Source organism: Pseudomonas sp. UBA7500, assembly GCF_002478435.1.
Taxonomy (GTDB): Bacteria; Pseudomonadota; Gammaproteobacteria; order Pseudomonadales; family Pseudomonadaceae; genus Aquipseudomonas; species Aquipseudomonas palmensis.
On record NZ_DLNW01000004.1, the window covers coordinates 1 to 57105 of the forward strand.

At 63.3% G+C, this 57105-nt stretch carries 53 protein-coding genes and 1 tRNA gene (1 of these 54 only partly in view); 29 read left to right on the forward strand and 25 right to left on the reverse strand.

All coding sequences use genetic code 11. The annotated features are described in order from the left end of the window. Positions 1-82: 82 nt before the first annotated feature. Positions 83-1282 carry a tyrosine--tRNA ligase gene (gene tyrS / locus B4I46_RS04275; protein WP_054915947.1) on the reverse strand — a complete coding sequence of 400 codons (1200 nt, stop codon included), beginning with the start codon at positions 1280-1282 and terminating at the stop codon, positions 83-85. A 210-nt stretch (positions 1283-1492) separates the two neighbouring features. Here tyrS and B4I46_RS04280 point away from each other — a divergent pair, with 210 nt between their 5' ends. After that, complete coding sequence (locus B4I46_RS04280; protein WP_043859836.1) at positions 1493-2905, forward strand: peptidoglycan DD-metalloendopeptidase family protein; 1413 nt, start codon at positions 1493-1495, stop codon at positions 2903-2905. Between the two features lie 3 nt (positions 2906-2908). Next, positions 2909-4000: an anhydro-N-acetylmuramic acid kinase gene (locus B4I46_RS04285; protein ID WP_286898758.1), complete on the forward strand. Its 1092-nt coding sequence runs from the start codon at positions 2909-2911 to the stop codon at positions 3998-4000. A gap of 55 nt (positions 4001-4055) precedes the next feature. On the opposite strand, the gene erpA is transcribed toward B4I46_RS04285, so the two are convergent. Together erpA and argC are read right to left on the reverse strand one after the other, a co-directional pair. Next, entirely contained in the window at positions 4056-4406 is a 351-nt protein-coding gene (gene erpA / locus B4I46_RS04290) for an iron-sulfur cluster insertion protein ErpA (protein WP_043859834.1), read from the reverse strand. 156 nt (positions 4407-4562) lie between these two features. After that, positions 4563-5597 carry an N-acetyl-gamma-glutamyl-phosphate reductase gene (gene argC, locus B4I46_RS04295; RefSeq protein ID WP_286898759.1) on the reverse strand — a complete coding sequence of 345 codons (1035 nt, stop codon included), beginning with the start codon at positions 5595-5597 and terminating at the stop codon, positions 4563-4565. A gap of 139 nt (positions 5598-5736) precedes the next feature. Between argC and hemJ the strand changes: the two genes are divergently transcribed. From hemJ to B4I46_RS04335, 8 genes are all read left to right on the forward strand, one after another. Then, positions 5737-6162, forward strand: a complete 426-nt coding sequence (gene hemJ / locus B4I46_RS04300; RefSeq protein ID WP_043859832.1) for a protoporphyrinogen oxidase HemJ — start codon at positions 5737-5739, stop codon at positions 6160-6162. Between the two features lie 22 nt (positions 6163-6184). After that, a complete protein-coding gene (locus B4I46_RS04305) occupies positions 6185-7141 on the forward strand; it encodes an NAD(P)H-dependent flavin oxidoreductase (RefSeq protein WP_196931967.1) in 957 nt (318 codons plus the stop codon). 27 nt (positions 7142-7168) lie between these two features. Further along, positions 7169-7630, forward strand: coding sequence for a DUF805 domain-containing protein (locus B4I46_RS04310; RefSeq protein ID WP_052504188.1), 462 nt, complete (start codon positions 7169-7171; stop codon positions 7628-7630). A gap of 72 nt (positions 7631-7702) precedes the next feature. Beyond that, positions 7703-8476, forward strand: a complete 774-nt coding sequence (locus B4I46_RS04315) for an SDR family NAD(P)-dependent oxidoreductase (RefSeq protein ID WP_043859830.1) — start codon at positions 7703-7705, stop codon at positions 8474-8476. A gap of 73 nt (positions 8477-8549) precedes the next feature. Continuing rightward, positions 8550-8888: a histidine triad nucleotide-binding protein gene (locus B4I46_RS04320; RefSeq protein WP_043859829.1), complete on the forward strand. Its 339-nt coding sequence runs from the start codon at positions 8550-8552 to the stop codon at positions 8886-8888. Between the two features lie 65 nt (positions 8889-8953). Further along, positions 8954-9601: a 2-polyprenyl-3-methyl-6-methoxy-1,4-benzoquinone monooxygenase gene (gene coq7, locus B4I46_RS04325; RefSeq protein ID WP_286898764.1), complete on the forward strand. Its 648-nt coding sequence runs from the start codon at positions 8954-8956 to the stop codon at positions 9599-9601. Then, complete coding sequence (locus tag B4I46_RS04330) at positions 9598-10638, forward strand: DUF2157 domain-containing protein (RefSeq protein ID WP_058541843.1); 1041 nt, start codon at positions 9598-9600, stop codon at positions 10636-10638. Before coq7 ends, B4I46_RS04330 begins: the two co-directional genes overlap by 4 nt. Continuing rightward, a complete protein-coding gene (locus B4I46_RS04335; RefSeq protein WP_286898766.1) occupies positions 10635-11090 on the forward strand; it encodes a hypothetical protein in 456 nt (151 codons plus the stop codon). The genes B4I46_RS04330 and B4I46_RS04335 overlap by 4 nt, the downstream gene beginning before the upstream one ends. Positions 11091-11124: 34 nt before the next feature. On the opposite strand, the gene B4I46_RS04340 is transcribed toward B4I46_RS04335, so the two are convergent. Then, positions 11125-11547, reverse strand: a complete 423-nt coding sequence (locus tag B4I46_RS04340; protein ID WP_043859826.1) for an OsmC family protein — start codon at positions 11545-11547, stop codon at positions 11125-11127. Between the two features lie 190 nt (positions 11548-11737). Here B4I46_RS04340 and crp point away from each other — a divergent pair, with 190 nt between their 5' ends. After that, complete coding sequence (gene crp / locus B4I46_RS04345; protein WP_043859825.1) at positions 11738-12382, forward strand: cAMP-activated global transcriptional regulator CRP; 645 nt, start codon at positions 11738-11740, stop codon at positions 12380-12382. Here the strand turns inward: crp and B4I46_RS04350 are convergent. The 13 genes from B4I46_RS04350 to B4I46_RS04410 form a co-directional block, all read right to left on the reverse strand. Further along, positions 12379-13083 carry a lipoate--protein ligase family protein gene (locus B4I46_RS04350; RefSeq protein ID WP_058541841.1) on the reverse strand — a complete coding sequence of 235 codons (705 nt, stop codon included), beginning with the start codon at positions 13081-13083 and terminating at the stop codon, positions 12379-12381. The genes crp and B4I46_RS04350 overlap by 4 nt on opposite strands. Positions 13084-13135: 52 nt before the next feature. Next, on the reverse strand, positions 13136-13972 hold the full coding sequence (gene trpC, locus B4I46_RS04355; RefSeq protein ID WP_054915953.1) for an indole-3-glycerol phosphate synthase TrpC: 837 nt from the start codon (positions 13970-13972) through the stop codon (positions 13136-13138). Further along, positions 13969-15018: an anthranilate phosphoribosyltransferase gene (gene trpD / locus B4I46_RS04360; protein WP_043863772.1), complete on the reverse strand. Its 1050-nt coding sequence runs from the start codon at positions 15016-15018 to the stop codon at positions 13969-13971. The genes trpC and trpD overlap by 4 nt, the downstream gene beginning before the upstream one ends. Before the next feature lie 12 nt (positions 15019-15030). Next, positions 15031-15624, reverse strand: coding sequence for an aminodeoxychorismate/anthranilate synthase component II (locus B4I46_RS04365; RefSeq protein ID WP_043863771.1), 594 nt, complete (start codon positions 15622-15624; stop codon positions 15031-15033). Between the two features lie 62 nt (positions 15625-15686). After that, the gene (gene trpE, locus B4I46_RS04370; protein WP_078480903.1) at positions 15687-17168 is read right to left on the reverse strand and encodes an anthranilate synthase component I; all 1482 of its coding nucleotides are present in this window, start codon (positions 17166-17168) and stop codon (positions 15687-15689) included. Positions 17169-17238: 70 nt separating this feature from the next. Then, positions 17239-18054: a phosphoglycolate phosphatase gene (locus tag B4I46_RS04375; protein ID WP_043863769.1), complete on the reverse strand. Its 816-nt coding sequence runs from the start codon at positions 18052-18054 to the stop codon at positions 17239-17241. Further along, positions 18051-18725: a ribulose-phosphate 3-epimerase gene (gene rpe, locus B4I46_RS04380; protein ID WP_043863783.1), complete on the reverse strand. Its 675-nt coding sequence runs from the start codon at positions 18723-18725 to the stop codon at positions 18051-18053. The genes B4I46_RS04375 and rpe overlap by 4 nt, the downstream gene beginning before the upstream one ends. Positions 18726-18885: 160 nt before the next feature. Then, on the reverse strand, positions 18886-19713 hold the full coding sequence (locus B4I46_RS04385) for an ABC transporter permease (protein ID WP_043863768.1): 828 nt from the start codon (positions 19711-19713) through the stop codon (positions 18886-18888). 11 nt (positions 19714-19724) lie between these two features. Further along, positions 19725-20972 carry an ABC transporter permease gene (locus tag B4I46_RS04390; protein WP_043863767.1) on the reverse strand — a complete coding sequence of 416 codons (1248 nt, stop codon included), beginning with the start codon at positions 20970-20972 and terminating at the stop codon, positions 19725-19727. A gap of 65 nt (positions 20973-21037) precedes the next feature. After that, on the reverse strand, positions 21038-22069 hold the full coding sequence (locus B4I46_RS04395) for an ABC transporter substrate-binding protein (RefSeq protein ID WP_054915954.1): 1032 nt from the start codon (positions 22067-22069) through the stop codon (positions 21038-21040). Between the two features lie 40 nt (positions 22070-22109). Then, on the reverse strand, positions 22110-23234 hold the full coding sequence (locus B4I46_RS04400) for an ABC transporter ATP-binding protein (protein WP_043863765.1): 1125 nt from the start codon (positions 23232-23234) through the stop codon (positions 22110-22112). A 270-nt stretch (positions 23235-23504) separates the two neighbouring features. Continuing rightward, positions 23505-24134 (reverse strand): response regulator, encoded by a 630-nt coding sequence (locus B4I46_RS04405; protein ID WP_043863764.1) that lies wholly within the window; start codon positions 24132-24134, stop codon positions 23505-23507. Positions 24135-24136: 2 nt separating this feature from the next. After that, entirely contained in the window at positions 24137-26539 is a 2403-nt protein-coding gene (locus tag B4I46_RS04410) for a PAS domain-containing sensor histidine kinase (protein WP_043863763.1), read from the reverse strand. Positions 26540-26633: 94 nt separating this feature from the next. Here B4I46_RS04410 and B4I46_RS04415 point away from each other — a divergent pair, with 94 nt between their 5' ends. Beyond that, a complete protein-coding gene (locus tag B4I46_RS04415; protein ID WP_286898778.1) occupies positions 26634-27644 on the forward strand; it encodes an alpha/beta hydrolase family protein in 1011 nt (336 codons plus the stop codon). Here B4I46_RS04415 and B4I46_RS04420 read toward each other — a convergent pair. From B4I46_RS04420 to B4I46_RS04430, 3 genes are read right to left on the reverse strand one after another with little or no spacing between them, the layout of a single operon-like run. Further along, positions 27641-28405 (reverse strand): TerB family tellurite resistance protein, encoded by a 765-nt coding sequence (locus B4I46_RS04420; protein WP_043863761.1) that lies wholly within the window; start codon positions 28403-28405, stop codon positions 27641-27643. The genes B4I46_RS04415 and B4I46_RS04420 overlap by 4 nt on opposite strands. A gap of 1 nt (position 28406) precedes the next feature. Then, positions 28407-29078, reverse strand: a complete 672-nt coding sequence (gene murU / locus B4I46_RS04425) for an N-acetylmuramate alpha-1-phosphate uridylyltransferase MurU (protein ID WP_286898780.1) — start codon at positions 29076-29078, stop codon at positions 28407-28409. After that, positions 29075-30100 (reverse strand): aminoglycoside phosphotransferase family protein, encoded by a 1026-nt coding sequence (locus B4I46_RS04430; RefSeq protein WP_058541836.1) that lies wholly within the window; start codon positions 30098-30100, stop codon positions 29075-29077. The genes murU and B4I46_RS04430 overlap by 4 nt, the downstream gene beginning before the upstream one ends. A 130-nt stretch (positions 30101-30230) precedes the next feature. Here B4I46_RS04430 and B4I46_RS04435 point away from each other — a divergent pair, with 130 nt between their 5' ends. The 11 genes from B4I46_RS04435 to B4I46_RS04485 all read left to right on the forward strand — a co-directional run bounded on the left by B4I46_RS04435 (position 30231) and on the right by B4I46_RS04485 (position 44245). Next, complete coding sequence (locus B4I46_RS04435; protein WP_043863758.1) at positions 30231-33011, forward strand: LPS-assembly protein LptD; 2781 nt, start codon at positions 30231-30233, stop codon at positions 33009-33011. Further along, positions 32992-34308, forward strand: coding sequence for a peptidylprolyl isomerase (locus tag B4I46_RS04440; protein ID WP_043863757.1), 1317 nt, complete (start codon positions 32992-32994; stop codon positions 34306-34308). The genes B4I46_RS04435 and B4I46_RS04440 overlap by 20 nt, the downstream gene beginning before the upstream one ends. Then, on the forward strand, positions 34305-35294 hold the full coding sequence (gene pdxA, locus B4I46_RS04445) for a 4-hydroxythreonine-4-phosphate dehydrogenase PdxA (RefSeq protein ID WP_116052337.1): 990 nt from the start codon (positions 34305-34307) through the stop codon (positions 35292-35294). Before B4I46_RS04440 ends, pdxA begins: the two co-directional genes overlap by 4 nt. Beyond that, positions 35291-36091 (forward strand): 16S rRNA (adenine(1518)-N(6)/adenine(1519)-N(6))-dimethyltransferase RsmA, encoded by an 801-nt coding sequence (gene rsmA, locus B4I46_RS04450; protein WP_043863755.1) that lies wholly within the window; start codon positions 35291-35293, stop codon positions 36089-36091. Before pdxA ends, rsmA begins: the two co-directional genes overlap by 4 nt. 105 nt (positions 36092-36196) lie before the next feature. After that, a complete protein-coding gene (gene apaG / locus B4I46_RS04455; RefSeq protein ID WP_043863754.1) occupies positions 36197-36577 on the forward strand; it encodes a Co2+/Mg2+ efflux protein ApaG in 381 nt (126 codons plus the stop codon). Next, the gene (locus tag B4I46_RS04460; RefSeq protein WP_054915960.1) at positions 36577-37452 is read left to right on the forward strand and encodes a symmetrical bis(5'-nucleosyl)-tetraphosphatase; all 876 of its coding nucleotides are present in this window, start codon (positions 36577-36579) and stop codon (positions 37450-37452) included. Before apaG ends, B4I46_RS04460 begins: the two co-directional genes overlap by 1 nt. Positions 37453-37463: 11 nt before the next feature. Then, on the forward strand, positions 37464-37793 hold the full coding sequence (glpE, locus tag B4I46_RS04465) for a thiosulfate sulfurtransferase GlpE (protein WP_043863752.1): 330 nt from the start codon (positions 37464-37466) through the stop codon (positions 37791-37793). 281 nt (positions 37794-38074) lie between these two features. Then, positions 38075-39997: a PrkA family serine protein kinase gene (locus tag B4I46_RS04470; protein WP_043863751.1), complete on the forward strand. Its 1923-nt coding sequence runs from the start codon at positions 38075-38077 to the stop codon at positions 39995-39997. A gap of 123 nt (positions 39998-40120) precedes the next feature. Beyond that, positions 40121-41392, forward strand: coding sequence for a YeaH/YhbH family protein (locus B4I46_RS04475; RefSeq protein WP_286898788.1), 1272 nt, complete (start codon positions 40121-40123; stop codon positions 41390-41392). Further along, the gene (locus B4I46_RS04480) at positions 41389-42951 is read left to right on the forward strand and encodes a SpoVR family protein (protein WP_286898790.1); all 1563 of its coding nucleotides are present in this window, start codon (positions 41389-41391) and stop codon (positions 42949-42951) included. The genes B4I46_RS04475 and B4I46_RS04480 overlap by 4 nt, the downstream gene beginning before the upstream one ends. 64 nt (positions 42952-43015) lie before the next feature. After that, complete coding sequence (locus tag B4I46_RS04485; RefSeq protein ID WP_286898792.1) at positions 43016-44245, forward strand: multifunctional CCA addition/repair protein; 1230 nt, start codon at positions 43016-43018, stop codon at positions 44243-44245. Positions 44246-44293: 48 nt separating this feature from the next. Here the strand turns inward: B4I46_RS04485 and folK are convergent, their stop codons facing one another. Continuing rightward, positions 44294-44803: a 2-amino-4-hydroxy-6-hydroxymethyldihydropteridine diphosphokinase gene (gene folK, locus B4I46_RS04490; RefSeq protein ID WP_043863747.1), complete on the reverse strand. Its 510-nt coding sequence runs from the start codon at positions 44801-44803 to the stop codon at positions 44294-44296. Further along, the gene (gene folB, locus B4I46_RS04495) at positions 44794-45147 is read right to left on the reverse strand and encodes a dihydroneopterin aldolase (protein WP_043863746.1); all 354 of its coding nucleotides are present in this window, start codon (positions 45145-45147) and stop codon (positions 44794-44796) included. The genes folK and folB overlap by 10 nt, the downstream gene beginning before the upstream one ends. 74 nt (positions 45148-45221) lie before the next feature. On the opposite strand from folB, the gene plsY reads away from it, so the two are divergent. After that, positions 45222-45791 carry a glycerol-3-phosphate 1-O-acyltransferase PlsY gene (gene plsY / locus B4I46_RS04500; RefSeq protein WP_043863745.1) on the forward strand — a complete coding sequence of 190 codons (570 nt, stop codon included), beginning with the start codon at positions 45222-45224 and terminating at the stop codon, positions 45789-45791. 26 nt (positions 45792-45817) lie between these two features. Here the strand turns inward: plsY and tsaD are convergent, their stop codons facing one another. Further along, the gene (tsaD, locus tag B4I46_RS04505) at positions 45818-46843 is read right to left on the reverse strand and encodes a tRNA (adenosine(37)-N6)-threonylcarbamoyltransferase complex transferase subunit TsaD (RefSeq protein ID WP_054915962.1); all 1026 of its coding nucleotides are present in this window, start codon (positions 46841-46843) and stop codon (positions 45818-45820) included. 202 nt (positions 46844-47045) lie between these two features. On the opposite strand from tsaD, the gene rpsU reads away from it, so the two are divergent. From rpsU to B4I46_RS04530, 5 genes are all read left to right on the forward strand, one after another. Continuing rightward, complete coding sequence (gene rpsU / locus B4I46_RS04510) at positions 47046-47261, forward strand: 30S ribosomal protein S21 (protein ID WP_002551877.1); 216 nt, start codon at positions 47046-47048, stop codon at positions 47259-47261. Positions 47262-47581: 320 nt separating this feature from the next. Next, positions 47582-49561 (forward strand): DNA primase, encoded by a 1980-nt coding sequence (gene dnaG, locus B4I46_RS04515; protein WP_043863743.1) that lies wholly within the window; start codon positions 47582-47584, stop codon positions 49559-49561. 67 nt (positions 49562-49628) lie between these two features. Further along, entirely contained in the window at positions 49629-51482 is a 1854-nt protein-coding gene (rpoD, locus tag B4I46_RS04520) for an RNA polymerase sigma factor RpoD (protein ID WP_043863742.1), read from the forward strand. Between the two features lie 127 nt (positions 51483-51609). Beyond that, a complete protein-coding gene (locus B4I46_RS04525; RefSeq protein ID WP_043863741.1) occupies positions 51610-55350 on the forward strand; it encodes a bifunctional diguanylate cyclase/phosphodiesterase in 3741 nt (1246 codons plus the stop codon). A gap of 13 nt (positions 55351-55363) precedes the next feature. Next, positions 55364-55440, forward strand: a tRNA-Ile gene (locus B4I46_RS04530). A gap of 182 nt (positions 55441-55622) precedes the next feature. On the opposite strand, the gene prfH is transcribed toward B4I46_RS04530, so the two are convergent. Next, the gene (gene prfH / locus B4I46_RS04535) at positions 55623-56243 is read right to left on the reverse strand and encodes a peptide chain release factor H (RefSeq protein ID WP_043863775.1); all 621 of its coding nucleotides are present in this window, start codon (positions 56241-56243) and stop codon (positions 55623-55625) included. Continuing rightward, positions 56243-57105, reverse strand: partial view of an RNA ligase RtcB family protein gene (locus B4I46_RS04540; protein WP_286898798.1) — the 3' portion only. 274 nt of this gene lie beyond the right edge of the window; only the last 863 of its 1137 coding nucleotides appear in the window; its start codon lies off the right edge, out of view — the gene reads right to left on this strand; it ends in the stop codon at positions 56243-56245. Before B4I46_RS04540 ends, prfH begins: the two co-directional genes overlap by 1 nt.

Here is a 57105-nt window from a genome sequence, read left to right on the forward strand (position 1 = left end):
AAGGGCTAATTTGAAACTTTCGCAAAACAAAGCAAACCCAGCCCTTCTCTATATAGGAAGGGCGGCTTACGCCGCCCTCTCTTTATTCAGCCTTCAGACTGATACGTGCAAACGCCTTCTTGCCTGCCTGACACACATGGGTGGAGCCCAGCTCGAAGACGAAGCCACGATCAACGACCTCACCATCGACCTTCACGCTTCCTGCCGCCAGCAGATCACGGGCTGCCGCCGAGTTCTTGACCAGGCCCGCCTTGTTCAGCACAGCAGAAATCGGCATGGCCTCGGCAGCCAGCACGTCGATCTGCGGCAGGTCCTCCGGCAGCTCGCCATCCTTCATGCGATTACCCGCTGCGCGGTGGGCATTGGCCGCAGCCTCCTCACCATGGAAGCGGGCCACGATCTCTTCAGCCAGCTTGATCTTGATATCCCGCGGGTTGGCACCAGCGGCCACTTCAGCACGGAACCCATCGATCTCTTCCATGGAGCGAAAGCTCAGCAGCTCGAAGTAACGCCACATCAACGTATCAGGGATCGACACCAGCTTGCTGTACATCACCCCTGGTGCTTCCTGGATACCTACATAGTTACCCAGCGACTTGGACATCTTCTTCACGCCATCCAGCCCTTCGAGCAACGGCATGGTGACGATGTTCTGCGCCTCCTGGCCGTAGCCACGCTGCAGCTCGCGCCCCATCAGCAGGTTGAACTTCTGGTCGGTACCGCCCAGCTCGACATCGGCCTTCAGCGCCACCGAGTCATAGCCCTGCACAAGCGGGTAGAGGAACTCGTGAATCGCGATCGGCTGATTGCTGGTATAGCGCTTGTCGAAGTCGTCGCGCTCGAGCATGCGCGCCACAGTGTACTGTGAAGCCAGGCGAATGAAGTCGGCCGGGGTCAGCGCATCCATCCAGGTAGAGTTGAACGCAACCTCGGTCTTGGCCGGATCAAGAATCTTGAACACCTGCTGCTTGTAGGTCTCGGCGTTCTCCAGCACCTGCTCGCGGGTCAACGGCGGGCGTGTTGCGCTCTTGCCGCTCGGGTCACCGATCATGCCGGTGAAGTCGCCGATCAGGAAGATCACCTGATGCCCCAGTTCCTGGAACTGGCGCAGCTTGTTAATAAGGACGGTGTGCCCCAGGTGCAGATCCGGCGCAGTCGGGTCGAAACCCGCCTTGATCCGCAGCGGTTGCCCGCGCTTGAGCTTCTCGACCAGTTCGGCCTCGACCAGTACCTCTTCCGCACCACGCTTGATCAGCGCTAGCTGCTCTTCAACCGACTTCATAACAGACCCGCAAGGCTCAGATTCAAAGGGCCCCAACCATACAAGATCAGCCATCAAATACAAGTTTTTGCCCCGGATGTGACCGCACACCCGACTGATGACGTCTGCGCGCTTGCGCTGAAGGGGATTTGGTTATATTTTATACAGTTATTTCATCTTCATCATGTCATTCATCTTTTCCAATCCATCTTTTTCAAAGTCAATCTACCTATGACCAACGAACCGACTAAAGCGCCTCCGCTTTATCCGAAGAGCCACCTGTTGGCCGCCAGCGGTATCGCCGCCCTGCTCAGCCTGGCCTTGCTGGTGTTCCCCTCCAGCGAGGTCGAAGCCAAGAAAACCACCCTTAACCTCGAGCTGGAATCCCCTGCCGAGCAGCTGAAGCAACAGGAAACCACCCAGGCCGACGTCCGCGAAGAAACCACCGCCTCGCCGTTCGCCCAGATTGACACTGCCCCCGCGCCCACCGAAGAAACCGCCAAGACCGAACCCACCCCAACTGCCGAACCCGCCAAGGATCCAAGCCACCGCGAAGTCACCGTGGCCCGTGGCGACACCCTGTCGACACTGTTCGCCAAGGTCGGCCTGCCGGCCAATGTGGTGCACGAGGTGCTTGCCAGCAACAAGCAGGCCAAGCAATTCAGCCAGCTCAAGCATGGCCAGGTACTGGAAATCGAACTGGACAAGGACGGCCAGCTGGCCAGCCTGCACAGCAAGGTCAGCGATCTCGAGACCATCCGCCTGACCAAGGGCGACAAGGGATATGCCTTCAACCGTGAAATCACCAAGCCAGTGGTTCGCTCGGCCTACGTGCACGGCGTCATCAAGAGTTCGCTGTCGGCTTCCGCGCAGCGTGCCGGCCTGAACCATTCGCTGACCATGGACATGGCCCGCATCTTCGGCTACGACATCGACTTCGCCCAGGACATCCGCCAGGGTGACGAATTCGACGTGATCTACGAACAGAAAGTGGTCAATGGCAAGGTGGTCGGCAACGGCAACATCCTGTCGGCACGCTTCACCAACCGCGGCAAGAGCTTCACTGCGGTGCGCTATACCAACAAGCAGGGCAACACCAGCTACTACACCGCCGACGGCAATAGCATGCGCAAGGCGTTCATTCGTACCCCGGTGGACTTCGCCCGCATCAGCTCGCGCTTCTCGGCAGGTCGCAAGCACCCTATCCTGAACAAGATCCGCGCCCACAAGGGCGTCGACTATGCAGCGCCGCGCGGCACGCCGATCAAGGCCGCCGGTGACGGCAAGGTACTGCTGGCCGGTCGTCGTGGAGGCTACGGCAACACCGTGATCATCAAGCACGGCAATACCTACCAGACCCTGTACGGGCACATGCAGGGCTTCGCCAAGGGCATCAAGACCGGCGGCACGGTCAAGCAGGGCCAGGTGATCGGCTACATCGGCACCACGGGGCTGTCCACCGGGCCGCACCTGCACTACGAGTTCCAGGTCAATGGCGTGCACGTCGACCCGCTCGGACAGAAGCTGCCAATGGCCGATCCGATCGCCAAGGCTGAACGCCAGCGCTTCCTGCAGCAAAGCCAGCCGCTGATGGCGCGCATGGAACAAGAGAAGGCCACCATGCTGGCCTCGGCCAAGCGCTAAGCCATGGCCCTGTATCTGGGAGTGATGTCCGGCACCAGCCTCGATGGCCTGGACATCGCCTTGATCAGACAGGAGCAGCGTCTCACGCTGCTCGCTACCCATTACATTCCGATGCCCCAGGCGCTGCGCGACGACTTGCTCGCGCTGTGCGCCAGCGGCCCCGACGAAATTGCCCGCGCCGCCCTGGCCGAGGCTGCCTGGGTGAAACTGGCCGCCGAGGGCGTTCAGCAATTGCTGGCCGAACAGCACCTGCAGCCTGCAGATATCCGCGCTATTGGCAGCCACGGACAGACCATTCGCCACGAGCCTGCCCAGGGCTTCACCGTGCAGATCGGCAACCCGGCGCTGCTGGCAGAGCTGACCGGGATTACAGTGGTCAGCGATTTTCGCCGCCGCGACGTGGCTGCCGGCGGCCAGGGGGCCCCCTTGGTGCCGGCCTTTCACGAAGCGCTGTTCGACAATCAGGGCGAGCGCCTGGCAGTACTCAACGTCGGCGGCTTCAGCAACCTGAGCCTGATCGAGACCGGCAAGCCGGTCAGCGGCTTCGACTGTGGCCCGGGCAACGTACTGCTGGATGCCTGGATCAACGAGAAACAAGGTCACGGCTATGATGCCGACGGCGCCTGGGCGGCCACAGGCCACGTCATCCCCGGGCTGCTCGCCAGCCTGCTCAGCGATCCGTTCTTTGCCGGCACCGGTCCCAAGAGTACCGGCCGCGAGGTGTTCAACCTGACATGGCTGCGCAAGCACCTGGCCGGCCAGCCCCCCGGCAGCGATGCCGACGTGCAGGCCACCCTGCTCGAACTTACCGCCCATAGCATCGTCAGCTCGCTACAGGCGGCGCAGACAGCCACCCAGGCGCTGCTGGTCTGTGGCGGCGGCGCCCACAACGGCACACTGATGAAGCGTCTGGCCTGCCTGCTGCCCAACGCCCGGGTCAGCAGCACTGCCATCAACGGCGTCGATCCAGACTGGGTGGAAGCCATGGCCTTCGCCTGGCTGGCACACTGCTGCCTGGAGGGCATCGCCGCCAACCGCCCCAGTGTTACTGGCGCCAAGGGCCTGCGCGTTCTGGGCGCGATCTACCCCGCCTGAACGCACACAGCAAAACGCCGCGCAGAGGCGCGGCGTCAGCAGTACTGTCTGTAACTCAGATCGAGAACGAAGAGCCGCAACCGCAGGTGGTGGTGGCGTTCGGGTTCTTGATGACGAAACGCGAACCTTCCAGACCTTCCTGGTAGTCCACTTCCGCGCCCGCCAGGTACTGGAAGCTCATCGGGTCGACCACCAGGGCAACACCCTCGCGCTCGACGATGGTGTCGTCTTCAGCCACATCTTCGTCGAAGGTGAAGCCGTACTGGAAGCCCGAGCAACCGCCACCGGTCACGAACACGCGCAATTTGAGGCGATCATTGCCCTCTTCATCGACCAGGGTCTTCACCTTGTGCGCGGCACCCTGCGTGAATTGCAAAATCGTGGGGGTGAAGGATTCGACGCTCATGCTGACTTTCTCCCGGCGCTGTTGCCGCCTTAATGCGTGATGACGCGCATTATCCGCTTCTCCGAGAAAATCGGTCAACAATAGAAGCAGCGGCAGGCCGCAAGCGACAAGCGGCAAATGCCGCCCTATGCCCGCTTGCAGCCTGCCAGTTGCGCCTTAAGGCAGCAGCCCGGCGTGGGACAGGCCCATACGCTCGTCCAGACCGAACAGAATGTTCAGGTTCTGTACCGCCTGGCCCGAGGCCCCCTTCACGAGGTTGTCGATTACCGACAACACCACCACCAGATCACCCCCTTGCGGGCGATGCACGGCAATGCGGCATACGTTGGCCCCGCGCACACTGCGGGTTTCCGGGTGGCTGCCGGCTGGCATCACGTCGACGAACGGCTCATTGGCGTAGCGTTTTTCGAACAGCCCCTGCAGGTCGACCGAGGTGTCGGCGACGGTGGCATACAAGGTCGAATGAATACCGCGGATCATCGGCGTCAGGTGAGGCACGAACGTCAGGCCGACATCACCACCGGCTGCCCGGCGCAGACCCTGACGGATCTCGGGCAGATGGCGGTGGCCTTTCACCGCGTAGGCCTTCATGCTTTCACCGGCTTCACAGAACAGCGAGCCAACGCTGGCACCGCGGCCCGCACCACTGACCCCAGACTTGCAGTCGGCAATCAGGCGCGAGGCATCAGCAATGCCCGCTTCCAGCAACGGCAGGAACCCCAGCTGGGTCGCGGTGGGGTAGCAACCCGGCACGGCGATCAGGCGGGCGCTGCGGATCTGCTCGCGGTTCACCTCCGGCAGGCCATACACCGCATCCTTGAGCAGCTCTGGCGCGCCGTGGGGCTGGCCGTACCACTGCGCCCACTCATCGGCGTCCTGCAGTCGGAAGTCGGCCGACAGGTCGATGACCTTGGTGCCGGCTGCCAGCAACTCGCCGGCCAGGGCATGGGCCACGCCGTGCGGGGTGGCGAAGAACACCACGTCACAGGCCGCCAGGGTCTTGGTGTCCGGCACGCTGAAAGCCAGGTTGTCGTAGTGGCCACGCAGGTTCGGGTACATCTCGGCCACCGGCAGGCCCGCTTCGGAACGCGAGGTGATGACTGCCACTTCAGCCTGTGGATGCTGTGCCAACAGACGCAGCAGCTCGACACCGGTGTAACCCGTGCCGCCGACGATACCGACCTTGACCATATACCTGCCCCTTTCAACGAACCGACTGGAAAACCACGGATAATATGGGCCCACAGCCTTGGTAACAACCGTTCGGGTGACGCCTGCACACACAAGCCACTACTATCTGACGACCGTGAACCTGAAGGACTACCTAAAAATGCTGTTTCTCTGGATCAAAGCCCTGCACATCGTCAGTGTCGTCTGCTGGTTTGCCGGCCTGTTCTACCTCCCTCGCCTGTTCGTCTATCACGCCCAGAGCCAGGACACCATCAGCCAGGAACGCTTCGTCACCATGGAGCGCAAGCTGTACCGCGGCATTATGGGCCCGGCAATGATCGCGACTTTCGTGTTCGGCATCTGGCTGCTCAGCCTCAACCCCGACTTCCTCAAGCAGGGCTGGATGCACGCCAAGCTGACCCTGATCATTCTGCTGACCGGCTACCATCACATGTGCGGCGCCAACGTGAAGCGCTTCGCGCGCGGCGAAAACACCCGCAGCCATGTGTACTTCCGCTGGTTCAATGAAGTGCCTGTGGTCATCCTGTTGCTCATCGTCATCCTGGTCGTGGTCAAACCGTTCTGATCCTCCACTCCGAGAGCCCGCCATGTCATTGCCCGCCCTGCTTGAACAACGCCTGCGCCTGCCCGTGGTGGTAGCGCCGATGTTCCTGATTTCCAATCCACAGCTGGTCCTGGCCTGCTGCAGCAATGGCGTGGTGGGCAGCTTCCCGGCGCTCAACCAGCGTGACAGTGCCGGCTTCAGGGCCTGGCTGGAGCAGATAGAGGCGGGCCTGGCCGGGCTCGACAACCCCGCGCCCTATGCGGTGAACCTCATCGTGCACCCCAGCAACCCGCGCCTGCAGGCCGATCTTGCGATCTGCATCGAGCACCGCGTGCCCATCGTCATCACCAGCCTGGGTGCGGCAAAGGAAGTGGTCGATGCCGTCCACGGCTATGGCGGCCTGGTGTTCCATGACGTGACCACCCGGCGCCATGCCGAGAAAGCCGCCGAGGCCGGCGTGGACGGCCTGATCGCCGTGGCGGCGGGAGCCGGTGGTCACGCCGGTACGTGGAGCCCTTTTGCCCTGATTGCCGAAATTCGCCAGTTCTTCGACAAGACGCTGCTGCTGGCAGGCTGCCTGAACAGCGGTCACGAAGTTCTGGCCGCGCAACTGCTGGGCGCGGATCTCGCGTACATGGGCACCCACTTCATTGGCAGTACCGAAAGCCAGGCGCCTGACGCCTACAAACAAATGCTGCTGGATGCCAAGGCAGCCGATATCATCCACACCGCCGCAGTGTCCGGGGTGCCGGCCAGCTTCATGCGTCAGAGCCTGGAAAATGCCGGGTTCGACCTCAACGCTCTGGGCAAGTCGGGCGAAAGCCGGCTCAAGCCACTGGATGACGAGGCCAAGGCCTGGAAGACCGTATGGTCCGCCGGCCAGGGCGTCGGCGCCATCGACAGCCTGGGCACGGTTGATCAACTGATCGCTCGACTCGACCACGAATACCGCCAGGCCCAGGCCGCGGCGATCCAGCTGGGCCAGCACCGGCCTGGCTGAACCACTCTCAACGGCAAAGGAAGCCCGATGCGCGACACCTACATCAACCCCCTTCAACTGAACAACGAAAAGCTCAGGGTCATGAGCGTGCGCGGCCGCATTGGCAGGGTGCGGCTACTGGCCTGGAGCCTGGTGCTGATTGGCGCAGTGTTCGGGACGGTGCTACTGGTCGCACTGATGTCCTCGCTCTCCAAAGACCTGGCCGCCGCCATCGTGCCGATGTTGCTGGCCGCCAAGATCTTCAGCCTGGTGTTCATCGCCCGGCGCATGAACGACCTGGGCTTCAATGGCTGGTACAGCCTGTTGACCCTGATCCCCTACTACATCGGCAACCTGGTTTTCCTGGCCCTGCTGTTGATTCCCGGCAACCCCGCCAGCAATCGTTACGGGCCGCCACCGCCCCCCAACACCAAGGCGGTTATCGTGGTGGCCTCGCTGTGGATACCGTTCATGGCCTGGGGTATCTACATGACTGCCCTCAACGGCTGACCGCAGCCTTTACCTGCTCCAGTCTGTAAACTAGGCGCCAGCCGCACCGCCCCCTGCCGATTGGAGAACTGCATGACCCGTTACGCCATGATCACCGGCGCCTCCAGTGGCCTGGGCCTGGCATTGGCCGAGGCCCTCGCGCGCCGGGGGCGCAACCTGATACTGGTGGCCCGGCAGCGCGACCTGCTGGAAAGCATCGCCCTGGAACTGACCCAGCGCTTCGGCGTGGAAGTGCTACTGCGCGCCTGCGACCTGGGCGAGCCATTGCGCCTGTCCGGCTTTCTGCTGGAGCTCGAGGAAGGTGACAGACAGATCGACCTGCTGGTCAACTGCGCCGGCATCCGCACCTACGGGCACTTCCTGGCCCAGGAATGGGGCGACGAGCAGGACATCATCGAGGTCAACATCCTCGCCCTCACCCGCCTGTGCCATGCGCTGGGCAACGCGATGGCGGTGCAGGGTGGCGGGCAGATCCTCAATGTCGCGTCGCTGGCCGCCTTCGCTCCCGGCCCCTGGATGACCACCTATGCGGCGAGCAAGGCTTATGTGCTGCATTTTTCCGAAGGCCTGCGCGAGGAGCTCAAGCAGACCGGTATCAAGGTTTCGGTGTTATGCCCCGGCCCGGTTCGATCGCCGCTGCGGCGCATCCCCCGGCTGGACAACGGCAACCGCTGCATGAGCCCCGAGGAAGTGGCCCTGTACACCGTGCGCGCACTGGAAAAGAACCGCGCACTGATCATCCCCGGTCGGCGCAACCGCTGGCTGGCCGCCAGCCCGCGTTGGCTGTCGCGCTGGCTTGCGCGCAAGCTGGCCGGTGCAATCAACCGGGCCTACTGCCCACGCTGAAGCGAATCGGTACTGGGCGAGCAAGCGGCGCCTGAGTACACTCAAGCCCGAACCCCACCATGGAGCAAGCGTTGTGGAAACTCTGTTCACCAAGATCATCAACCGGGAGATTCCGGCCAGGATCATCTACGAGGACGACCAGGTTCTGGCCTTCCACGATATCGCCCCCCAGGCGCCGGTGCACTTTCTGGTCATCCCGAAAAAGCCGATCCGCACCCTCAACGACCTCACCGAAGAAGACAAGGGTCTGGCCGGTCATATCCTGTTCACCGCCCAGCGACTGGCCAAGGAACTGGGTTGCGAGGACGGTTTCCGCGTGGTGATGAACTGCAACGAGCAGGGTGGACAGACCGTCTACCACATCCACATGCACGTGCTCGGCCAACGCCAGATGACCTGGCCGCCGGGCTGATCCAACGCAAGCCCTGTCATCTGGATTGGGTTAAACTGTCGGGCACATTCTTGCGGAGGTGCCCGATGGCTACCGAACGTCACTATTCGCCGCTCGACCGCTTGTTGCTGCAGGCCGATACCGCCATACGCACCTTGCTCCCCTTCAGCGGCCAACCGTCCCGCCCGTCGCCTGCGATCATCCAGCCAGACGCCGACCTGAGCGACGACCAGACCCGCCACGTCGCCGGCCTGATGCGCATCAACCACACCGGTGAAGTCTGTGCCCAGGCGCTGTACCAGGGCCAGGCCCTGACTGCCAAGCTGCCGCAGGTACGCAAGGCCATGGAACATGCCGCCGAGGAAGAAATCGACCACCTGGCCTGGTGCGAGCAACGCATCCGCCAACTGGGCAGCCACCCGAGCGTTCTCAACCCGCTGTTCTATGGCATGTCGTTCGGCATCGGCGCTGTCGCCGGCCTGATCAGCGACAAGGTCAGCCTCGGTTTCGTCGCGGCCACCGAGCACCAGGTGTGCAAGCACCTGGACGAGCACCTGGAACAGATCCCGGCCGAGGACGAAAAGTCCCGCGCAATCCTCGAACAGATGCGCGTTGATGAAGAGCAGCACGCCGAGTCGGCACTGGATGCCGGCGGCTTTCGCTTCCCCGCACCGGTCAAGTTCGGCATGAGCCTGATGGCCAAGGTCATGACCAAGAGCACCTATCGAATCTGATGGAACACTTCGATGCCAGGGACCTGGCCCGCGCCGTCGATGCCGGCGTACTGAACCCGGGCCAGGACAAGGCCCTGCTTGAATTCCTCAAGCGCCAGCCCGCACAACGGCCCAGTTTCCAGCTGGCCCATGTCGCGTTCTACTTCGGCGCCCTGCTGATCATGGGGGCCATGGGCTGGCTGCTGAGCGAGGCCTGGATGCGCATCGGCGACAGCGCACTGTTGCTGATCGCGTTGGCCTACATGGCCGTGTTGACTGGCGGTGGCCTGGCACTTCAGCGCCGCGGCCAGCGTATTCCTGCCGGTCTGCTGGCAGCGGTGGCGGTCAGCATCGTACCGCTGGCGGTGTTCGCCCTCGAGCGCCTTACCGGCTTCTGGCCCCTGGACGATACCCAGACTCACTACCACAGCTACTACACCTACGTGCAGGGCGGCTGGCTGCTGATGGAAGCGGCCACCGTGATCGCCGGCCTGCTGATGCTGCGCCTGATCCCCTTCCCGTTCATCGTGATGCCCATCGCCGTGGCGCTGTGGTTCATGTCGATGGACCTGACCGAGTGGATCTACGGCGAGCCGTTCAACTGGGCGCAACGCCAGAAGGTTTCGCTTTGGTTCGGCCTCGGCCTGTTGCTGGTGTTCCTCGGCATCGATGGCCGAACCCGCGAGGACTATGCGTTCTGGGGTTATCTGGCCGGGCTGCTGGCCTTCTGGGGCGGGCTGACCTCGATGGACAGTGACAGCGAGGTCGGCAAGGCGCTGTACTGCCTGATCAACCTGGGGCTGATGGCGGTCGCCGTGCTGCTGCGCCGGCCATTGTTCATGGTGTTCGGGGCCATGGGCGTTTCGGCCTACCTTGGCTACCTGTCGTATGACGTATTCGCCGACTCGTTGCTGTTCCCGGTAGTGCTGAGCATGATCGGCCTGGGGGTCATCGGCCTTGGCCTGCTCTACCAGAAGCATCGCGAACGCCTGAGTACAAACCTTCGCGCACTGCTGCCGAACGGCCTGCTCGACCTGTTGCCGGGGCTTCGTCGATGAGGGTGCGCCTGCTGCTGATTCGAGCGCTGCAAAGCATGGGGTTGGTGCTGGTGGGCTACCTGTTCATCTTGGCGATGACCGCAAGCCTGCGCGAAACGCCCTTCAGCATGTCGCTGCCCTATCTGGGCGATTCCGACAACAGCGCGCTGGATCTGGCGCTGTTCTGTGTACCCGGAATGCTGCTGTTCGTGTTGCTGGGCAGCACCATCCGCCGGCGCCGCGTATTGGGCGGCGTGTTTGCTGCCGTTGCGGCCGTCAGTGCCTGGCTGCTGTGCGAGTTGTTCTCCACCGCGTTCGGCAATACCTGGAGCACAAGCGAAGTACTCGGGCTGCTGGTGCTGAACCTGCACTGGTGGTTGCTGGCGCTGGTACCGGGGCTGATGCTGCTGTTTGCGCTGGAGCGCTTCGCCAGCAAGGCTGGCTCCTACAAGGGAAGCGGCATCCGCCTGTAGCAGCCCGCGTTACCGGCGAATGGCCACGCGACGATCAACCCAGCTCGACAATCTCGTAGGCGTGGGTGATCTCGACCCCGGCGCGCCCCAGCATGATCGATGCCGAGCAGTACTTCTCGGCCGACAACTCCACCGCGCGCTTGACCTGGGCCTCCTTCAGGCCGCGGCCCTTGACCACAAAGCGCAGATGAATCTTTGTGAACACCTTGGGGTCCTCGTCGGCCCGCTCGGCCTCGAGAAACGCCTCGCAGCTCTCTACCGCCTGGCGCGATTTCTTCAGAATGCTCACCACGTCGAAATTGCTGCAGCCACCTAGGCCCAGCAGGAGCATCTCCATCGGCCGCACGCCCAGGTTGCGCCCACCACTCTCGGGTGGACCATCCATGACCACTACATGGCCACTGCCCGATTCGCCAAGAAACATGGCTTCGCCTGCCCACTGGATACGCGCCTTCATCACCCGAATTCCCTTGCTTTGAAAAAAGGCTGTCAGCTTAGACCTTGCGCGCACGTGCGAAAAGGCTAAGCGTTCGAGTAAATATGCCGATACACCTACAGGCGTCTGATAAGCTGGCGCCAAACTGCTGGCACCCGCGCCCAGCGGTCGACAAGAATGCCCACGCGTCGCGTCTTTCCAGGATTCAGCCATGGTTGCAACAACCCTTCCAGCCAAGATCAAGAACATCGACAAGTTGCTCGCCCACTGCCAGCGTCGCCGCTTTGCAGCCAAGAACAACATCATCTGCGCTGGTGATCGGGCCGATACCCTGTCGTTCATCGTCAAGGGCTCGGTGACCATCCTGATCGAGGACGAGGAAGGCCGCGAGATGATCATCGCCTACCTCAACAGTGGCGATTTTTTCGGTGAGCTGGGCCTGTTCGAACCCATCGGCAAGGAACACCAGCGCAGCGCCTGGGTACGTGCCAAGACCGAATGCGAAGTGGCTGAAATCAGCTACGAGAAATTCCGTGAACTGGCCCGCCAGGACCAGGACATCCTTTACGCCCTGGGCAGCCAGATGGCCCAGCGCCTGCGCAACACCACGCAGAAGGTGGGCGACCTGGCGTTTTTCGACGTGACCGGTCGGGTGGCCCGCTGCCTGCTGGAGCTGTGCAAGCAGCCCGATGCCATGACCCACCCCGACGGCATGCAGATCAAGATCACCCGCCAGGAAATCGGCCGCATCGTCGGCTGCTCGCGAGAGATGGTCGGCCGCGTGCTCAAGGACCTCGAAGAACGTAACCTGGTGCATGTCAAAGGCAAGACCATGGTGGTCTTCGGCACCCGTTAATCGCGCTCGATCGCCGCGATCACCTGCGAGTAGGCCTGCTCCAGGCGCGCCAGCAGCGGTGCCTGGGGCACCACTTCATGCAGGGCGATATGACTGTCGGCGCGGCAGCGCTGCTCAAGCTCGCAGCATTCATTGAAGCGATTGACTGCCGCCACCATCGACTCGCGCTCGTTGTCCAGCAGCAAGGCGCCATGCACCAGCACCACCGGGCGCTTGCCGCCCAGGCCCTGACGCCAGCGCTGCGCCGTGCCGACCAGCTTGCGACCATTGAGGTTGACGTTGTAGCGCCCATCGCAGAACGCCCCCTCGATCTCCCCCACCGACGCCAGCCCGCCCCATTCGCGCAACACCTCGCATAGCGGCAGGCACAGGCGCTCGTAGGCCTTCTCGATACGACCGTGATCACCCTCGCTGCGCGGCGCCACATACACCAACGCGATATTGATTGTCGCAGCCGACTGCGGCACTGGCTCACCGCCGGTCTCGCGCAGCAGCACCGGCCAGCCGGCAACGGCCAATTCGGTGCAGGCGGCCTCGAAACCTTCCAGCCGGCTCATGCGCCGCGGCATCACCAGCGCGCGGTCCGTCGGCTGCCAGAACAGCAGGCCATGTTGCTTTTCGCCCTTGCACACAGCCGCCAGCAGGTCCTGCTCGGCCTGCAAGCCCGCCTCCACCGTCACCGCAACAGCTTGTTCAGTCATCACACCCACCTTGTCGATACAAAAAAGCCGGCAACGCCGGCTTCAGTGTGGATCAGTCCAGGCCTTGCGCCGGGTTGTGCACCACGCGCTCGGGGAAGAACAGGCGCTGCAGTTCCAACCCCGGGTGCTCGGCACGCATGAACGCTTCGCCCACCAGGAACGAGTAGACCTCGTTGATCTCCATCAGCTCGACGTCTGCCCGATTGAAAATGCCACTTTCGGTGATTGCCAGGCGATCACGCGGGATGCGCGGCAGCAGGTCGAGGGTGGTTTCCAGGCTCACCTCGAAGGTGTGCAGGTTGCGGTTGTTCACGCCCACCAGCGGTGTATCCAGGGTTTTCAGCGCACGCTCCAGCTCGTCGCCGTCGTGCACTTCGACCAATACATCCAGCCCTACGCTCTTCGCCGTGGCCGCCAGCTCGGCCATCTTCACGTCATCCAGCGCCGAGACGATCAGCAGCACGCAATCGGCACCCAGCGCACGGGCCTCGACGATCTGATAAGGATCGATCATGAAGTCCTTGCGGATCACCGGCAACGTGCACGCGGCGCGCGCCTGCTGCAGGTATGCATCGGCGCCCTGGAAGTAATCGATATCGGTAAGCACCGACAGGCAGGTGGCCCCGCCCTTTTCATAACTGACGGCAATGTCGGCCGGCACGAAGTCTTCGCGAATCACGCCCTTGCTCGGCGATGCCTTCTTGATCTCGGCGATCACTGCCGGCTGCTTGCGCTTTGCCTGCTCGATCAGCGCATTGGCGAACCCGCGCGGCGCATCGGCGACGGCCGCCAGGCGCTCGAGTTCAGCCAGGCTGACGCGGGCACTGCGCTCGGCCACTTCCTGAACCTTGCGCGCCAGGATGTTTTCCAGAACCGTCGGTACGCTCACTCTTCATTCTCCTGCTTGAATACCGCGGTAAAGGCGCCCAGCTCTTCGAGCTTTTCTCGCGCCAGCCCGGTGTGCAGTGCATCATGGGCCAGCTCGACGCCTTGCTTGAGGCTCATGGCATGGTCGGCGGCATACAGCGCAGCGCCGGCATTGAGCACGATCATTTCTGCCGCCTTCTGACCGTTTTCGGTCTTGCGGCGCCCCAGGGCATCGCGAATCAGCTCCAGCGACGCGGCCGGGCTGTCTACCGCCAGGCCGTGCAGGCTCTGGCTCTTCATGCCCAGGTCTTCGGGTTCTACCCAGTACTCGGTGATTTCGCCGTTCTTCAGTTCCGCAACGAAGGTCGGTGCGGCCAGGCTGAATTCGTCCAGGCCGTCCTTGGAGTGCACCACCAGCACATGCTTGCTGCCCAGGCGTTGCAGCACCTCGGCCAGCGGCCGGCACAATGCCTGGGTGAACACGCCGACCACCTGGTGCCTGACCCCGGCCGGATTCGTAAGCGGGCCGAGCATGTTGAACAGCGTGCGCAGCCCCAGGTCACGACGCGGGGCGGCGGCATATTTCATCGCCTTGTGGTGGGTCTGGGCGAACATGAAGCCGATACCGACGCTGTCGATGCAACGCGCGACCTGCACCGGCGTCAGGTTCAGGTAGATACCGGCGGCCTCGAGCAGGTCGGCGCTGCCGCTCTTGCCCGATACCGCACGGTTGCCGTGCTTGGCCACGGTGCAGCCGGCAGCGGCCACGACAAATGCCGAGGCGGTGGAAACGTTGAAGATATTGGCGCCGTCGCCACCGGTACCGACCACATCGACCACCTGGTCCAGGGTCTGCAGTTGTACCTGGTCGGCCAGCTCGCGCATTACCGATACCGCACCGACGATCTCGTCGATGCTTTCGCTCTTCATGCGCATGCCCATCATGAAGGCGCCGATCTGCGCCTCGCTGCACTGGCCGGTCATGATCTCGCGCATCACATCGCGCATTTCCTCGGTGCTCAGGTCCAGGTGACCGACGATGCGGCCCAGCGCGCTCTTGATATCCATGGTGTCAAATCCTTAGCGGCGGCCGCCGGTCTGCTTGAGGAAGTTGGCGAACAGCTCGTGGCCCTGCTCGGTGAGGATCGACTCGGGGTGGAACTGCACCCCTTCGATGTTCAGTGTCTTGTGACGCAGGCCCATGATCTCGTCGACCGAGCCGTCGTCCAGGGTGGTCCAGGCAGTCACTTCCAGGCACTCGGGCAGCGTTTCGCGCTTGACCACCAGGGAATGGTAGCGGGTCACCGTCAACGGGTTGTTCAAGCCTGCGAACACACCCTGGTCGATGTGCGACACGGGGCTGGTCTTGCCGTGCATCACCTGGCGCGCCCGTACCACATCACCGCCAAAGGCCTGGCCGATGGACTGGTGGCCCAGGCACACGCCCAGGATCGGCAGCTTGCCGGCAAAGTGCAGGATGGCTTGGAGCGATACACCGGCCTCGGTCGGGGTGCACGGGCCAGGGGACACCACAATGCGCTCGGGCTGCAGTGCCTCGATCTGGGCGATGGTCAGTTCGTCATTGCGAATGACCTTGACCTCTGCACCCAGCTCGCCGAAGTACTGCACGACGTTGTAGGTGAAGGAGTCGTAGTTGTCGATCATCAGTAACATCTGGGTCAACCTCTTGAGTCTGGCGACTCTGAATTCTGTGTTGCGCCGCAGCGGCGCCCTTCTCAGCTGAGCGGTGTCTGTTCAGCCAAGGCTACCGCGCGGAACATCGCCCGACGCTTGTTGATGGTTTCTTCCCACTCCAGCGCCGGCACCGAGTCGGCGACGATGCCGCCACCGGCCTGCACATGCAGCTCACCGTCCTTGATCACGGCGGTGCGGATGGCAATGGCGGTATCCATGTTGCCGTTCCAGGCCAGGTAGCCGACGGCGCCGCCGTACACGCCACGCTTGACCGGCTCCAGCTCGTCGATGATTTCCATGGCGCGGATCTTCGGCGCCCCCGACAGGGTACCGGCGGGCAGAATGGCGCGCAGCGCGTCCATCGCGCTCAGGCCCTGCTTGAGCTGGCCGGTGACGTTGGACACGATGTGCATCACGTTGGAGTAACGCTCGATCACCATCTTCTCGGTGACCTTGACCGAGCCGGTTTCGGAAACGCGACCGGTGTCGTTGCGGCCCAGGTCGATCAGCATCAGGTGCTCGGCGATCTCCTTGGCGTCCGACAGCAGGTCCTGCTCCAGCGCTCGGTCGGCCTCCTCGTTGGCACCACGTGGCCGGGTGCCGGCGATCGGGCGCACGGTGACCAGGTTGTCTTCGACCCGCACCAGCACTTCCGGCGAGCTGCCCACCACATGGAAGTCGCCGAAGTTGAAGAAGTACATGTACGGCGTGGGGTTGAAGCAGCGCAACGCGCGGTACAGGTCGATGGGCGCGGCCTTGAAGTCGATGGACATGCGCTGCGAGGGCACCACCTGCATGCAGTCGCCGGCCAGGATGTACTCCTTGACGGTATCGACGGCGCGTTCGTAGTCGGCCTGGGTGAAGCTTGAGCGAAACTCCGGCTCAGCAGCCAGAGGGCCACCCAGGGCCAGGCCGCGACGCGGGGCGATCGGCTGGCGCAGTTGTTCAAGCAGTTCTTCAAGACGCGCCAGGCCATTCTCGTAGGCGTTGTCCTGGGCGGGGTCGGCCAGCACGATGGCGTGCATCTTGCCGGCCAGGTTGTCGAACACCACCACGGCGTCCGACACCATCAGCAGGATGTCCGGCACGCCCAGCGGATCGGGATTAGGGCACTTGCCCAGGCGCTTCTCTACATAGCGCACGCAGTCGTAGCCGAAATACCCCACCAGGCCACCGTTGAAGCGCGGCAGGCCGTCGATGGTCGGTACGTTGTAGCGTTCCTTGAACGCCTCGACGAAGGCCAGCGGGTCTTCGACTTCATGCTGCTCGATCTCGACACCGTCATGGGTGATGCGCACCTGATGGTCATGCACGCGCAACACGGTGCGACATGGCAGGCCGATGATCGAATAACGCCCCCACTTCTCGCCGCCCTGCACCGACTCGAGCAGGTAGGAGTTGGGCTGGTCGGCCAGTTTCAGGTAGATCGACAGCGGCGTGTCGAAGTCGGCCAGGGTTTCGCAGGCCAGGGGAATGCGGTTGTAGCCGGCAGCGGCCAGGCGCAGGAATTCTTCGCGGGTCATGATAGCCTCGTGGCAATGGGGCAATAGGTCGTACAGGCAAACGCGCCGGATCAGGCCGGCCAGAAAAAAGTCAGGCGCGCCAACGCCAACGGGCCAGGGCCTTGATGACTTTCATCCAGAGTTTGCCGGGTGCCACCACGATGGAATCTCTATCAGGGGGGGATTGATCGTCCGACATTAGCTCAGTGGCCGAATCTAAGCAACCAGGCAGCAGCGCGCGCAGGTCATCGATCACCAGCGCGGGCGACTCCTCGCTGATCGGGCGGCCATGGTTGTAGCCGTAGCTGAGCGCCACGCATTGCACCCCTGCCGCCCGGGACGCCAGCACATCACTGCGCGAGTCGCCCACGAACAGCGCCTGGGCCGGCGCCACGTTGGCCATCTGCATCACGAACAGCAATGCGGCGGGGTCGGGTTTCTTCTGCGGCAGGGTGTCGCCGCCGATGATCCAGCGAAAGTATCGCCCGATCTTCATCTGGTCCAGCAAGGGGGCGACGAAGCGCTCCGGCTTGTTGGTGATCAGGGCCATTTCCACGCCCTGCTTGTGCAGCCACTTGAGGGTGTCACGCACGCCGGGGTAGACCACCGTCAATTCATGGTTGTCGGCATAGGCCTGCATGAACAGCTCGAGCCCGCGCGCGGCCTCATCGTCGTCCACCCCGGCATGCTCGATGCTGCCGGCCAGGGCGCGGCGCACCAGCACCTGCACGCCATTACCGACCCATTCGCGCACGGCAGCGACACCGGCGGGCTGGCGCCCCATTTCGAGCAGCATGTGATCCACGGCGGCCGCCAGGTCCGGCACCGAATCGATCAGGGTGCCATCCAGGTCGAACATCACCAGCTTGGGCAGGCCCCCGGGGAACAGCTGCTCGAAGCCGCTCATGGGCGGGCCAGGGCCAGTTCGGCGTGCATCCTGGCGATCACCTCTTTGTAGTCCGGGGCATTGAAGATCGCCGAGCCGGCCACGAAGGTGTCGGCGCCAGCAGCGGCGATTTCCCGGATATTGTTGACGTTGACCCCACCGTCGATCTCCAGGCGGATATCACGCCCGCTGGCATCGATCAGTGCGCGGGCTTCGCGCAGCTTGTCGAGGGTGGCCGGAATGAACTTCTGGCCGCCAAAGCCCGGGTTGACGCTCATGAGCAGGATCATGTCGACCTTGTCCATCACGTACTTGAGCGCATCCAGCGAGGCAGCCGGGTTGAACACAAGGCCCGCCTTGCAGCCGCCGTCACGGATCAGCTGCAGCGAGCGATCGACGTGCAGGGTGGCGTCGGGGTGGAAGGTGATGTAGGTGGCGCCGGCTTCGATGAAGTCGCCGATGATGCGGTCCACCGGGGTGACCATCAGGTGTGCGTCGATCGGCGCGGTCACGCCGTACTTGCGCAGGGCGCTGCACACCATCGGACCGATGGTAAGGTTGGGAACGTAGTGGTTGTCCATCACGTCGAAGTGGACGATGTCGGCGCCGGCTTCGAGCACCTTGTCGACTTCTTCGCCCAGGCGGGCAAAGTCGGCTGAGAGGATGGAGGGGGCAATAGCGTAGGGCTGCATGGCGCACCTGTTGGGCAGAATCACGGTGGCGCGCATTGTACCTCAGGCAAACCGTCAGGGGCTGACTGGCATCAAGCCTGGATCAGGATCGGTGGTGCCCACTTCGCCGGCAAGGCCAGCTCCTACAGGAGCCAGCCCTGCCGGCGAAGGGTCATCTGTTTCAGCCCGGCTGTTGGGTACGCAGCTTCTCGCCACGCCCGCGCAGCCATTCCAGGGTCAGCAACAGCACCACCGAGAACGCGATCAGCAAGGTCGCCGCTGCAGCAATGGTCGGGCTCAGGTTTTCGCGGATACCGCTGAACATCTGGCGTGGCAGCGTGGCCTGCTCCGGCCCGGCGAGGAACAGCGTCACCACCACCTCGTCGAACGATGTCGCGAAGGCGAACAGGGCCCCCGAGATCACACCTGGGGCGATCAGCGGCAGGGTCACCCGGCGGAACGTGGTGACCGGCGAGGCGCCCAGGCTGGCCGCAGCCCGTACCAGGTTGTGGTTGAAGCCTTGCAGGGTGGCCGACACCGTGATGATCACGAACGGTACACCCAGCACCGCATGCACCAGAATCAGCGAGGTGAAGCTGTTGCCCAGGCCCAGCGGGGCGAAGAACAGGTAGCTGGCCACACCGATGATCACCACCGGTACTACCATCGGCGAGATCACCAGCGCCATCACCAGCGATTTGCCGGGGAAGTCGCCACGGGTCAGGCCGATCGAGGCCAGGGTGCCGAACACCATCGCCAGCAGCGTCGCCGCCGGGGCCACGATGATGCTGTTCTTGAGGGCGCGCATCCACTCGGCCGAACCGAAGAAGTCTTGGTACCACTGCAGCGAGAAGCCTTGCAGCGGATACACCAGGAAGCTCCCCGAGTTGAACGACAACGGGATGATCACCAGTACCGGCAACACCAGGAACAGCAGCACCAGCCCGCAAAGGATGCGCAAACTGTAGTACCAGACCCGTTCGACGGGCGACATGTAAGGGCTCAGCATGACAACGCTCCTCAGCTCAGACGCAGGCGGCTTGCGCCAACCAGCCAGCTATAGATCAGGTACAACAGCACGGTGGCCAGCAACAGCAACCCGCCCAGCGCGGTGGCCATGCCCCAGTTGATGCTGGTGTTGGTGTAGAAGGCGACAAAGTAGCTGACCATCTGGTCGTTCGGGCTGCCCAGCAGTGCCGGGGTGATGTAGTAGCCGATCGCCAGGATGAACACCAGCAGGCACCCTGCGCCGACGCCGGCATAGGTCTGCGGCAGGTACACCCGCCAGAAGCTGGCGAACGGATGGCAACCCAGGGAGATCGCCGCACGCATGTAGGTCGGGGAAATGCCCTTCATCACGCTGTAGATCGGCAAAATCATGAACGGCAGCAGAATGTGGACCATCGAGATGTAGACGCCGGTACGGTTGAACACCAGTTCCATCGGCTTGTCGATCAGCCCCAGCGCCATCAGGCCGCTGTTGATCAGCCCCCCGGACTGGAGCAGCACGATCCACGCCGCCACCCGCACCAGGATCGAGGTCCAGAACGGCAGCAACACCAGGATCATCAGCAGGTTGCTCTGCCGGGTCGGCAGGTTGGCCAGCAGGTAGGCCAGCGGGTACGCCAACGCCAGGCAGATGACGGTGATCACCAGGCCCATCCACAGGGTGCGGGCAAAGATGTCGAGGTAGATGGCCTGGTCCGGGGTGGTCGGCGCCAGCTCGCCCAGGTCATCGATACGGTGGTCCACCGAGGCCAGCAGGTAGAACGGCGTCACGCTGCTGGTGTTGCGGCGGATCGCCTGCCAGTAGGCCGGGTCGCCCCAACGCTCGTCCAGCTCCTGCAACGCATCCTTGTAGGATTGCGGCTCGGTCTTGAACGGCAGGGCCCGGGCAGTCTTGGCCAGCAGGCTGCGGTAGCCGGCCAGCTCCATGTTCAGACGCTTGGAAACATCGCCCAGGGTCTGGTTCTTGCGCGATTCGGCGAGGTCTTCGCTGAGGGCCTTGTACACGTCCTCGCCAGGCAGGCTCTTGCCGTCCCATTCAGCCACCGCGGCGACGGTGCGCGGCAAGCCGCCAACCACCTCGGGGTTGCCGACGCTCTTGTACAGCAGCGCGGCGATCGGCACGATGAAAACCAGCAGCAGAAACACTGCCAGCGGTGCGATCAATGCTTTTGCCTTCCAGCGGTTGACGCGTTCAGCACGCGCCAGGCGCTTCTTGAGGTTGGAACCTGCGCCTTCGTTCAGGGGCACTGCGATGGCCATAGCGAACTCCGAAAATCTTGGAAACAAGAGGCGTCAGCACGATGCCGACGCCCCATTGGCACGGCTTACTTGGCCGCCCAGGCGTTGAAGCGTTGTTCCAGCTGCTCGCTGTTGTCAGCCCAGAACACCACGTCGATCTGCACCTGATTGGCGATGTTCTCCGGCGTGGTCGGCATGTCCTTCTTGACCTCATCCGTCAGCAACGCCACGGCCTTGCTGTTGGCCGGACCGTAGGCGATGTTCGAGGAGAACACCTTCTGCTGCTCGGGCTGGATCGAGAAGGCGATGAACTTCTTGGCGTCCTCGAGGTTTTTCGCGCCCTTCGGAATGGCCCAGGCATCGAAGTCGTAGATACCGCCGTTCCATACCACCTTCAGGTTGCTTTCCTTCTGCACCGCAGCGATGCGACCGTTGTAGGCCGAGCTCATCACCACGTCGCCCGAGGCCAGGTACTGCGGCGGCTGTGCACCTGCTTCCCACCACTGGATGTTTGGCTTGAGGGCGTCGAGCTTCTTGAAGGCGCGGTCCTGGCCTTCCTTGGTGCCCAGCACCTTGTAGACGTCTTTAGGTGCCACACCGTCGGCCATCAGCGCGAATTCCAGGGTGTACTTGGCACCCTTGCGCAGGCCGCGCTTGCCCGGGAATTTCTGGGTATCCCAGAAATCCGCCCAGCTGGTGGGCGCAGTCTTGAGTTTGTCGGCGTTGTAGGCCATGACGGTCGACCACACGAAGAAGCCCACGCCACACGGCTGGATGGCGCCGGCCACATAGTCGGACTCATCGCCGAACAGGGCCGGGTCGAGCTGCTCGAACATGCCTTCGTCACAACCGCGGGCCAGTTCCGGCGACTCCACCTCCACCAGGTTCCAGCTCACGCTCTTGGTGTCGACCATGGCCTTGACCTTGGCCATTTCACCGTTGTAGTCGGCGGGGATGATCTTGCCGTTGCCGGCCTTTTCCCACGGCTCGTAGAACGCCTTGACCTGGGCGGCCTTGTTGGCCCCCCCGAACGCGACCACGGTCAGGTCGGCGGCGATGGCCTGGCTTGCTGCGAACAGGCCCAGGGTCAGAGCGGTCAGCTTCAAGTGTTTGTTCATTATTGTTCTCTCCGCGTTGCTGGGATGGGTGAGGCGATCCTCACTGGGCTTCCAGAATAGGATCGAGTGCGCGACCGTGCTCGACCTCCCAGCCCAGTGGCACCACATCGCCCACGGCCAGGGCCGGGTCGAGTTCGGCGATGGGTTGCTTCACGAAGAAGTCCGCCTTGCCGCACACTTCCAGACGCACCCGCACGTGGTCGCCCAGGTAGATGAATTCGGCCACCCGCCCAGAGAAGCGGTTGACGCAGCTTTCGCTGTGACCGTTCAGGCGCACGCGCTCCGGACGGATCGACAGGGTGACCGGCTCGCCCGGCTGGCCGACGTTGACGGCCAGTGCCTCGACCTTCTCGCCACGGGGCAGCGCCACCAGGCAGCGATCGCCGGTCTGGCTGAGCAGGCGCCCGTTGATACGGTTGTTCTCGCCGATGAAGTTGGCCACGAAGGTATTCTTCGGCTCTTCATACAGGGTGCGCGGGTCGGCGATCTGCTGGATTTCGCCCTGGTGGAACACGGCCACGCGGTCGGACATGGTCAGCGCTTCGCCCTGGTCGTGGGTCACGTAGACCACGGTCACGCCCAGACGCTGGTGCAGGTGCTTGATTTCCATCTGCATGTGTTCGCGCAGCTGCTTGTCGAGGGCGCCGAGTGGTTCGTCCATCAGTACCAGTTGCGGTTCGAACACCAGGGCGCGAGCCAGCGCAACACGCTGCTGCTGGCCGCCGGAAAGCTGGCCGGGGTAGCGCTGGGCGAAGGTTTCGAGCTGCACCATGTTCAGCACGCGCTTGACCCGCTCGCTGATGTCGGTCTTGCTCAGGTTGCGCACGCTCAGCGGGAAGGCCAGGTTCTCGGCCACGGTCATGTGCGGGAACAACGCATAGTTCTGGAACACCATGCCGATGTCGCGCTTGTGCGGCGGCACGTTGTTGATCGAACGCCCGTCCAGCAGGATCTCGCCGGCGGTAGGGGTTTCGAACCCTGCCAGCATCATCAGGCTGGTGGTCTTGCCCGAGCCCGAGGGGCCGAGCAGGGTCAGGAACTCGCCTTTGCGAATATCCAGATTCAGGTCTTTGACGATCAGCGACTCGCCGTCGTAGCTCTTCTGCACACCACGGAAGCTGACCAGCACTTCGCCGGTTGCAGCGTTCGAATTCACCTCACTCATACCTGCACCTTCTTGTTGGATGACTGCTGTGACCCAAGACTAGAGAAGGCAGAAGGTGGCGCAAATCGGGGGTGCTGAGAGAATGCCATCAGCCGGATGGAAACTTGCGGGTAGGGATTGCCCTACAAGGGTGGCGTTTTCAGACACGTTGATAGCCGTGCTGCCCCCTTCGCTGGCAAGCCAGCCCCCACAAGGTTTGTCGGTACACGCCGAACCTGTGGCGACGGGCTTGCCAGCGAAGGGATCAACCCGATGTCGTTTTTGGAACACTCACACCAGCTTGTGCTCCATCGCATACTTCACCAGCTCGGCCAGCGAAGTCACATTCAGCTTCTGCATCAGGCGCGCCTTGTGGGTGCTGATGGTCTTGTTGCTCAGCGCCAGCTGCTGGGCAATGTCGTTGACGTTCGCCCCCTGGGCCAACCGTTCGAACACCGAGAACTCGCGCTCCGACAGCATCGAGTGCAGGGGGCGCGAATCCGTCAGCCCCACCTCGAACACCATGCGGTCGGCCAGGTCCGGATCGATGTAGCGCCCGCCCCCCGCCACCCGGCGAATCGCGGTCAGCAGCAGCGCCGGATCACTGTCCTTGGTCGCGTACCCCGCCGCGCCGATCTTCAGCGCCCGCGCCGCCATCTGCGCCTCGTCATGCATCGACAGCACCAGGATCGCCGGCGGCGCGCTCAACGCGCGAATTCGCGGTATCGCCTCCAGCCCGTTCACCCCCGGCATCGAGATATCCAGCAACACCACCTCGCATTCGGTGTGGCGCAAGGCTTCGAGCAACTGCTCGCCATTGCCGGCCTCGCCCACCACCTGCATGTCCTTGGCCAGGCCGATCAACTGCTTGATGCCCTCGCGCACGATGGTGTGGTCTTCGGCAACCAATACTCGAATCACTGTCAGCTCCTGTCGTTGTTCAGGGGGATGCGTACGCTCAACGTGGTGCCCTCGCCCGGTTCGCTGTCCAGGCGCATGCTGCCGCCCAGCATCAGCACGCGCTCGCGCATGCCCACCAGGCCGAACGAGGTCGGGCGCTGGTCACTCTGCACGAAACCCACGCCGTCGTCGCTGATGGTCAGGCACAGCATCGCACCGTCCAGGCCCAGGTTGATCTGCACAGTATGCGCGTGGGCGTGGCGCATGACGTTGGTCAGGGCCTCCTGCAGAATGCGGAACAGGCTGGTGGCCTTGGCGTCGCTGAGCGGCGGCAGGTTGTCCGGTACCTCGACCAGGCACGGGATCTGCGTGCGGGCCTCGAAACGTCGGGCCTGCCACTCGATGGCCGAGGCAATGCCGGCATCCAGAATCGGCGGGCGCAAGGCCGTGGCGACGTCGCGCACCAGCTGGAACAGCTGCGCGATCAGGCGCTTCATGCTGCCCAGGCGCTCGTTCAGGCCCGGGTCCAGCCCGGCATAGGCCAGCTCGCACATCGAGGTTTCCAGCTTGAGCACGGTCAGCATCTGCCCGAGCTCATCATGCACCTCGCGGGCGATCCGCGCTTTCTCTTCCTCGCGCACGCTCTCCAGGTGCGCCGACAGTTCGCGCAGTTGCTCCTGGGAGCGCGCCAGTTCCAGCTCGGCGCGCTTGCTCTGGCTGATGTCCCATACCACCCCGTCCCACACCACGCGGCCGTCGCGCAGATTGCGGGTACTGGCCTTGATGTCGGCCCAGCGCTGCTCACCCTGGCGCGTGACGATGCGGCCCTGCCACGACCAGTCCTGGTCGGTGGCCAGCGCCTGGTCCTGCACGCGGTGATAGTCGGCGCGGTCTTCGCTGTGCACCAGGTTGCGCAAGCCCATGTCCGGGTGCTGCAGTTCGATGGGCGAGTAGCCGACCAGGGCCTCGCTGCCTTCGCTGATATAGGGGAACTCCAGGTCGCCGATCGCCGGGTTGCGCTCCAGCCGGAACACCAGCCCCGGCACGTTGCCGGCAATGCCCTTGAGCCGAGCCTCGCTCTCGCGCAGCGCCGCCAGGGCACGGCGGCGCTCGGTGACGTCATTGATGAACACCACCAGGTATTCGGCATCGCGAAAGCGCAAGAAGCTCAACGACACATCCACCGGTACCAGGCTGCCATCGGCGCGCAGGCACTGGGTCTCGAAGCGCTGCGCCGCCTCGTCGCTGGCCCGTGCGCGCTTCCACAGGTCCAGCCAGCGGTCCATGTGCAGGTTGGGCTCGATATCGATCAGCGGGCGATCGTTCAGCGCCCCCGAGGTATAGCCGAGCATGCTTTCGACCGCGCGGTTGGCGTAGCGCACATGGCTGTCCCAATGCACCCACAGGATGCCCACGGTGCTCTGGTCGAGGGAGAACTGGCTCAGGCGCAGCGCCTCTTCGCGGGCCAGGCGCTTGGCGATGTTTTCCCGCGCAGCCAGCAGGTTCAGCTCCAACTGCTGTTGCTGGCGCCGCTGCCAGATCACGATGAAGACGCAACTGAAGAACAGCGCCGCGAACAGCAACGCCAGGTTCTGCCAGAACCCCGGTGACTCGCTCAGGCGCGGGTAGCGGGGTTGCAGCCAGCGGTTGTGCAATTGCTCCAGGTCCTTGGCCGGGATGGCCTGCAGGCCGACCTCGATGATGTCGGCCAGTATCGGCCAGTCACGCCGCGAGCCCACCCGCAGCAACTGCGGCAAACCGATGTCGCCCACCACCACCAGATCGCTGAATTCGTTCTCGCGCGACAACCGGCTCAACTGCGCTTCATCCAGCACCGCGTAGCGCACCTGCTCGCTGAGCAATAGCTGCAAGGCCTGGCGCTCGGCCGGCACGCCTTGAAGATTCAGGTTGGAATAGGTCGCGCGCAGATAGTCGGCCAGCGAACTGGGCATGCGCACCGCCACTCGCTCGTTTTCGGCGAGCCGCTCCAGGTCCACTGCCATCGAGCCGTTGCGCGGGCCCACGATCAACTGCGGTACGCGCATGTAGGGGTCGCTGAACAACCAGCGACGCAGGCTGGCCGGGGTCTGGGTCAGCCCTGGCGCCAGGTCGATCTCGCCGCCGGCCAGGGCATGCTCGAGCGCGGCCTGGTCGGGGAAGTTGCGCCACGTCAGGTCCAGGTCCAATGCCCTGCCCAGCCAGTTCATCAGCTCGACGTTGACACCCGACAGCTGCTGCAGGCGCCGGTCGAACTGCGCGAACGGGGCCTGCAACACCAGGCCTACCCGCAAGCTGCGGTGCTGGTCGAGCCATTGCTGTTGCGCCGGGGCCAGGCGTACCGCAGCCGGTACGGATGCCTGCTCCGCGTTCGCCATAAAGGGCCAGCACAAGCAGCCGATAAACAACAGGCAGCGCAAACGCATCATCTTGAATCTCGTCAATGAAGGGACCGCCATCGAACATGGCCGTCGTCGACAAATACCATTAGGCTGCCGGTATCACTCTGGCCTGGATCGATCAATGTTCGTACTCAAACGCACGGCGCTTTCGGCGCTATGCCTGTCCTTGATACTACCTTGTACCGCACAAGTTCTGGCGCAGGAAACGCCGGCCGCCGACGCCGACGCCGATGCCGCGCCGGCCACGCGCCAGGCGCTGCCCGAGCGCAGCCAGGAAGACGCCCAGGCCCTGGAGCGGCAAGTGCCCAAGGACGAGCAGCAAACCCTGCAGGCCGGCAGCGACAGCTTCCTGGCCCTGTGGAAACCTGCCAACACCCCGGCACCCGAAGGCGTGGTGATCATCGTCCCGGGTGCCGGCGAGAGCGCCGACTGGCCACGCACCGTCGGCCCCCTGCGGCGCAAGTTCCCCGATGCAAAGTGGGCCAGTCTGAGCCTGAGCCTGCCGGATCTGCTGGCCGAGAGCCCGGTGGCCCGCAAGGAAACCCCGGCACCGCCCCCGCAACCGGACAAGGACGTGAAGGGCGCACCGGCCAAGGCCACGCCGGCCGATGCCAATGCCAACATCGCCCAGGCCACCGCAGCAGAAACCGAAAACAGCGAAAGCGCCGAAGCGCCCGCCAGTACCGATCCGGCGGCCAGTGAAAAGGCCGACGCCGAGCGCATCTTCGCCCGCCTGGATGCCGCCGTCGCCTACGCACAGCAGCAGAACGCACGCAGCGTGGTGCTGCTGGGCAGCGGCAGCGGTGCCTACTGGTCAGCCCGTTACATCAGCGAACGGCAACCGCCGCAGGTGCAAAAGCTGGTGATGGTCGCTGCGCAGAACCCGGCCCGCGTCGAACACAGCCTCGACAGCCTGGCCGCCACGCTCAAGCTGCCGACCGCCGACTTCTACTATGCCAACCAGGCCGGCGCCAGGCAGGCGGCCGTGAACCGCCTGCAGGCCAGCAAGCGACTCAAGGACAGCAGCTACCACCAGGTCGCCCTGACGGCCATGCCCGGCAACCAGGCTGCCGAGCAGGAGCAACTGTTCCGCCGCATTCGCGGCTGGCTGAGCCCGCAAGCGGTCGACTAGAAGCCGCGCCGCTTGCGTACCACCGCGTAGGCCTGATGCAGGTCCCGGGTACGCTCGGTGGCGTCGCGCACCTGCGCCGGGCTCGCGCCGCTACCCACCAGTTTGTCCGGATGATGCCGGCTGAGCAGGCGCCGGTAGGCCTGCTTGACCTGTACAGGCTCGGTCTCGGGTAACACCCCCAGCAAGCGCAGGGCCTCGGGATAGCTGATGCCCTGATTGCCCAGGGCCGCCCGGTGCGGCTCGTAGTCGCTGGCCAGTGCCTGCACCCGGGTCGTCGACCAGCCCAACTGCTGCCCCCACTGCATCAACAGTTCGCGCTCGTGACGCCCTACCCGGCCATCGGCCCAGACCATGCGCCAGCAGGCACGCAGCAAGCCTTCGGCAGCATGGGGTTGCTGCTTGAGGCGACGCAGGTGCGGATGCAGGCGCTCGCTGCCGCTCTTGCCCCGGTTGAATGCGGCAATCGCGCGCAGACGTGCCGGTTCGCTCATCTCCAGGCGCTGCATTTCCTGACGCGCCTGCTGGATATGTCCGTCGACCACCCGCCCTTCACTCTTGGCCAGGCGCCCAAGCAGCACGAACAGCACTTCGTCGTCGCGCAGCACCGCGCGCCCGCCCAGACGCTCGCGCAGGTGCGCCCAACTGTGCAGTTGCAGACGGCGGTCCATCGCCTGACCGAGCAATGCCCCCAGCAACGCCCCTGGAATGCTGGCGATGGCAAAACCCGCTCCGGCACCAATCACTGTGCTCGGCCACAACATGTCAGCGGCGCTCGGCGAGCAAGCGCTCGACTTCGGCAAGGCGTTCGAGGGTACCGACATCCACCCACTGGCCAGTGAAATGCTCCCCACTGACCAGGCCCTTGGCCATCGCCTGGCGAAACAGCGGTGCCAGCTTGAAGCCGCCGGCCTGGCAACCGTCGAACAGTTCCGGGTGCAGCACGGCGATCCCGCTGTAGGTCAAGGTCGGCGAAACCGCGTCGGCATCCTTGACCTGCCCGGCCTGCAGGCGGAAGTCACCTTTGCCGTGATGGCCCGGGTTGTCCACCAGCACCAGGTGCGCCAGCCCGGACAGCGACGCAGGCAGGCGGCTGAAGTCGTACTCGGTCCAGATGTCGCCGTTGATCAGCGCAAAAGGCGCGTCGCCAAGCAGCGGCAGCGCCTTGTAGATCCCGCCACCGGTTTCCAGTGGTTCGCCTTCGGCGGAATAGCGGATGCTCAGGCCCAGTTGCGCGCCATCGCCCAGGTGCTCTTCGATCTGCTGTCCCAGCCAGGCATGATTGATCACCACCTCGGTGAAGCCCGCCCTCGCCAGGGCGCGCAGGTGATACTCGATCAACGGCACGCCGGCCACCGGCACCAGCGGCTTGGGTGTATGCAGGGTCAGCGGGCGCATGCGCTCGCCCTTGCCTGCGGCCAGAATCATCGCCTTCATGCGCGCGCCCCGCCTGCGGCCTGCAGGCTGTCGATCAGTTCATCCAGCTCGGCCAGCTCAGGGCGGCGGGCGATCACTTCATCTATATAAGCAAAGAACCGCGGCACATCGGCCAGGTAGCGCGGCTTGCCGTCACGGTGGCAGATGCGCGCGAAGATGCCGATCACTTTGAGGTGGCGCTGCACGCCCATCAGGTCGCTGGCACGCTGGAAGTCCTCGAAATCGGCCTGCACCGGTACGCCCAGAGCCTGCGCCCGCTGCCAGTAGTCCTTGAGCCAGCCCTCCACCCGTGCCTGCGGCCAACTGAGGAAGGCGTCCTTGAACAGACAGGTGATGTCGTAGGTCACCGGGCCGTACACCGCATCCTGGAAATCCAGCACGCCCGGGTTGGGCACACTCTGCATCAGGTTGCGCGGCATATAGTCACGGTGCACCAGCACCTTGGGCTGGGCCAGGGCGCTGTCGATCAGCAGGGTGCTGATGCGTTGCCAGGCCGCCTGCTGCTCATTATTCATCTGCAGGCCCAGTTCACGGCCCACGTACCACTCTGGGAACAGCTCCAGCTCACGGCGCAGCAGGGCCACGTCATAACTGGGCAACGGCGCCTGCATCGGCAGTTGCTGGAAGGCCAGCAGCGCCTGGATGGCATCGTCGAACAGGCCATCGGCGTTGTCGCTGGTGATCACATCGAGGTAGGTGTGGTTGCCCAGATCACTCAGCAGCAGGAAGCCGCGCTCGAGATCCTGAGCGTGAATTTGCGGCACATTGACCTCGGCGCTGGCCAATAAATGAGCAATTTCCACAAAAGGCCGGCAGTTTTCCTGCGGCGGCGGGGCATCCATCACAATAAAACTGCGTCCTTCGGCGGCCCAGCGGAAGTAGCGGCGAAAGCTCGCGTCGCTGCTGGCAGCGGTCAGGCAGCCCGCTGGAACCGGACCCCAGCCCTGTTTATGGAAAAGATTTGCCAGCTGTTCGGCCAGCCATACATTCAGGTGTTGCAGGCGTACATCATGTTCGGGCATTACATGGGTCTCCGACGGCCCTAGCCGTCAAGCGGGTCATGCTTTATTATCCAGCATCTTTTTCAGACCATCGAGAGGCGTGCGGCCCCACACGCGGGCAGATGGCACGCAGGAAGCCCGGACTAATAAGATGGCATTGAAATCCCCCGCGTTTCGTAAAAAATTCCCGTTGCTCGTCACCGGCGGTCTGCTGGCGATGCAACCCCTGGCCACGTCGTACGTGGTGGCTGCCGAGCAGTTCGACTGCCAAGTTTCCGCTGCCGGAGGTTGGGACTGCAAGCCCAAGACCAGCACCGCGAACCTGCCACCACGCCCTGTGCATGACGGTGCGGCGGTCAGCTCGGCCGGCGAAACGCCTGCCCAGAGCGCCGACGGCAGTGCCGAAGCAGCGGGCAAAGGCCCAGCACTCGTCACCGAAACCAAGGGGCGCGGCCTGAAGGCACGCAGCGCCGACTACAGCCATCTGGACTGGGTACCACGCGATCAGCTGACCCCTGCCCAGCTCGCCGAAGCCGGCCCGTATTGCTCCGGTGCCTACATCGAGCCAACCCGTCCGGGCATGGATGACACCACGCCCAAGGACGAGGCGCCGACCTTCATCGGTGCCAAGGTATCGCGCTACCAGCAGGAGCAGCAGATCGCCACCCTCGCCGGTGACGTGGTGATGCGCCAGGGCAGCATGCAGGTCGAGGCCGACGAGGCCAATCTGTATCAGGCCGAGAACCGTGGCGAACTGAGCGGCAACGTCAAGATCCGCGACAACGGTTCGCTGGTGGTTGGCGATCACGCCGACATCCAGCTCGACACCGGTGAAGCCAAGGTCGACAACGCCGAGTATGTGATGCACAAATCGCGTATCCGCGGTAACGCGCTGTACGCCAAGCGTGCCGAAAACGCGATCATTCGCCTCAAGGACGGTACCTACACCACCTGCGAGCCGAACAGCAACGCCTGGCAGCTCAAGGGCAACAACATCACGCTGAACCCGGCCACCGGCTTCGGTACCGCGACCAACGTCACCTTGCGGGTCAAGGATGTACCGGTGTTCTACACCCCGTACATCTACTTCCCGATCGATGACCGTCGCCAGTCCGGCTTCCTGCCGCCATCGTTCAGTACCAGCAGCGACACCGGCTTCATGCTGGTCACGCCGTACTACTTCAACCTGGCACCGAACTACGACGCCACCTTGTATCCACGCTACATGGCCAAGCGCGGCCTGTTGATGGAAGGCGAGTTCCGCTACCTGACCAAGTCCAGCGAAGGGCAGTTCGGTGGTGCGTGGCTGAATGACGAGGAGGACGAGCGCAAGCGCCAGTCCGACTACAAAGAAAAGCGCTGGATGATCAACTGGCAGCACAAGGGTGGCCTGGACGAGCGCCTGATGACCGAGGTCGATTACACCAACATCAGCGATCCCTACTACTTCCAGGACCTGGAAACGGATCAGCTCGGCGTAGAAAGTACCGACTATATCAACCAGCAGGGTGCGTTGACATATCGGGGAGACAGTTATACTGCGCGGCTGAATATGCAGGACTACAAACTGGCGACTATCAGCCAGATCACTCCGTATGGCCGTCTGCCCCAGGTTACTTTTGGCGGCAGGCTACCCTACCATCCCGGGGGCTTGGACTTTGCCTACAGTACCGAGTTCGTACGTTTCGATCGCGACTTGCGCGAGGGTAACTTCGTAGACAAGGACGACCGCTCCACGCCGTGGTATGACACTCGAGTATCCGGTCTGGCGCGTGCCAACGGTGACCGGATCAATCTCGCTCCCAACATGAGCTTGCCGCTGAACGCCTCTTATGGCTACGTCAGACCTTCGCTGACATATGTCTACACCAATTACCAGCTGGATCTGGACCAACGCGGCAAACAGACACTCGCAGCAGATGAACAATTCAATAGTTCGCAAGACCGAAGCGTGCCCATTTTCAGCGTCGACAGCGGTCTGTACTTCGACCGCGACACGCAGTGGTTCGGCAAGGACTACCGCCAGACACTGGAACCGCGCCTGTTCTATCTGTACGTCCCATACAAGGACCAGACGGACATTCCGGTTTTCGATACCGGCGAATCGACTTTCAGCTATGCATCATTGTTCCGCGAAAACCGCTTCAGTGGGACAGACCGTATCGGCGACGAAAACAAGCTGTCGTTGGGTTTGACAAACCGCTGGATCGAAGACAACGGTTTCGAACGTCAACGTTTGAGCGTTGGCCAAGCGCTGTACTTCAAGGATCGCAAGGTTCAGCTGCCGCGTATCGATTACCGCACACGCAACGACTCGCAATCCGACGTCTCGCCCTACGCGCTGGAATACCAGTTCCGCTTCAACCGCGACTGGCGCGTGAATTCCGACTTCAACTGGGACCCGGATACCCGCAGTACGCGTTCCGGCAGCGCCATGTTCCACTACCAACCGGAAGACAACGTCAACAAGATCGTCAACCTGGGTTATCGCTATCGCAACGACGGGGTTCGCTACGATCAAAGCACCGGTCGCTGGCAGGTGGGTGGTGGCGACTACGGCACCCCGGGACAACCTGGCTATGTGAAGGACTACTACAAGATCCAGCAACATGACTTCTCCGTCATGTGGCCAATCGTTCCGCAGTGGACTGCAATCGCCCGCTGGCAGCACGACTACAACCGCAACCGCACCCTGGAAGCCATGGGCGGTTTCGAGTACGACAACTGCTGCTGGAAGCTGCGTCTGATCAACCGCTACTGGATCGATTACGACGAATACAGCCAGGACGCACCCTCCAACGAAAAAGGCGACCATGGGATCTTCCTGCAGATCGTGCTGAAAGGCCTCGGTGGTGTAGTAGGTAAAAAGGTCGAAACTTTCCTCGATCAAGGCATTCAAGGTTACCGTGCACGTGAAGACCAAGCTTATTGATTGTCTGCGCCCGCTGATGCTGGGCGCTGTACTACTGAGCAGCACCGCGCACGCCGCGGTGCAGACCCTGGACAAGGTGGTGGCCATCGTCGACAACGACGTGGTCATGCAAAGCCAGCTGGACCAGCGCGTGCGCGAGGTCGAACAGACCATCGCCAAGCGCGGCGGCGCTACACCTCCACCCGGCGTGCTCGACCAGCAGGTGCTGGAGCGCCTGATCGTGGAAAACCTGCAACTGCAGATTGGCGATCGTTCCGGCATCCGCATTACCGACGAAGAACTCAACCAGGCCATGGACACCATTGCCCAGCGCAACGGCATGAACATGAGCCAGTTCCGTGCGGCCCTGGCCCATGACGGCCTGTCGTTCGATGACGCCCGCGAGCAGGTCCGTCGCGAGATGATCATCAGCCGCGTGCGCCAGCGCCGGGTAGCCGAACGCATCCAGGTTTCGGAACAGGAAGTGAAGAACTTCCTCGCCTCGGACCTGGGCAAGATGCAGTTGTCCGAAGAGTTCCGCCTGGCCAACATCCTGATCCCGACCCCGGAAAGCGCCAACTCGGCGGCTATCCAGGCGGCTGGCCAGCAAGCGGCCGCGATCTACCAGCAGCTCAAGCAAGGCGCCGACTTCGCCCAGCTGGCGACTGCCCGTTCGGCCAGCGAGAACGCACTGGAAGGTGGCGAGATGGGCTGGCGCAAGGCCGCCCAGCTGCCACCTCCTTTCGATCGCCTGCTCAGCACCATGGCTGTGGGTGACGTCACCGAGCCTGTACGCACACCGGGTGGCTTCATCATCCTGAAGCTGCAGGAAAAGCGCGGCGGCCAGACACAGCTGCGCGACGAAGTGCATGTTCGCCACATCCTGATCAAGCCAAGCGAAGTGCGCAGCGAAGCCGCCACCCAGCAACTGGCGGAAAAGCTCTATGAACGCATCAGCGCCGGCGAAGATTTCGCCGAGCTGGCGAAGAGCTTCTCCGAAGATCCGGGTTCGGCGCTCAATGGCGGCGACCTCAACTGGGTCGATCCGAACGCACTGGTACCCGAGTTCCGCGAAGTCATGGCCAGCACCCCTCAGGGTCAGCTGTCCAAGCCGTTCCAGACCCAATACGGCTGGCACGTACTGGAAGTCCTGGGTCGTCGCTCCACCGACAGCACCGAACAGGCACGCGAACAGCAAGCCATGAACGTGCTGCGCAACCGCAAGTACGACGAAGAGCTGCAAAGCTGGCTGCGTCAGATCCGCGACGAAGCCTATGTTGAAATCAAGCTTCCTGGCGCCGACCAGGCAGCCCAGTGAAACACCAGCGCTTCGCCCTGACACCCGGCGAGCCGGCCGGCATAGGACCTGACCTGTGCCTGCTGCTCGCCGAGCACGCCCAGCCCCACCCCCTGATCGCCATTACCAGTCGTGACCTGCTCGTCGAGCGGGCCGCGCAACTGGGCGTGGCCGTCACGCTGCTGCCTGTCAGCCCCGACGCCTTCCCGGATGCGCCTGCCCCTGCGGGCAGTCTGTACGTGTGGGACACGCCGCTGGCAAGCCGGGTAGTCGCCGGGCAGCTGGACAAACGCAACGCCGCCTTCGTACTGCAAACCCTGACCCGTGCGGGCCAGGGCTGCCTTGACGGGCACTTTGCCGGAATGATCACCGCGCCCGTGCACAAGGGCGTGATCAACGAAAGCGGCATTGCGTTTTCCGGGCATACCGAATTCCTCGCCGAGCTCACCCACACCACGCAAGTGGTGATGATGCTTGCCACCCGCGGGCTGCGCGTGGCCCTGGTGACCACGCACCTGCCGCTGCGCGCAGTGGCCGACGCCATCACCGCCGAACGCCTGGAGCGGGTCACGCGGATCCTGCATGCCGACCTGCAGAGCAAGTTCGGCATCGCCCAGCCACGCATCCTGGTGTGCGGGCTCAACCCGCATGCGGGTGAAGGCGGCCACCTGGGCAGCGAAGAAATAGACATCATCGAACCGACATTGGCGCGCCTGCGCAGCGAAGGCATGGACCTGCGCGGCCCGTTGCCTGCCGACACCCTGTTTACCCCCAAATATCTGGAGCACTGCGACGCAGTGCTGGCGATGTACCATGACCAGGGCCTGCCGGTGCTCAAGTACAAGGGCTTCGGCGCCGCCTTGAACGTTACCCTGGGCCTGCCGATCATTCGCACATCGGTGGACCACGGCACCGCCCTGGACCTTGCCGGCACCGGCAGGATCGACACCGGCAGCCTGCAGGTAGCACTGGAAACCGCCTACCAGATGGCCGAGACCCATTTATGACCGAGCAATACCAACACAAGGCGCGCAAGCGCTTCGGCCAGAACTTTCTGCACGACGCCGGCGTCATCGACCGCATCCTGCGCTCGATCAGCGCCAAGGCAGGTGAGCGCCTGCTGGAAATCGGTCCGGGCCAGGGCGCCCTGACCCAGGGCCTGCTCAACAGCGGCGGCCAGCTGGATGTGGTGGAACTGGACAAGGACCTGGTACCGATCCTCAACCAGCAGTTCGCCGGCCGTGACAACTTCCGCCTGCACCAGGGCGATGCGCTCAAGTTCGACTTCACCAGCCTGGGCGCCGCGCCGCGCAGCCTGCGGGTGGTCGGCAACCTGCCGTACAACATCTCCACCCCACTGATCTTTCACCTGCTGGCCAACGCCGAGCTGATCCGCGACATGCACTTCATGCTGCAGAAGGAAGTGGTCGAGCGCCTGGCCGCCGGCCCGGGCGGTGGCGACTGGGGCCGCCTGTCGATCATGGTGCAGTACCACTGCCGCGTGGAACACCTGTTCAACGTCGGCCCGGGGGCGTTCAACCCACCGCCCAAGGTCGATTCGGCCATCGTGCGCCTGGTGCCCCACACCACCCTGCCGCACCCGGCAAAGGATCATCGCCTGCTCGAGCGCATCGTGCGCGAAGCGTTCAACCAGCGCCGCAAGACACTGCGCAACACCTTGAAGGCCCTGCTCAGCAGTGACGAGATCGCCGCCGCCGGTGTCGATGGCAGTCTGCGCCCCGAGCAACTGGACCTGGCCGCCTTCGTGCGCCTGGCCGACAAGCTGGCCGAACAGCCGCAGTAACACCTGATAACGGCCGGTCATGCCCGCATGACTGGCCGGCAACCCCGCCGATAGCCTAGACTGATGCCATTGCCGTATTCGCGTCTGTTGCCAAGGCCCTCTTGAATGTCCGATCCCCGCTATCAGGTCGACGTCGACGTCGTCACCCGCTTCCTCAAAGAACATTCCGATCCCGAAAACGACCGCTTTGCCTTTGCCTACACCATTACCGTGCACAACAACGGTTCGGTGGCGGCCAAGCTGATGTCGCGTCACTGGCTCATCACCAATGGCGATGGCCAGGTGGAAGAGGTCAAGGGCGCCGGGGTGATCGGTCAGCAGCCGCTGATCGAGCCTGGCCAGAGCCACACCTACAGCAGTGGTGCCGTGCTCAGCACCCAGGTGGGCACCATGGAAGGCAGCTATCAGATGTTCGCCGAGGATGGCATCCGTTTCGAGGCCCCGATCAAGGCGTTTCGCCTGGCCGTACCCGGGTCGCTGCACTGATGGCGGTGTATGCCGTCGGCGATCTCCAGGGCTGCCTGCAACCGCTCAAATGCCTGCTCGAGCGGGTGAACTTCAACCCGTCGGTCGACCGCCTGTGGCTGGTCGGCGACCTGGTCAACCGCGGCCCCGAGTCGCTGGAAACCCTGCGCTATCTGTACGCCATGCGCGACTCGCTGGTGTGCGTGCTGGGCAACCACGACCTGCACCTGCTGGCCGCCTGGCATAACATCGAGCGCCTGAAGAAAAGCGACACCCTGCGCGAGATTCTCGACGCCCCGGATGCCGACGAACTGCTCGACTGGCTGCGCCGGCAAAAGCTGCTGCATTACGACGAGCAGCGCGGCGTGGCGATGGTGCATGCCGGCATTCCACCGCAGTGGACCCTGGGCAAGGCGCTGGAGCTGGCTGGCGAGGTCGAAGAAGTGCTACGCGATGACAATCGGCTCAAGCTCTATCTGGACGGCATGTACGGCAACGAGCCGAACAAGTGGAGCAAGAACCTGGGCGGGGTCGAACGCCTGCGGGTCATCACCAATTACTTCACCCGCATGCGCTTCTGCACCGCCGAGGGCAAACTGGACCTCAAGGGCAAGGAAGGCGCCGACACCGCCCCACCCGGCTACAAACCGTGGTTCGCCCACAAGGGCCGTCGCTCGCGTCACGTGAAGATCATCTTTGGACACTGGGCAGCCCTCGAGGGCCGCTGCACCGAGCCAGGCGTGTACGCACTGGATACCGGCTGCGTGTGGGGCGGTGCGATGACCCTGTTCAATGTCGATACCGGCCAGTACCACCGCTGCGAGTGCACCGAAGAAGGCACCGTACGCCCGCTGGCCAGCCCCGTGCAACCGGCTAGAATAGCCGATCAATCCTGAAGGACCCGCCCATGAGCGAATTCAAACGTATCCCTCCAGAGCAGGCTCAGGCGCTGCGTGCGCAAGGCGCCGTGGTGGTCGATATCCGCGACCAGCCCACCTTTGCCAACGGCCACATCACCGGCGCCCGCCACCTGGACAACCAGTCGGTCGCCGATTTCATCCGCGGCGCCGACCTCGACGCCCCCACCGTGGTGGTCTGCTACCACGGCAACTCCAGCCAGAGCGCGGCCGCGTATCTGGTCAGCCAGGGTTTTTCCGACGTCTACAGCCTCGACGGCGGCTTCGAGCTGTGGCGCGCCACCTTCCCGGCAGAAACCGCCCAGGGCTCTGCCGAATAATTTTTTTGTTGGCCTGCAGCCCGCGCCCTGCGCGGGCTCGCGCCAGACCAGACGAACGGTCGTGGCGAACTAATCGCCCAACCGCCCTTGACCTCGCCGATTACCAACTATCCTTAAGCCCAGGCCATCCAAAAAGGGGAGAGCCGGTACACCGGCGTGCGGGTCATCGGTAAGGTTCCAAGGGTGTTCTGGGGGGTATACAGCAGGCGGCAGTGCCGTCTGCATGCCAGCATCAACTGATCGATCCGACGTCGGCTCCACGTATCGAGCGAGGTGACGTCATGAGTATTTTTAGCCACTTCCAACAACGTTTCGAGTCCACCCGTCAGGAAGAGCTCTCGCTGCAGGAGTATCTTGAGCTCTGCAAGCAGGACCGTAGTGCCTATGCGTCGGCGGCCGAACGCCTGTTGATGGCTATTGGTGAGCCGGAACTGGTCGACACGTCGAACAACTCGCGGCTGTCGCGGATCTTCTCCAACAAGGTGATCCGGCGCTACCCCGCCTTCGAAGACTTCCATGGCATGGAAGAATGCATCGACCAGATCGTTTCCTACTTCCGCCATGCCGCACAGGGCCTGGAGGAAAAGAAACAGATCCTCTACCTGCTCGGCCCGGTGGGTGGCGGCAAGTCGTCCCTGGCTGAAAAACTCAAGCAACTGATGGAAAAGGTGCCCTTCTACGCCATCAAGGGCTCGCCGGTGTTCGAGTCCCCGCTGGGGCTGTTCAACGCCACCGAGGACGGCGCCATCCTCGAAGAGGACTTCGGCATCCCGCGCCGCTACCTGAACACCATCATGTCGCCCTGGGCGACCAAGCGCCTGGCCGAGTTCGGCGGCGACATCAGCCAGTTCAAGGTGGTCAAGCTCTACCCCTCGATCCTCAACCAGATCGCCGTGGCCAAGACCGAGCCGGGCGACGAGAACAACCAGGACATCTCGGCGCTGGTGGGCAAGGTCGATATCCGCAAGCTCGAGGAATTCCCGCAGAACGACGCCGACGCCTACAGCTATTCGGGCGCACTGTGCCGGGCCAACCAGGGCCTGATGGAATTCGTCGAGATGTTCAAGGCACCAATCAAGGTCCTGCACCCGCTGCTCACCGCCACCCAGGAGGGCAACTACAACAGCACCGAAGGCCTCGGCGCCATCCCCTACTCCGGGATTCTGCTGGCCCACTCCAACGAATCGGAATGGCACAGCTTTCGCAACAACAAGAACAACGAGGCGTTCATCGACCGGATCTACATCGTCAAGGTGCCGTACTGCCTGCGCGTGAGCGACGAGATCAAGATCTACGACAAGCTGCTGTTCAACAGCTCCCTGGCCAAGGCCCACTGCGCACCCGACACCCTGAAGATGCTGGCCCAGTTCACGGTGCTGTCGCGCCTCAAGGAGCCGGAGAACTCGAACATCTACTCCAAGATGCGCGTGTATGACGGCGAGAACCTCAAGGACACCGATCCGAAGGCCAAGTCGATCCAGGAGTACCGCGACTCGGCCGGTGTCGACGAAGGCATGAACGGCCTGTCGACCCGCTTCGCCTTCAAGATCCTGTCCAAGGTGTTCAACTTCGACCCCCATGAAATCGCGGCCAACCCGGTGCACCTGCTGTACGTGCTGGAGCAGCAGATCGAACAGGAACAGTTCCCGGCCGAGGTGCGCGAGCGCTACCTGCGCTACCTCAAGGAATACCTGGCACCGCGCTACATCGAGTTCATCGGCAAGGAAATCCAGACCGCCTACCTGGAGTCCTACAGCGAATACGGGCAGAACATCTTCGACCGTTACGTGCTGTACGCCGACTTCTGGATTCAGGACCAGGAGTACCGCGACCCCGAAACCGGCGAGATCCTCAACCGCATCGCCCTCAACGAGGAGCTGGAGAAGATCGAGAAACCGGCTGGCATCAGCAATCCGAAGGATTTCCGCAACGAGATCGTCAACTTCGTGCTGCGCGCCCGGGCCAACAACAACGGCAAGAACCCGACCTGGCTGAGCTACGAAAAACTGCGGGTGGTGATCGAGAAGAAAATGTTCTCCAACACCGAAGACCTGCTGCCGGTCATCAGCTTCAACGCCAAGGCGAGCAAGGAGGACCAGCAGAAGCACAACGACTTCGTTACGCGAATGGTCGAACGCGGCTACACGGACAAACAGGTCCGGCTGCTTTCGGAATGGTACCTGCGGGTCAGGAAATCGCAATAAGCGGCAAGCGTCAGGCTGTCAGCGGCAAGCCCGGAGTACGCGCCGGGCCTGCAGCGACAGCGCTGCCCATCTTGAAGCTAGAAGCTTGAAGCTTGCAGCTACTGCCTACTCCCGGAGGGGCCTATGAGCTATGTGATCGACCGACGCCTGAACGGCAAGAACAAGAGCACGGTCAACCGCCAGCGCTTTCTGCGGCGTTACCGTGACCACATCAAGAAGGCCGTCGAAGAGGCCGTGAGCCGTCGCTCCATCACCGACATGGAGCATGGCGAGCAGATCAGCATTCCTGGCCGGGATATCGACGAACCGGTACTGCACCATGGACGCGGCGGCAAGCAGACCGTCGTACACCCGGGCAACAAGGAGTTCACCGCCGGCGAGCATATCGCGCGTCCGCAGGGCGGCGGTGGAGGCGGCGGCAAGGGCAAGGCCGGCAATTCCGGCGAAGGCATGGACGAGTTCGTCTTCCAGATCACCCAGGAAGAATTCCTCGAGTTCATGTTCGAAGACCTCGAGCTGCCCAACCTGGTCAAGCGTCACCTGACCGGCACCGACACCTTCAAGACCGTGCGCGCGGGCATCAGCAATGAAGGCAACCCCTCGCGCATCAATATCATCCGCACCCTGCGCTCAGCCCATGCGCGGCGCATTGCGCTGTCGGGCAGCAGCCGCGCCAAACTGCGCGCCGCCCAGGAAGAGCTGGCACGCCTGAAGCGCGAAGAGCCGGACAACTTCGGCGATATCCAGGAAATCGAAGGGGAAATAGAACGTCTGAGTGCACGTATCCACCGCGTACCCTTTCTCGACACCTTCGACCTCAAGTACAACCTGCTGGTCAAGCAGCCCAACCCCAGTTCCAAGGCCGTGATGTTCTGTCTGATGGACGTGTCCGGCTCCATGACCCAGGCCACCAAGGACATCGCCAAGCGTTTCTTCATCCTGCTGTACCTGTTCCTGAAGCGAAACTACGACAAGATCGAGGTGGTGTTCATCCGCCATCACACCAGCGCGCGCGAAGTGGATGAGGAAGAGTTCTTCTATTCCCGCGAGACGGGCGGCACCATCGTCTCCAGCGCCCTGAAACTGATGCAGGAAATCATGGCCGAGCGCTATCAGGCCAGCGAATGGAACATCTACGCGGCCCAGGCTTCGGACGGTGACAACTGGAACGACGACTCGCCCATCTGCCGCGAGATCCTCACCAAGCAGATCATGCCGTTCGTGCAGTACTACACTTATGTCGAGATCACCCCTCGCGAGCACCAGGTCTTGTGGTTCGAATACGAACGCATCGGCGAAGCCTTCGCCGATACCTTCGCCCAGCAGCAGCTGGTGTCGGCCGGCGATATCTACCCGGTCTTCCGTGAACTCTTCCAGCGCAGGTTAGCCACATGACCGCCAGAGAGCAGAAGCGCCAACCCCTTTCCACCGGGTCCGAGTGGACGTTCGAGCTGATCCAGGCCTACGACCGCGAAATCAGTCGCCTGGCCGAGCGCTACGCCCTGGACACCTACCCCAACCAGATCGAGGTGATTACCGCCGAGCAGATGATGGACGCCTATGCGTCGGTCGGCATGCCGCTGGGCTATCACCACTGGTCATACGGCAAGCATTTCCTGAGCACAGAAAAATCGTACAGTCGCGGCCAGATGGGCCTGGCCTACGAAATCGTGATCAATTCCGACCCCTGCATCGCCTACCTGATGGAGGAGAACACCATCTGCATGCAGGCGCTGGTGGTAGCGCACGCGTGCTACGGGCACAACAGCTTCTTCAAGGGCAACTACCTGTTCCGCACCTGGACCGACGCCAGCTCGATCATCGACTACCTGGTGTTCGCCAAGCAGTACATCACCCAGTGCGAGGAGCGCCACGGCATCGACGCGGTGGAAGACCTGCTGGACTCCTGCCATGCCCTGATGAACTACGGCGTCGACCGCTACAAGCGGCCCTACCCGATCTCCGCCGAAGAAGAGCGTCGCCGCCAGAAGGACCGCGAAGAACACCTGCAAAAGCAGATCAACGACCTGTGGCGCACCATTCCCAAGGGCACCGACAAGTACAACGAGAAAGACAACGCGCGCTTCCCGGCCGAACCGCAGGAAAACATCCTGTACTTCATCGAGAAGCACGCCCCGCTGCTCGAACCCTGGCAACGCGAGATCGTGCGCATCGTGCGCAAGATCGCACAGTACTTCTACCCGCAACGCCAGACCCAGGTGATGAACGAAGGCTGGGCGACCTTCTGGCACTACACCCTGATGAACGACCTGTACGACGAAGGCCTCGTGACCGAGGGCTTCATGATGGAGTTTCTGCAGTCGCACACCAGCGTGGTGTTCCAGCCAGGCTTCGACAGCCCCTATTACAGCGGCATCAACCCCTATGCCCTGGGTTTTGCCATGTACCGCGACATCCGGCGCATGTGCGAGCACCCCACAGAGGAAGACCGCCGGTGGTTCCCCGAGATTGCCGGCAGCGACTGGCTGTCGACTGTCAAGTTCGCCATGAGCAGCTTCAAGGACGAGAGCTTCATCCTGCAGTACCTGTCGCCCACGGTGATTCGCGACCTCAAGCTGTTCAGCATCCTGGACGACGACCAGAAGGACGACCTGCTGGTACCGGCCATCCACGACGAAGCAGGCTACCGCACCATCCGCGAGATCCTGGCCGCGCAATACAACCTGGGCAACCGCGAACCCAACGTGCAGATCTGGAGCATAGACCGGCGTGGCGACCGCTCGCTGACGCTGCGTCACCAGCAACATGACCGCAAACCGCTGGGCGACTCCACCGACGAGGTGCTCAAGCACCTGCACCGCCTGTGGGGCTTCGACATCCATCTGGAGACCCTGCAAGGCGACCAGGTGATGAAGACCCACCACGTCCCCCCAAAGGGCGAACACGGCGAAGGTGACTACGGACGGCTGGACCTGGCTGTCGTCCACCTGTAGCCGCCCGCGCCAACCTCCGTTGTGGCCAGACAGGGTATCCTGTGGCCTCAACGGAGGTTTTTTCATGCAGATCTATAAAGTCGGTGGTGCCGTGCGCGACCGCCTGCTGGGCAGGCCGGTCACCGATATCGACTGGGTGGTGGTGGGTGCGACGGTCGAGCAGATGCAGGCCCAGGGCTATCGTCCGGTGGGGGCCGACTTCCCCGTCTTCCTTCACCCTCACAGCGGTGAAGAATATGCACTGGCGCGTACGGAGCGCAAAAGCGGGCGCGGCTATGGCGGCTTCACCTTCCATGCCAGCCCCGAGGTCACACTGGAAGAAGACCTGGTGCGGCGCGACCTGACCATCAATGCAATGGCCGAGGACGAACAGGGCCGGATCATCGACCCGTACAAGGGCCAGCAGGATCTCCAAGACCGGATTTTACGCCACGTTTCCCCCGCGTTCGCCGAAGATCCCCTGCGTGTGCTGCGCGTAGCGCGTTTCGCCGCGCGCTATGCCGGGCTGGGTTTCCAGGTAGCCCCCGAAACCCTCGCACTGATGCGCGAGCTGAGCGAGTCGGGTGAACTGCAGGCCCTTACCGCCGAGCGCAGCTGGAAGGAAATCGCCCGCGCCCTGATGGAAGAGCAACCCCAGGTGTTCATTCAGGTGCTGCGTGATTGCGGGGCGCTGAAGCAGTTGATGCCCGAACTCGACGTGCTGTTCGGCGTTCCGCAACCTGCGGCGCATCATCCTGAAATCGACACCGGCGTGCATACCCTGTCGGTGCTGGAGCAGGCGGCCCGTCACAACCAGCCGCTGACGGTACGCTGGGCCTGCCTGCTGCATGACCTGGGCAAAGGCCTGACCCCCGAAGAGGAGTGGCCGCGGCATATCGCCCATGAGCACCGCGGGCTGAAGGCGATCAAGGCGGTCAACCAGCGCTTCAAGGTACCGCGCGACTGCCAGGAACTGGCCTTGCTGGTGGGCGAGTACCATACCCATGGCCACCGGGCCCTGGAGCTGAAGGCATCGACCTTGCTGGAGTTGCTGCAGCGCTTCGACGTGTACCGGCGCCCGCAACGCTTTGAAGAGTTCATCGCCGCGTGCGAGATGGACGCGCGCGGGCGACTGGGGTTGGAGGAGCGTGATTATCCACAGGCCGCCTACCTGCGTGGCGCAGCAGACGCCGCGCGGGCAGTGGCGGTGCAGCCACTGGTAGAGAAGGGCTTCACCGGCCAGGGCCTGGGCGAGGCGATCAAGCGCGAGCGGCTGAATGCGCTCAAGGCCTACAAGGAAAGCGCCAAACCCTGAATCGTTAGGCCGGCAAGGGCGGCGATTCCTGATTGCCGCCCCTGACCGTCAGTCCAGCGGCAGCGCCTTGCCATTCCAGGTGAATGGCACCGGTTCGAGTACCTGGTCGATCTGCGCCTGCTGCCACAACTGGGCCATGCTCTTGCCTGCTCCAGGGTGCACCAGTTCCGGCGCGATCAACGACAATGGCCACAAGACGAACGCATTCTTGAGAATTTCGGCCCTTGGCAACACCAGGCCGTCGAAACTGCCGTGCAGGTCACCATACATCAGCACGTCGATATCCAGCGGCAGCCCCTTGCGATCCGGAGCATAACGGCCGTTGTCGGCCTCGATGAACTTCAGGCGACGGTCCAGTTCAAGCAATGGCAGGTCGGTCAGGCCGGTGACCACCAGATTGAAAAACGGCCCGCTCTTGATGCCCACCGCCTGGCTTTCGAACACCGTCGAGCAGCGCATGTCCCTGAGCATCGCAGCCAGCGCATCGAGCCCGGCGCCGAGGTGCCGCTCGCGCTCGATGTTGCTGCCAAGGCCTAGGTATACCGGGGTCAGAGACATCCGCGCTCGATCTCCACGCCCACCCCGCTTGCCGCCGCGATGGCGCCAGGCTTGGTCAGCTTCAGTTGCAGCCAGGGAATCTGGAACTCGTCCATCAGCACCTTGGCCAGGCGTTCGGCGAACGTCTCGACCAGCTCATAGCTGGCCTGTTCGGCAAATGCCTGGATACGTGCCGTGACGCTGGCATAGTCCAGGGCCAGGCTCAGGTCGTCGCCGGCCGCCGCCGGGCGATTGTCCCAGGCGAACCGCAGGTCCAGGCGCAGGCACTGGCGAATACCGCGTTCCCAGTCATAGGCGCCGATCACGGTGTCGACTTCCAGCCCTTCGATGAACACTCTGTCCAAGCACTTCTCTCCACAGCACGACAAGGGCGCCTTGCGCCGCTAGAATCAGGGCGTCCTCGCCCGGAATAGTTAGCATGTTTTGGTTACTGGCGTCGCTCGCCTACCTGCTCGGCTCGCTGTCCTTCGCCATCGTTCTCAGCCGCCTGAGCGGCAGCCCCGACCCGCGTGCCTGCGGCTCAGGCAATGCCGGCGCCACCAACATGCTGCGTCTGGCAGGCCGCAAGCTGGCGATCCTGACCCTGCTTGGCGACCTGTGCAAGGGCCTGTTGCCCGTGCTGATCGCCAGCCTGGTCGGCCTCAACGAGCAGCAGCAGGCCTGGATAGGCCTGTGCGCGGTGGTCGGCCACCTGTTTCCGCTGTACTTCCGCTTTCGCGGCGGCAAGGGCGTGGCCACTGCCGCCGGCGTGCTGCTGGGGCTCTACCCCCCGGCCGCCCTGCTGGCCATCAGCGCATGGCTGCTGACCTTCTACCTGACCCGCACCAGCTCGTTGGCCGCCTTGATCGCAACGCCCCTGGCCCTGCCCCTGCTGGCCTGGCGCGAGCCCGAGGCGCTGCTGCCGATGAGCGTGCTGACCGTGCTCATCGTATGGCGCCATCGCGGCAATCTACGCGACCTTTTTGCCGGGCGCGAACGGCATTTCTGAGGCGTTCACATGAGCGGCGCTCATGCTCACAGCCCCTGCAACTGCTCCATCGGCCAGCGTGCCTGCACGCTGATCGCCAGGGTTTCCCGCTGCCCGGCCGCCAGACGCTGGCACCCGGCATAGGCGATCATCGCGCCGTTGTCGGTGCAGAACTCGGGGCGCGCGTAGTACACATTGCCCTTGAGCCCGGCCAGCATCTCCTCCAGCGAGGCACGCAGGGCCTTGTTGGCACTCACCCCACCTGCGATCACCAGGCGCTTGAGCCCGGCCTGCTTGAGGGCGCGCTTGCACTTGATGGTCAAAGTCTCCACCACCGCCTGCTGGAACGCCAGCGCGATGTCGCAACGGGTCTGCTCGGTGTCGTCCCCGGTACGCTGACACTGCTGCCAGGTGTTCAGGGCAAAGGTCTTCAGGCCGCTGAAGCTGAAATCCAGGCCCGGACGATCGGTCATCGGCCGCGGGAACACGAACCGACCCGGCACGCCCTGCAGCGCCAGGCGCGCGATCTCCGGGCCACCGGGATAGTTCAGGCCCATCATCTTGGCCGTCTTGTCAAACGCTTCGCCGGCCGCATCGTCGAGGGACTCGCCAAGCAGTTCGTACTGGCCGATGCCATCCACACGTACCAACTGCGTATGGCCGCCCGACACCAGCAAGGCGACGAACGGAAACTCCGGCGGTTGCGCCTCGAGCATCGGTGCCAGCAGGTGGCCCTCCATGTGGTGCACGCCCAGGGCCGGGATGCCCCAGGCAAAGGCCAGCGCCTGGGCGCACGAAGCACCCACCAGCAGCGCCCCGACCAGGCCAGGGCCTGCCGTGTAGGCGATGGCGTCGATCTCGGTGGCCACGCAGTCGGCCTCGGCCAGCACCTGGCGGATCAACGGCAGCATGCGCTTGACGTGATCACGCGAGGCCAGCTCCGGCACAACCCCGCCATACGCGCGGTGCAGGTCGATCTGACTGAACAGTGCATCGGCCAGCAGGCCGCGTTCGCTGTCGTATAATGCGACACCAGTTTCGTCGCAGGATGTTTCCAATCCCAGTACTAGCATGGGTTTGCGCCTTGTTGGGGCTGAATTCGAAGGCGCGCATGATAGTCCTCGCTCCCGGTGCCGACCAGCGGTTTTCGATCAGAGGCTTTGCATTCAGGCCAGCTAAGGGTTAACATCCGCAACCCTTAAAAACCGACGTTCTCCAGTGCACATATTTGCCACGAGTTCGTTGACCCCCGGTAATGAATGAAGGTAGCTCTGGATGCCAGCCGTCAAAGTTAAAGAGAACGAACCCTTCGACGTAGCTCTGCGTCGTTTCAAGCGCTCCTGCGAAAAAGCCGGTGTACTGGCTGAAGTTCGTAGCCGCGAATTTTACGAGAAGCCAACTTCCGAGCGTAAGCGCAAGGCAGCAGCCGCTGTCAAACGCCACGCCAAGAAAGTTCAGCGCGAACAGCGCCGCGCCGTTCGTCTGTACTGATACAGACGTTCGTCGCCAGCTTCTGCCATGCCCGGTGCAAGCCGGGCTGTCGGCAGTTGATGCTGTTTCCTCTGGCCTGGACCTTCGGGTCGAGCGCCTGAGATGCCCAAACTGCTATGCAGCAAGGGCAAGCCTGCCTCACACGTCAGACCTGGCCTAACCGCCAGCAGTGCACGTCACCCCTGACGAGCCTTCACCGGCTGCAGACGAGCACACCCCTTTCCTTTTTTGTGTCACGTCATTCGAGCTTGCATCGAATGCGTCGCTGTTCCCGCAGCATTAGCGATTACACTTGATTGTCGCCTGATGACGAGAGTGCCATGGCCGGGCTGATTCCCCAGAGTTTTATTGACGACCTCCTCAACCGCACCGACATCGTCGACGTGGTGAGTTCGCGTGTAAACCTGAAAAAGTCCGGCAAGAACCACACGGCCTGCTGCCCGTTCCACAAGGAGAAGACCCCCTCCTTCAGCGTCAGCCCCGACAAGCAGTTCTACTACTGCTTCGGTTGCGGCGCCGGCGGCAACGCCCTGGGCTTCATCATGGACCACGACAACCTGGACTTCCCCCAGGCTGTCGAAGAGCTGGCCAAGGCCGCCGGCATGGAAGTGCCGCGCGAAGAGAGCAGCCGCGGGCAAAAGCCCCGCCAGCCCACCGATTCGCCGCTGTACCCGCTGCTCGAGGCCGCTGCCGAGTTCTATCGCCAGGCCCTGAAGAACCACCCGACACGCCGCTCGGCCGTCGAATACCTCAAGGGCCGCGGCCTGTCCGGCGAAATCGCTCGCGACTTCGGCCTGGGCTTCGCGCCGCCGGGCTGGGACAACCTGTTCAAGCACCTGAGCAGCGACGCCCTGCAGCAAAAGGCCATGGTCGACGCCGGCCTGCTGATCGAGAATGCCGAGACCGGCAAGCGCTATGACCGCTTCCGCGACCGCGTGATGTTTCCCATCCGCGACAGCCGTGGCCGGGTCATCGCCTTCGGTGGGCGGGTGCTGGGCGACGACAAGCCCAAGTACCTGAACTCCCCCGAAACCCCTGTGTTCCACAAGGGCCAGGAGCTCTACGGGCTGTACGAGGCACGCAAGTTCAACCGCAACCTCGACGAGATCATCGTGGTCGAGGGCTACATGGACGTCATCGCCCTGGCCCAGCAAGGTTTGCGCAATGCCGTGGCCACCCTTGGCACCGCCACCAGCGAAGACCACCTCAAGCGCCTGTTCCGCGTGGTGCCCAGCGTGCTGTTCTGCTTCGACGGCGACCAGGCCGGCCGCAATGCCGCCTGGCGTGCCCTGGAAGCCACGCTGTCGAGCCTGCAGGACGGGCGCAAGGCGCGCTTTCTGTTCCTGCCCGAAGGCGAAGACCCGGACACCCTGGTGCGTGCCGAGGGCACCGACGCCTTCCGTGCGCGCATCAACCAGCATGCTCAGCCGCTGGCCGATTACTTCTTCCAGCAACTGACCGAAGAAGCCGACCCGCGGTCGCTCGAAGGCAAGGCGCACATGGTGACCCTGGCCGCGCCGTTGATCGACAAAGTGCCCGGTGCCAACCTCAAGGCCCTGATGCGCAACCGCCTGCGCGAAATAACCGGCCTGGACCTGCACCAGGTCGAACAGCTGGCCCACAGCGCCCCCAGCGAGGCGCCACCGGCGTACGACCCGGGCATCGACTACGATGCGATTCCCGACTACAGCCCGGATTACAGCGACTTCCACCAGCCCGAGCATTTCCAGCCGCAGCAGCAACAATGGACGCCAAGCCAGGGCGGGCAGAAGAAGAAGTGGGAAGGCAAGCCCTGGGACAAGAAGGGCAAGCCGTGGGACAAGAACGGCAAACGCGACTTCCAGCCACCGCCGCGGGTGCCGACGTCGGTGGAACCGCCGACCTTGAGCGCCCTGCGCACCCTCATGCACCACCCACAACTGGCCAAGAAGGTCGAGGATGCCAGCCATTTCGCCGCTGAAGAGCATGTGTATGCCCAGTTGCTGGTGGCGTTGCTCGAAGCCTTGCAAAAGAATCCTGAGCTACGCTCCTTACAGCTGATCGCGCGTTGGCACGGCACCGAACAGGGCCGATTGTTGCGCGCATTGGCAGAAAAGGAATGGCTGATCGATGCCGACAACCTTGAACAACAGTTTTTCGACACCATAACTAGCTTGTCCGCTCGCCAACGCGAGCGCAGCCTGGAACATCTGCTCAGGAAAGCACGTCAAAGTGAGTTGAGCGCAGACGAGAAAAATCAGCTGCGTGACCTGTTAAGCCGGAATGTTCCCGCACAAACCCCGACCTCAACTGGCGCGTGAGGTCCTAGCTCGGGTATAATCCTCGGCTTGTTTTTTGCCCGCCAAGACCTTCAGTGGATAGGGTGTTATGTCCGGAAAAGCGCAACAGCAGTCTCGCATCAAAGAGTTGATCACCCGCGGTCGTGAGCAGGGCTACCTGACTTACGCGGAGGTCAACGACCACCTGCCAGAGGATATTTCAGATCCGGAGCAGGTGGAAGACATCATCCGCATGATCAACGACATGGGGATCAACGTATTCGAGAGTGCTCCGGATGCGGATGCCCTTTTGTTGGCCGAGGCCGATACCGACGAAGCCGCCGCCGAAGAAGCTGCCGCAGCGTTGGCGGCCGTGGAGACCGATATCGGTCGCACGACAGACCCGGTGCGCATGTACATGCGTGAAATGGGTACCGTCGAGCTTCTGACCCGCGAAGGCGAAATCGAAATCGCCAAGCGTATCGAAGAAGGTATCCGTGAAGTGATGGGCGCCATTGCGCACTTCCCGGGCACCGTCGACTACATCCTCGGCGAATACGACCGCGTCACCACCGAAGGTGGCCGTCTGTCCGACGTGCTCAGTGGCTACATCGACCCGGATGACGGCATCGCGCCGCCGGCCGAAGTACCGCCGCCTGTCGATCCGAAAGCCCCGGCCAAGGCCGATGCGGACGACGACGAGGAAGAAGAGAAGGAAGGCGCCAGCGATGAAGAGGACGAGGTCGAAAGCGGCCCCGATCCGGTCGTCGCCCAGCAGCGTTTCGGCGCTGTCGCCGACCAGCTGGAAGCAACCGCCAAGGTCCTGAAGAAGCACGGTCGCCACAGCAAGCAAGGTATTGCCGAGCTGCTGCAACTGGCCGAGCTGTTCATGCCGATCAAGCTGGTACCCAAGCAGTTCGAAGTACTGGTTGAGCGCGTGCGCAGCGCCCTGGAGCGCCTGCGCGCCCAGGAACGCGCCATCATGCAACTGTGTGTGCGTGATGCCCGCATGCCACGTGCCGACTTCCTGCGTCTGTTCCCGAGCAACGAAGTGGACACCACCTGGAGCGGCGATCTGTCCAAGCGCAGCGCCAAGTGGGCCGAAGCACTGGGCCGCCTGGACGCCGATATCGTGCGTTGCCAGCAAAAGCTGATCGACCTGCAGGAAGAGACCGGCCTGACGATCGCCGAGATCAAGGACATCAACCGTCGCATGTCGATCGGTGAGGCCAAGGCCCGCCGCGCGAAGAAAGAGATGGTCGAAGCCAACTTGCGTCTGGTGATCTCCATCGCCAAGAAGTACACCAACCGTGGCCTGCAATTCCTCGATCTGATCCAGGAAGGCAACATCGGCTTGATGAAAGCGGTGGACAAGTTCGAATACCGTCGTGGCTACAAGTTCTCGACCTATGCCACCTGGTGGATCCGTCAGGCGATCACTCGCTCGATCGCCGACCAGGCCCGCACCATCCGTATTCCGGTGCACATGATCGAGACGATCAACAAGCTCAACCGCATTTCCCGGCAGATGCTGCAGGAAATGGGTCGTGAACCGACCCCGGAAGAGCTGGGTGAGCGCATGGAGATGCCTGAGGACAAGATCCGCAAGGTACTGAAGATCGCCAAAGAGCCGATCTCCATGGAAACCCCGATCGGTGACGACGAAGATTCGCACCTGGGTGACTTCATCGAGGATTCGACCATGCAGTCGCCAATCGATGTGGCCACGGTCGAAAGCCTGAAGGAAGCGACCCGGGACGTGCTCTCCGGCCTGACCGCACGTGAAGCCAAGGTGCTGCGCATGCGTTTCGGTATCGACATGAACACCGACCACACCCTCGAAGAGGTAGGCAAGCAGTTTGACGTGACCCGCGAGCGGATCCGTCAGATCGAAGCCAAGGCGTTGCGCAAGCTGCGCCACCCGACGCGAAGCGAGCATCTACGCTCCTTCCTCGACGAGTAATGACGAACCCCGGCAAATGCCGGGGTTTTTCTTTTTCAGGCCCTGACGTTTTAACCCCTGCGTTCTTCGCCCTTCGGCCAAACCCCCGTCTACACTCGAATCTATCCACTTGAGTGACGAGGCCGCTATGCCCAGACTGCCGGCCCTCGTGCTGCCCCTCCTGCTGATGTGGAGTGCAGCGGCCGGCGCCTTGACCCTGAACGACGAAGAGAAAGCCTGGCTCAGTGCGCATCCGCAGCTGCGCCTGGGCGTCGACGCATCCTGGCCACCCTTCGAATACCGTGACCAGGACGGCAAGTACCAGGGATTGGCCGCCGACTACATTGCGTTGATCCAGGAGCGCCTGGGTGTTGTGTTCACGCCAATCGAGCCGAGCAGTTGGTCGGCCGTGCTCGAACAGGCCCGGCAGGGCCAGCTGGACCTGCTGCCCGGCATCATGTCCACCCCCGAACGCCAGGGCTACCTGGCCTTCACCCGCCCTTACCTCGACTTCCCCATCGTGATCCTGGCCCACGAAGGCGGGCCCAGGCCACGTGACCTCAAGGAGCTGTACGGCCTGAAAGTCGCCGTGGTGGAGAACTACGCCCCACACGAACTGCTGCGTACCCACCACCCCGACCTCAACCTGGTGGCGCTGCCCAATGTCAGTTCAGCGCTTCAGGCCCTGGCCACCGACGAAGTCGATGCCGTGGTCGGCGACCTCGCCTCCAGCGTCTGGAGCCTGCGCCAGCTAAAGCTCGAAGGGCTCTACGTCAGCGGCGAAACCCCTTACCGCTACCAGCTGGCCATGGCGGCCCCGCGCCAACAGAAGATGCTGATCGGCATCCTCGACAAGGTGATTGCCGACATGAGCCCGGCCGAGCTCAGTCATATCCAGGAGCGCTGGGTCGGCAAAGTGCTGGAAAACAGCAACCGCTGGCGCGACCTGCTGCTCTACGGCCTGCCCGGCATCCTGCTGCTGGTGGCGATACTGGCGGCGGTGATGCGCGTCAACCGCCGGCTAAGCTCGGAAATTTCCCGGCGCATAGCCCTGGAACAGGAGCTGCGCAGCAGCGAGTACCACTACCGCGGCCTGGTCGAGAGCCTCTCGGCGATTGCCTGGGAAGCCGATGCCAACAACTTCACCTACAGCTACGTCTCGCCCCACGCCGAAGACCTGCTCGGCTACCCGATCAGCCAATGGCTCAAGCCCGGCTTCTGGCGCGACATCCTGCACCCGGACGACGCCCTCTGGGCACAGGCCTACTGCGACAGCGAAACCGCCGCCGGCCGCGACCACAGCCTGGACTACCGGGTGATCCGCGCCGATGGCAGGGTGCTGTGGGTACGCGACATCGTCAGCCTGATCGAGCATGGGCACACCCCGGTGATGCGCGGGCTGATGATCGACATCAGCGAAACCAAGAACACCGAGCAGGCCCTGCGTCTGTCGGAGCAGAAGTTCGCCTCGGTGTTCCAGCAATGCCCCGACATCCTGCTGATCGCCCGGGTCAGCGATGGCTGCCTGCTGGAGGTCAACGAAGCCTTCGAGGACCAGATCGGCCTGAGCCAGGACCAGGTGATCGGCCGCACCGCCGCCGAGCTCAACCTGTGGGGCATCGAAGACCAGGGGCCAGCCCCGCTGCAGCGCCTGCAGGGCGGCAACATCCGCAACCTCGAAATGCCTTTTCGGCGCAGCAACGGCCAGCTGTTCACCGGGCTCACCTCGGCGGAGATCTTCGACCTAGACAGCACCCCGGCGCTGGTGGTGGCGGTGCGCGACATCAGCCAGCTCAAACAGACCCAGGAGCAACTGCAGACCTCCGAAGAAAAGTTCGCCAAGGCCTTCCACGCCTCGCCTGACGGCCTGCTGCTGTCGCGCCAGAGCGACGGGCTGCTGATCGAGGTCAACGACGGGTTCTGCCGCATCACCGGCTTCGATAGCCAGGTACTGGACCACAGCACCCTGGAGCTGGGCATCTGGGTAGACCTCAACGAGCGCCGGCAACTGCTCGAGCTGCTGAACCGAAACGGCTTCGTGCGCGACTTCAGCTGCCACATCCGCCGCGCCGACGGGCAGATCCGCCTGTGCGAAGTCTCGGCGCGGCCGCTGCCGATTGCCGGCGTGGACTGCATGCTGACCATCGCCCGCGACATCACCGAGCGTCACCTGATGCAGGAAAAACTGCAACTGGCGGCCACTGTGTTCGAAAACACGGCCGAAGGCGTACTGATCACCGACATCGACCAGCACATCAGTGCGGTCAACCGCGCGTTCAGCGAAATCACCGGCTACAGCGAGTTCGAAGCGCTGGGCCAGACCCCGCGCCTGCTCGCCTCGGGCCAGCACGACAGCGCCTTCTACGCCGCCCTGTGGCATCAGCTGACCGCCGAGGGCCACTGGCAGGGCGAAATCCAGAACCGGCGCAAGAGCGGCGAGCTCTACCCTGCGTGGCTGACAATCAGCGCCGTGCGCAATCACGAGCGTGAGATCACCCACTTCGTCGCCGTGTTCGCCGACATCTCCAGCCTCAAGCATGCCCAGGCCGAGCTCGACTACCAGGCCCACCATGACCCCCTCACCGGCCTGCCCAACCGCACCCTGTTCGAAAGCCGGCTGCAGGCCGCACTCAGCAGCCCGCAGCCTTCGGGTCGCCAGGGCGCGGTACTGTTCCTCGACCTGGACCGCTTCAAGCACATCAACGACAGCCTCGGCCACCCGGTCGGCGACCTGCTGCTCAAGGCAATCGCGCAGCGCCTGAAAGAACAGGTGCGCGACAACGACACCGTGGCACGCCTGGGCGGGGACGAATTCATCATCCTGCTGCCCGGCCTGCACCAGCCAAGCGATGCCGAGCATATCGCCAACAAGCTACTGGCCTGCTTTGGCGCGCCGTTCCAGGCCGGCGAACACGAGTTCTTCACCAGTGCCAGCATCGGCACCAGCCTGTACCCCCAGGACGGCACCGACGTGGCCTCGTTGATCCGCAACGCCGATGCGGCCATGTACCGCTCCAAGGCCAAGGGGCGCAACCGGGTCGAGAGCTACACCCGCGACCTGACCGCCCAGGCCGCCGAGCGCATCGCGCTGGAGCACGAACTGCGCCGCGCCATCGAGCGCAAGGAACTGAGCCTGAGCTACCAGCCCAAGTTCAGCCTCAAGACCCAGAGCCTGGTGGGCGCCGAGGCACTGATTCGCTGGCGCCACCCGACCTTCGGCGACGTACCGCCGGAGCACTTCATCTCGCTGGCTGAAGAAAATGGCATGATTCTGCAACTGGGCGACTGGGTGTTGGAGCAGGCGTGCCGGCAGATGCAAGCGTGGAAGCACAGCTACCTTGCGTTCGGGCCGCTGTCGGTCAACCTGGCGGGCGCGCAGTTGCGTCAGCCGTTGCTGGTACAGCGCATCGAGCAATTGCTGCGCACTCACCAGCTCAAGGCGGGTGACCTTCAGCTGGAGATCACCGAGAACTTCATCATGAGCCAGGCCGAGGAGGCGCTGGCCATCCTGCACCAGCTCAAGCGCATCGGTGTACAACTGGCCATCGACGACTTCGGCACCGGCTACTCCTCGCTCAGTTACCTCAAACGCCTGCCTCTGGACATCCTCAAGATCGACCAGTCGTTCATCCGCGGCCTGCCGGATGACCCGCACGATGCGGCGATTGCGCGGGCGATCATTGCGCTGGGGCGCAGCATGCAGTTGACCATCATCGCCGAGGGCGTGGAGAACCAGGCGCAGCAGCAATTTCTGGCGGCCGAGGGTTGCGAACAGATCCAGGGCTACATCGTCAGCCTGCCGCTGGCGGCGCCTGAATTCGCCGCGACCTTTCTACGCCGGGCAGTTTCGGATCTTTCGGATAGCACAGCCTCGAAACCCTCGCTATAATCCGCGACCACTGGGGCCTATAGCTCAGTTGGTTAGAGCAGAGGACTCATAATCCTTTGGTCCACGGTTCAAGTCCGTGTGGGCCCACCATACTCAAAGCCGCGCATTGCGCGGCTTTTGCGTTTTTGGCGGGATCGCCTCAAATACGCAGTGCTCATTGGCAACTCGTAAACCCGAGTGCGAGCCGGGTCCTTTCCTCATCCGTTTTTGTGAGGCCGGCATCGCCTACGCCGCCCGGCCTGACTTTTGCTCGACGACTATTCGCACACAATCTACTCGTCAGCCGGCTCGAAGCGCTCGCCGCGAAACACCCGACGTGGATTGCCACGCTCGATGCGGTGATGGAACAACCGCCGCTCCGCGCGCAGTTCGCTGTCGACCTGCTCTGCCTGTTGCGCCAGGCGTTGACCGATGAGCAGCAGCGCCAAGCGTTTGTTGGCGTGCTGGCTACGCTCGCTCTGTACCTTGACGCTGACGCCGCTGGCCAGGTGCGTGGCGCGCACTGCCGAGTCGGTGGTGTTGACATGCTGACCACCCGGCCCGGACGAACGCAAGGTCTCGAAGTGGATCTCGCTCGCCAATTCCGGTGCCGGTGGCGCAAACCGTGCGCCCCCAAAGAACCAGTTCTTGCGCGCATGCCCCGGCCGGTACGGACTGCTGCACGTCCATTGCAGCGAGCCCGTCCAGTGATCCGCCAGGCGCTCGGCCTGCTCGCCATCCAGTGCCAGCAACACCGAGCGCAAGGTACCGCGCCGCGGCCCCGGCTCTTCTTCGAGTATCCGTACCGCCACGGCCTGGGCATCCGCTTCGGCCTGCAGCCTGAGCAATGCCTTGGCCACTGCCAGGGCACATTCTTCCGGCCCCTGAGCCGCCGAGAGTTGCAGCAGGATCATCAGCAGCACCCTCCGCGCGTCTTGTAGGTCAGCACCGGTTTCAGTCGTGCCAGCACGCGAACCAACCCCGCTTCACGCAAGGCACCCACCACCGAGCCGATAGCCTTGTAGGCCTCCGGCGCTTCCTCGTAGATCAGCGCCCGGTCGGCGCAGATCACGCGGCTGCCTAGTGCCGTACGACTCAGTTGCTCGACGCTGTAGCGCGAGGCGAGGCGGTCCTTGCACTCGCTGCGCATCCATTTGCGTCCGGCGCCATGGGCCAGGGACAACAGGCTGCGCTCGTCGGCGATCGGCTGTACCAAGTAGCTGTAGTCGCCGCGCGAACCAGGGATCACCACCGCCCCCTGATCCGACGGTGTGGCGCCTTTGCGATGCAGCCAACCATCGAGCCCGTCGACCTGCGCTGGCGACACCAGGTTGTGGTTGATGTCGAGCAGTACATCGCCATCGGCACGCAAGCGGTCGAGCATGCGCCGGGCAATCAACTGACGGTTGGCTTCGGCAAAACGCAGCGCGCCGTCGTGCCGGCCCAGGTAATAAGTGCTGGCCTCACTGCCCGCCTCCAGCCCGTGATGACCGAACAGGTCGACCTGCTCACGCAAGATCGCCTCGCCCAAACCACGCGAGCCGCTGTGCACCAGCAACAGCAGGTGTTTGCGCTCGATGCCCAAGGCTGCCAGGGCCGCATCGTCGTAGCTTTCATCAAGTTGCTGCAGCTCGGCGAAGTGGTTACCACCACCAATGGTGCCTAGAGAACGCTCGTGCCCCGTGGCAGGCAAACCGAAGCTGGCGACGGCCTCCTGCCACGTCTCGTCGAGCGGCAGGTCGAGGTTGCCAAGGCGTTTCTCCAGCTTGTCCAGAT

Excerpts from the sequence above, each read along its gene's own strand:
- tyrS (WP_054915947.1), bottom strand. The coding sequence starts at position 1,282 with ATGAAGTCGGTTGAAGAGCAGCTAGCGCTGATCAAGCGTGGTGCGGAA.
- B4I46_RS04280 (WP_043859836.1), top strand. The coding sequence starts at position 1,493 with ATGACCAACGAACCGACTAAAGCGCCTCCGCTTTATCCGAAGAGCCAC.
- B4I46_RS04285 (WP_286898758.1), top strand. The coding sequence starts at position 2,909 with ATGGCCCTGTATCTGGGAGTGATGTCCGGCACCAGCCTCGATGGCCTG.
- erpA (WP_043859834.1), bottom strand. The coding sequence starts at position 4,406 with ATGAGCGTCGAATCCTTCACCCCCACGATTTTGCAATTCACGCAGGGT.
- argC (WP_286898759.1), bottom strand. The coding sequence starts at position 5,597 with ATGGTCAAGGTCGGTATCGTCGGCGGCACGGGTTACACCGGTGTCGAG.
- hemJ (WP_043859832.1), top strand. The coding sequence starts at position 5,737 with ATGCTGTTTCTCTGGATCAAAGCCCTGCACATCGTCAGTGTCGTCTGC.
- B4I46_RS04305 (WP_196931967.1), top strand. The coding sequence starts at position 6,185 with ATGTCATTGCCCGCCCTGCTTGAACAACGCCTGCGCCTGCCCGTGGTG.
- B4I46_RS04310 (WP_052504188.1), top strand. The coding sequence starts at position 7,169 with ATGCGCGACACCTACATCAACCCCCTTCAACTGAACAACGAAAAGCTC.
- B4I46_RS04315 (WP_043859830.1), top strand. The coding sequence starts at position 7,703 with ATGACCCGTTACGCCATGATCACCGGCGCCTCCAGTGGCCTGGGCCTG.
- coq7 (WP_286898764.1), top strand. The coding sequence starts at position 8,954 with ATGGCTACCGAACGTCACTATTCGCCGCTCGACCGCTTGTTGCTGCAG.
- B4I46_RS04335 (WP_286898766.1), top strand. The coding sequence starts at position 10,635 with ATGAGGGTGCGCCTGCTGCTGATTCGAGCGCTGCAAAGCATGGGGTTG.
- B4I46_RS04340 (WP_043859826.1), bottom strand. The coding sequence starts at position 11,547 with ATGAAGGCGCGTATCCAGTGGGCAGGCGAAGCCATGTTTCTTGGCGAA.
- crp (WP_043859825.1), top strand. The coding sequence starts at position 11,738 with ATGGTTGCAACAACCCTTCCAGCCAAGATCAAGAACATCGACAAGTTG.
- B4I46_RS04350 (WP_058541841.1), bottom strand. The coding sequence starts at position 13,083 with ATGACTGAACAAGCTGTTGCGGTGACGGTGGAGGCGGGCTTGCAGGCC.
- trpD (WP_043863772.1), bottom strand. The coding sequence starts at position 15,018 with ATGGATATCAAGAGCGCGCTGGGCCGCATCGTCGGTCACCTGGACCTG.
- B4I46_RS04365 (WP_043863771.1), bottom strand. The coding sequence starts at position 15,624 with ATGTTACTGATGATCGACAACTACGACTCCTTCACCTACAACGTCGTG.
- trpE (WP_078480903.1), bottom strand. The coding sequence starts at position 17,168 with ATGACCCGCGAAGAATTCCTGCGCCTGGCCGCTGCCGGCTACAACCGC.
- B4I46_RS04375 (WP_043863769.1), bottom strand. The coding sequence starts at position 18,054 with ATGAGCGGCTTCGAGCAGCTGTTCCCCGGGGGCCTGCCCAAGCTGGTG.
- rpe (WP_043863783.1), bottom strand. The coding sequence starts at position 18,725 with ATGCAGCCCTACGCTATTGCCCCCTCCATCCTCTCAGCCGACTTTGCC.
- B4I46_RS04385 (WP_043863768.1), bottom strand. The coding sequence starts at position 19,713 with ATGCTGAGCCCTTACATGTCGCCCGTCGAACGGGTCTGGTACTACAGT.
- B4I46_RS04390 (WP_043863767.1), bottom strand. The coding sequence starts at position 20,972 with ATGGCCATCGCAGTGCCCCTGAACGAAGGCGCAGGTTCCAACCTCAAG.
- B4I46_RS04395 (WP_054915954.1), bottom strand. The coding sequence starts at position 22,069 with ATGAACAAACACTTGAAGCTGACCGCTCTGACCCTGGGCCTGTTCGCA.
- B4I46_RS04400 (WP_043863765.1), bottom strand. The coding sequence starts at position 23,234 with ATGAGTGAGGTGAATTCGAACGCTGCAACCGGCGAAGTGCTGGTCAGC.
- B4I46_RS04410 (WP_043863763.1), bottom strand. The coding sequence starts at position 26,539 with ATGATGCGTTTGCGCTGCCTGTTGTTTATCGGCTGCTTGTGCTGGCCC.
- B4I46_RS04415 (WP_286898778.1), top strand. The coding sequence starts at position 26,634 with ATGTTCGTACTCAAACGCACGGCGCTTTCGGCGCTATGCCTGTCCTTG.
- B4I46_RS04420 (WP_043863761.1), bottom strand. The coding sequence starts at position 28,405 with ATGTTGTGGCCGAGCACAGTGATTGGTGCCGGAGCGGGTTTTGCCATC.
- murU (WP_286898780.1), bottom strand. The coding sequence starts at position 29,078 with ATGAAGGCGATGATTCTGGCCGCAGGCAAGGGCGAGCGCATGCGCCCG.
- B4I46_RS04430 (WP_058541836.1), bottom strand. The coding sequence starts at position 30,100 with ATGCCCGAACATGATGTACGCCTGCAACACCTGAATGTATGGCTGGCC.
- B4I46_RS04435 (WP_043863758.1), top strand. The coding sequence starts at position 30,231 with ATGGCATTGAAATCCCCCGCGTTTCGTAAAAAATTCCCGTTGCTCGTC.
- rsmA (WP_043863755.1), top strand. The coding sequence starts at position 35,291 with ATGACCGAGCAATACCAACACAAGGCGCGCAAGCGCTTCGGCCAGAAC.
- apaG (WP_043863754.1), top strand. The coding sequence starts at position 36,197 with ATGTCCGATCCCCGCTATCAGGTCGACGTCGACGTCGTCACCCGCTTC.
- B4I46_RS04460 (WP_054915960.1), top strand. The coding sequence starts at position 36,577 with ATGGCGGTGTATGCCGTCGGCGATCTCCAGGGCTGCCTGCAACCGCTC.
- glpE (WP_043863752.1), top strand. The coding sequence starts at position 37,464 with ATGAGCGAATTCAAACGTATCCCTCCAGAGCAGGCTCAGGCGCTGCGT.
- B4I46_RS04470 (WP_043863751.1), top strand. The coding sequence starts at position 38,075 with ATGAGTATTTTTAGCCACTTCCAACAACGTTTCGAGTCCACCCGTCAG.
- B4I46_RS04475 (WP_286898788.1), top strand. The coding sequence starts at position 40,121 with ATGAGCTATGTGATCGACCGACGCCTGAACGGCAAGAACAAGAGCACG.
- B4I46_RS04480 (WP_286898790.1), top strand. The coding sequence starts at position 41,389 with ATGACCGCCAGAGAGCAGAAGCGCCAACCCCTTTCCACCGGGTCCGAG.
- B4I46_RS04485 (WP_286898792.1), top strand. The coding sequence starts at position 43,016 with ATGCAGATCTATAAAGTCGGTGGTGCCGTGCGCGACCGCCTGCTGGGC.
- folK (WP_043863747.1), bottom strand. The coding sequence starts at position 44,803 with ATGTCTCTGACCCCGGTATACCTAGGCCTTGGCAGCAACATCGAGCGC.
- plsY (WP_043863745.1), top strand. The coding sequence starts at position 45,222 with ATGTTTTGGTTACTGGCGTCGCTCGCCTACCTGCTCGGCTCGCTGTCC.
- tsaD (WP_054915962.1), bottom strand. The coding sequence starts at position 46,843 with ATGCTAGTACTGGGATTGGAAACATCCTGCGACGAAACTGGTGTCGCA.
- rpsU (WP_002551877.1), top strand. The coding sequence starts at position 47,046 with ATGCCAGCCGTCAAAGTTAAAGAGAACGAACCCTTCGACGTAGCTCTG.
- dnaG (WP_043863743.1), top strand. The coding sequence starts at position 47,582 with ATGGCCGGGCTGATTCCCCAGAGTTTTATTGACGACCTCCTCAACCGC.
- rpoD (WP_043863742.1), top strand. The coding sequence starts at position 49,629 with ATGTCCGGAAAAGCGCAACAGCAGTCTCGCATCAAAGAGTTGATCACC.
- B4I46_RS04525 (WP_043863741.1), top strand. The coding sequence starts at position 51,610 with ATGCCCAGACTGCCGGCCCTCGTGCTGCCCCTCCTGCTGATGTGGAGT.
- prfH (WP_043863775.1), bottom strand. The coding sequence starts at position 56,243 with ATGATCCTGCTGCAACTCTCGGCGGCTCAGGGGCCGGAAGAATGTGCC.